55 protein-coding genes and 3 tRNA genes (2 of these 58 only partly in view) are annotated in these 56355 nt (G+C 60.3%); 40 read left to right on the forward strand and 18 right to left on the reverse strand.

From position 1 onward, the window contains the following. Positions 1-626, reverse strand: the 5' portion of a protein-coding gene (locus tag ACR0M3_RS06685; RefSeq protein WP_480773174.1) for a DNA-3-methyladenine glycosylase I. The gene continues 37 nt to the left of window position 1, outside the view; the window shows 626 of its 663 coding nt (coding positions 1-626); it begins with the start codon at positions 624-626; its stop codon lies off the left edge, out of view. Positions 627-1044: 418 nt separating this feature from the next. Between ACR0M3_RS06685 and ACR0M3_RS06690 the strand changes: the two genes are divergently transcribed. The 5 genes from ACR0M3_RS06690 (at position 1045) to ACR0M3_RS06710 (ending at position 6482) form a co-directional block, all read left to right on the forward strand. Further along, positions 1045-1995: an ABC transporter substrate-binding protein gene (locus tag ACR0M3_RS06690; protein ID WP_209504562.1), complete on the forward strand. Its 951-nt coding sequence runs from the start codon at positions 1045-1047 to the stop codon at positions 1993-1995. 10 nt (positions 1996-2005) lie between these two features. After that, the gene (locus ACR0M3_RS06695) at positions 2006-3055 is read left to right on the forward strand and encodes a quaternary amine ABC transporter ATP-binding protein (protein ID WP_480475875.1); all 1050 of its coding nucleotides are present in this window, start codon (positions 2006-2008) and stop codon (positions 3053-3055) included. After that, positions 3052-5118, forward strand: coding sequence for an ABC transporter permease (locus ACR0M3_RS06700; protein ID WP_480910022.1), 2067 nt, complete (start codon positions 3052-3054; stop codon positions 5116-5118). Before ACR0M3_RS06695 ends, ACR0M3_RS06700 begins: the two co-directional genes overlap by 4 nt. A gap of 106 nt (positions 5119-5224) precedes the next feature. Continuing rightward, on the forward strand, positions 5225-5890 hold the full coding sequence (locus tag ACR0M3_RS06705) for an NnrU family protein (RefSeq protein ID WP_480910023.1): 666 nt from the start codon (positions 5225-5227) through the stop codon (positions 5888-5890). Between the two features lie 70 nt (positions 5891-5960). Then, on the forward strand, positions 5961-6482 hold the full coding sequence (locus ACR0M3_RS06710) for a DUF2478 domain-containing protein (protein ID WP_480582967.1): 522 nt from the start codon (positions 5961-5963) through the stop codon (positions 6480-6482). A gap of 231 nt (positions 6483-6713) precedes the next feature. Here the strand turns inward: ACR0M3_RS06710 and ACR0M3_RS06715 are convergent. After that, positions 6714-6797: transfer RNA gene (locus tag ACR0M3_RS06715), tRNA-Tyr, on the reverse strand. A 116-nt stretch (positions 6798-6913) separates the two neighbouring features. On the opposite strand from ACR0M3_RS06715, the gene rlmB reads away from it, so the two are divergent. The 4 genes from rlmB to ACR0M3_RS06735 all read left to right on the forward strand — a co-directional run bounded on the left by rlmB (position 6914) and on the right by ACR0M3_RS06735 (position 9205). Beyond that, the gene (gene rlmB / locus ACR0M3_RS06720; RefSeq protein WP_480582970.1) at positions 6914-7684 is read left to right on the forward strand and encodes a 23S rRNA (guanosine(2251)-2'-O)-methyltransferase RlmB; all 771 of its coding nucleotides are present in this window, start codon (positions 6914-6916) and stop codon (positions 7682-7684) included. 15 nt (positions 7685-7699) lie between these two features. Then, positions 7700-7981 (forward strand): hypothetical protein, encoded by a 282-nt coding sequence (locus ACR0M3_RS06725; protein ID WP_267363344.1) that lies wholly within the window; start codon positions 7700-7702, stop codon positions 7979-7981. Between the two features lie 98 nt (positions 7982-8079). Next, entirely contained in the window at positions 8080-8538 is a 459-nt protein-coding gene (locus ACR0M3_RS06730) for a YHS domain-containing (seleno)protein (protein WP_480899084.1), read from the forward strand. A gap of 196 nt (positions 8539-8734) precedes the next feature. Further along, entirely contained in the window at positions 8735-9205 is a 471-nt protein-coding gene (locus tag ACR0M3_RS06735) for a CoA-binding protein (RefSeq protein ID WP_480582975.1), read from the forward strand. Here the strand turns inward: ACR0M3_RS06735 and ACR0M3_RS06740 are convergent. The 3 genes from ACR0M3_RS06740 to hisF all read right to left on the reverse strand — a co-directional run bounded on the left by ACR0M3_RS06740 (position 9202) and on the right by hisF (position 10919). Further along, the gene (locus ACR0M3_RS06740) at positions 9202-9774 is read right to left on the reverse strand and encodes a hypothetical protein (protein ID WP_480481908.1); all 573 of its coding nucleotides are present in this window, start codon (positions 9772-9774) and stop codon (positions 9202-9204) included. The genes ACR0M3_RS06735 and ACR0M3_RS06740 overlap by 4 nt on opposite strands. Before the next feature lie 69 nt (positions 9775-9843). Further along, the gene (locus ACR0M3_RS06745) at positions 9844-10161 is read right to left on the reverse strand and encodes a phosphoribosyl-ATP diphosphatase (RefSeq protein WP_267363287.1); all 318 of its coding nucleotides are present in this window, start codon (positions 10159-10161) and stop codon (positions 9844-9846) included. After that, a complete protein-coding gene (gene hisF / locus ACR0M3_RS06750) occupies positions 10158-10919 on the reverse strand; it encodes an imidazole glycerol phosphate synthase subunit HisF (RefSeq protein WP_209504552.1) in 762 nt (253 codons plus the stop codon). Before hisF ends, ACR0M3_RS06745 begins: the two co-directional genes overlap by 4 nt. Positions 10920-11036: 117 nt before the next feature. Here hisF and ACR0M3_RS06755 point away from each other — a divergent pair, with 117 nt between their 5' ends. Beyond that, positions 11037-11483 carry a DUF302 domain-containing protein gene (locus tag ACR0M3_RS06755; protein WP_267363290.1) on the forward strand — a complete coding sequence of 149 codons (447 nt, stop codon included), beginning with the start codon at positions 11037-11039 and terminating at the stop codon, positions 11481-11483. 4 nt (positions 11484-11487) lie between these two features. Here ACR0M3_RS06755 and hisA read toward each other — a convergent pair whose 3' ends face one another. Further along, positions 11488-12207, reverse strand: a complete 720-nt coding sequence (gene hisA / locus ACR0M3_RS06760) for a 1-(5-phosphoribosyl)-5-[(5-phosphoribosylamino)methylideneamino]imidazole-4-carboxamide isomerase (protein ID WP_209504551.1) — start codon at positions 12205-12207, stop codon at positions 11488-11490. A 134-nt stretch (positions 12208-12341) separates the two neighbouring features. Here hisA and ACR0M3_RS06765 point away from each other — a divergent pair, with 134 nt between their 5' ends. Continuing rightward, positions 12342-12743, forward strand: a complete 402-nt coding sequence (locus tag ACR0M3_RS06765; protein ID WP_480773178.1) for a DUF2147 domain-containing protein — start codon at positions 12342-12344, stop codon at positions 12741-12743. Positions 12744-12746: 3 nt separating this feature from the next. On the opposite strand, the gene hisH is transcribed toward ACR0M3_RS06765, so the two are convergent. After that, positions 12747-13385 (reverse strand): imidazole glycerol phosphate synthase subunit HisH, encoded by a 639-nt coding sequence (gene hisH, locus ACR0M3_RS06770; protein WP_480537406.1) that lies wholly within the window; start codon positions 13383-13385, stop codon positions 12747-12749. Continuing rightward, positions 13386-13973: an imidazoleglycerol-phosphate dehydratase HisB gene (gene hisB / locus ACR0M3_RS06775; protein ID WP_480910024.1), complete on the reverse strand. Its 588-nt coding sequence runs from the start codon at positions 13971-13973 to the stop codon at positions 13386-13388. A 154-nt stretch (positions 13974-14127) separates the two neighbouring features. On the opposite strand from hisB, the gene ACR0M3_RS06780 reads away from it, so the two are divergent. Next, the gene (locus tag ACR0M3_RS06780) at positions 14128-14367 is read left to right on the forward strand and encodes an Lrp/AsnC family transcriptional regulator (protein WP_480482339.1); all 240 of its coding nucleotides are present in this window, start codon (positions 14128-14130) and stop codon (positions 14365-14367) included. On the opposite strand, the gene ACR0M3_RS06785 is transcribed toward ACR0M3_RS06780, so the two are convergent. The 3 genes from ACR0M3_RS06785 to ACR0M3_RS06795 form a co-directional block, all read right to left on the reverse strand. Then, positions 14364-15224: a GNAT family N-acetyltransferase gene (locus ACR0M3_RS06785; protein WP_480910025.1), complete on the reverse strand. Its 861-nt coding sequence runs from the start codon at positions 15222-15224 to the stop codon at positions 14364-14366. The genes ACR0M3_RS06780 and ACR0M3_RS06785 overlap by 4 nt on opposite strands. A gap of 81 nt (positions 15225-15305) precedes the next feature. Beyond that, positions 15306-15380: transfer RNA gene (locus tag ACR0M3_RS06790), tRNA-Gly, on the reverse strand. 33 nt (positions 15381-15413) lie between these two features. Beyond that, positions 15414-15488: transfer RNA gene (locus tag ACR0M3_RS06795), tRNA-Gly, on the reverse strand. Positions 15489-15638: 150 nt separating this feature from the next. Between ACR0M3_RS06795 and ACR0M3_RS06800 the strand changes: the two genes are divergently transcribed. Next, positions 15639-15791, forward strand: coding sequence for a hypothetical protein (locus ACR0M3_RS06800; protein WP_209597812.1), 153 nt, complete (start codon positions 15639-15641; stop codon positions 15789-15791). Between the two features lie 15 nt (positions 15792-15806). On the opposite strand, the gene ACR0M3_RS06805 is transcribed toward ACR0M3_RS06800, so the two are convergent. From ACR0M3_RS06805 to ACR0M3_RS06820, 4 genes are all read right to left on the reverse strand, one after another. After that, positions 15807-16190, reverse strand: coding sequence for an MAPEG family protein (locus ACR0M3_RS06805; protein WP_480910026.1), 384 nt, complete (start codon positions 16188-16190; stop codon positions 15807-15809). Between the two features lie 78 nt (positions 16191-16268). Beyond that, the gene (locus tag ACR0M3_RS06810) at positions 16269-19706 is read right to left on the reverse strand and encodes a pyruvate carboxylase (RefSeq protein ID WP_480910027.1); all 3438 of its coding nucleotides are present in this window, start codon (positions 19704-19706) and stop codon (positions 16269-16271) included. Between the two features lie 154 nt (positions 19707-19860). Continuing rightward, positions 19861-20988 carry an alpha-hydroxy acid oxidase gene (locus ACR0M3_RS06815; RefSeq protein WP_480910028.1) on the reverse strand — a complete coding sequence of 376 codons (1128 nt, stop codon included), beginning with the start codon at positions 20986-20988 and terminating at the stop codon, positions 19861-19863. A 39-nt stretch (positions 20989-21027) separates the two neighbouring features. Next, positions 21028-22803, reverse strand: coding sequence for a sensor domain-containing diguanylate cyclase (locus tag ACR0M3_RS06820; RefSeq protein WP_480910029.1), 1776 nt, complete (start codon positions 22801-22803; stop codon positions 21028-21030). A 180-nt stretch (positions 22804-22983) separates the two neighbouring features. Here ACR0M3_RS06820 and ACR0M3_RS06825 point away from each other — a divergent pair, with 180 nt between their 5' ends. Continuing rightward, positions 22984-25377 (forward strand): ATP-dependent helicase, encoded by a 2394-nt coding sequence (locus tag ACR0M3_RS06825; protein ID WP_480910030.1) that lies wholly within the window; start codon positions 22984-22986, stop codon positions 25375-25377. 4 nt (positions 25378-25381) lie between these two features. On the opposite strand, the gene ACR0M3_RS06830 is transcribed toward ACR0M3_RS06825, so the two are convergent. Beyond that, positions 25382-25600, reverse strand: a complete 219-nt coding sequence (locus tag ACR0M3_RS06830) for a DUF1330 domain-containing protein (RefSeq protein ID WP_480537411.1) — start codon at positions 25598-25600, stop codon at positions 25382-25384. Positions 25601-26041: 441 nt separating this feature from the next. After that, positions 26042-26266 (reverse strand): DUF1127 domain-containing protein, encoded by a 225-nt coding sequence (locus tag ACR0M3_RS06835; RefSeq protein ID WP_480481881.1) that lies wholly within the window; start codon positions 26264-26266, stop codon positions 26042-26044. An 889-nt stretch (positions 26267-27155) separates the two neighbouring features. On the opposite strand from ACR0M3_RS06835, the gene mraZ reads away from it, so the two are divergent. The 9 genes from mraZ (at position 27156) to ACR0M3_RS06880 (ending at position 36869) form a co-directional block, all read left to right on the forward strand. Beyond that, positions 27156-27659, forward strand: coding sequence for a division/cell wall cluster transcriptional repressor MraZ (mraZ, locus tag ACR0M3_RS06840; protein WP_267363323.1), 504 nt, complete (start codon positions 27156-27158; stop codon positions 27657-27659). Positions 27660-27663: 4 nt separating this feature from the next. Next, a complete protein-coding gene (rsmH, locus tag ACR0M3_RS06845) occupies positions 27664-28656 on the forward strand; it encodes a 16S rRNA (cytosine(1402)-N(4))-methyltransferase RsmH (RefSeq protein WP_480910031.1) in 993 nt (330 codons plus the stop codon). Beyond that, positions 28653-29021, forward strand: a complete 369-nt coding sequence (gene ftsL, locus ACR0M3_RS06850; RefSeq protein WP_209504535.1) for a cell division protein FtsL — start codon at positions 28653-28655, stop codon at positions 29019-29021. Before rsmH ends, ftsL begins: the two co-directional genes overlap by 4 nt. Then, positions 29018-30805: a peptidoglycan D,D-transpeptidase FtsI family protein gene (locus ACR0M3_RS06855; protein WP_209504534.1), complete on the forward strand. Its 1788-nt coding sequence runs from the start codon at positions 29018-29020 to the stop codon at positions 30803-30805. The genes ftsL and ACR0M3_RS06855 overlap by 4 nt, the downstream gene beginning before the upstream one ends. Positions 30806-30827: 22 nt before the next feature. After that, a complete protein-coding gene (locus ACR0M3_RS06860) occupies positions 30828-32327 on the forward strand; it encodes a UDP-N-acetylmuramoyl-L-alanyl-D-glutamate--2,6-diaminopimelate ligase (RefSeq protein ID WP_480910032.1) in 1500 nt (499 codons plus the stop codon). Further along, positions 32324-33718 (forward strand): UDP-N-acetylmuramoyl-tripeptide--D-alanyl-D-alanine ligase, encoded by a 1395-nt coding sequence (locus tag ACR0M3_RS06865; RefSeq protein ID WP_480910033.1) that lies wholly within the window; start codon positions 32324-32326, stop codon positions 33716-33718. The genes ACR0M3_RS06860 and ACR0M3_RS06865 overlap by 4 nt, the downstream gene beginning before the upstream one ends. Positions 33719-33754: 36 nt before the next feature. After that, entirely contained in the window at positions 33755-34837 is a 1083-nt protein-coding gene (gene mraY, locus ACR0M3_RS06870; protein WP_480506250.1) for a phospho-N-acetylmuramoyl-pentapeptide-transferase, read from the forward strand. Positions 34838-34986: 149 nt separating this feature from the next. After that, a complete protein-coding gene (murD, locus tag ACR0M3_RS06875) occupies positions 34987-36384 on the forward strand; it encodes a UDP-N-acetylmuramoyl-L-alanine--D-glutamate ligase (RefSeq protein ID WP_480910034.1) in 1398 nt (465 codons plus the stop codon). 110 nt (positions 36385-36494) lie between these two features. Further along, on the forward strand, positions 36495-36869 hold the full coding sequence (locus ACR0M3_RS06880; RefSeq protein ID WP_209504529.1) for a glycine zipper family protein: 375 nt from the start codon (positions 36495-36497) through the stop codon (positions 36867-36869). On the opposite strand, the gene ACR0M3_RS06885 is transcribed toward ACR0M3_RS06880, so the two are convergent. Next, a complete protein-coding gene (locus tag ACR0M3_RS06885; protein ID WP_480910035.1) occupies positions 36866-38047 on the reverse strand; it encodes a BaiN/RdsA family NAD(P)/FAD-dependent oxidoreductase in 1182 nt (393 codons plus the stop codon). The genes ACR0M3_RS06880 and ACR0M3_RS06885 overlap by 4 nt on opposite strands. Positions 38048-38886: 839 nt before the next feature. Between ACR0M3_RS06885 and ACR0M3_RS06890 the strand changes: the two genes are divergently transcribed. From ACR0M3_RS06890 to ACR0M3_RS06970, 17 genes are all read left to right on the forward strand, one after another. After that, entirely contained in the window at positions 38887-40710 is a 1824-nt protein-coding gene (locus ACR0M3_RS06890) for an adenylate/guanylate cyclase domain-containing protein (RefSeq protein ID WP_480910036.1), read from the forward strand. A 28-nt stretch (positions 40711-40738) separates the two neighbouring features. Continuing rightward, positions 40739-41896 (forward strand): phosphatase PAP2 family protein, encoded by a 1158-nt coding sequence (locus ACR0M3_RS06895; RefSeq protein ID WP_480910037.1) that lies wholly within the window; start codon positions 40739-40741, stop codon positions 41894-41896. Between the two features lie 21 nt (positions 41897-41917). After that, on the forward strand, positions 41918-43519 hold the full coding sequence (locus ACR0M3_RS06900; RefSeq protein ID WP_480910038.1) for a S8 family serine peptidase: 1602 nt from the start codon (positions 41918-41920) through the stop codon (positions 43517-43519). A 188-nt stretch (positions 43520-43707) separates the two neighbouring features. After that, on the forward strand, positions 43708-44871 hold the full coding sequence (gene ftsW, locus ACR0M3_RS06905; RefSeq protein WP_480506256.1) for a putative lipid II flippase FtsW: 1164 nt from the start codon (positions 43708-43710) through the stop codon (positions 44869-44871). Further along, positions 44871-45968, forward strand: a complete 1098-nt coding sequence (locus tag ACR0M3_RS06910; protein ID WP_480910039.1) for a UDP-N-acetylglucosamine--N-acetylmuramyl-(pentapeptide) pyrophosphoryl-undecaprenol N-acetylglucosamine transferase — start codon at positions 44871-44873, stop codon at positions 45966-45968. Before ftsW ends, ACR0M3_RS06910 begins: the two co-directional genes overlap by 1 nt. Further along, on the forward strand, positions 45965-47374 hold the full coding sequence (gene murC / locus ACR0M3_RS06915; protein ID WP_480481858.1) for a UDP-N-acetylmuramate--L-alanine ligase: 1410 nt from the start codon (positions 45965-45967) through the stop codon (positions 47372-47374). Before ACR0M3_RS06910 ends, murC begins: the two co-directional genes overlap by 4 nt. A gap of 75 nt (positions 47375-47449) precedes the next feature. Next, the gene (locus ACR0M3_RS06920) at positions 47450-47698 is read left to right on the forward strand and encodes a DUF2484 family protein (protein WP_480481857.1); all 249 of its coding nucleotides are present in this window, start codon (positions 47450-47452) and stop codon (positions 47696-47698) included. Beyond that, positions 47695-47961 carry a DUF2484 family protein gene (locus ACR0M3_RS06925; protein WP_480481855.1) on the forward strand — a complete coding sequence of 89 codons (267 nt, stop codon included), beginning with the start codon at positions 47695-47697 and terminating at the stop codon, positions 47959-47961. The genes ACR0M3_RS06920 and ACR0M3_RS06925 overlap by 4 nt, the downstream gene beginning before the upstream one ends. Positions 47962-47985: 24 nt before the next feature. Beyond that, the gene (locus ACR0M3_RS06930) at positions 47986-48279 is read left to right on the forward strand and encodes a hypothetical protein (RefSeq protein ID WP_209504519.1); all 294 of its coding nucleotides are present in this window, start codon (positions 47986-47988) and stop codon (positions 48277-48279) included. Then, the gene (gene murB / locus ACR0M3_RS06935; RefSeq protein WP_480910040.1) at positions 48276-49214 is read left to right on the forward strand and encodes a UDP-N-acetylmuramate dehydrogenase; all 939 of its coding nucleotides are present in this window, start codon (positions 48276-48278) and stop codon (positions 49212-49214) included. The genes ACR0M3_RS06930 and murB overlap by 4 nt, the downstream gene beginning before the upstream one ends. 102 nt (positions 49215-49316) lie before the next feature. Next, positions 49317-50240: a D-alanine--D-alanine ligase gene (locus ACR0M3_RS06940; protein ID WP_209504923.1), complete on the forward strand. Its 924-nt coding sequence runs from the start codon at positions 49317-49319 to the stop codon at positions 50238-50240. Continuing rightward, positions 50228-51235, forward strand: a complete 1008-nt coding sequence (locus ACR0M3_RS06945) for a cell division protein FtsQ/DivIB (protein ID WP_480910041.1) — start codon at positions 50228-50230, stop codon at positions 51233-51235. The genes ACR0M3_RS06940 and ACR0M3_RS06945 overlap by 13 nt, the downstream gene beginning before the upstream one ends. A gap of 8 nt (positions 51236-51243) precedes the next feature. Beyond that, positions 51244-52578, forward strand: a complete 1335-nt coding sequence (ftsA, locus tag ACR0M3_RS06950; RefSeq protein WP_209504922.1) for a cell division protein FtsA — start codon at positions 51244-51246, stop codon at positions 52576-52578. Further along, positions 52565-52984, forward strand: a complete 420-nt coding sequence (locus tag ACR0M3_RS06955; RefSeq protein ID WP_480506264.1) for a hypothetical protein — start codon at positions 52565-52567, stop codon at positions 52982-52984. The genes ftsA and ACR0M3_RS06955 overlap by 14 nt, the downstream gene beginning before the upstream one ends. Before the next feature lie 348 nt (positions 52985-53332). Then, entirely contained in the window at positions 53333-54937 is a 1605-nt protein-coding gene (ftsZ, locus tag ACR0M3_RS06960; protein WP_480910042.1) for a cell division protein FtsZ, read from the forward strand. Between the two features lie 213 nt (positions 54938-55150). Then, positions 55151-56071: a UDP-3-O-acyl-N-acetylglucosamine deacetylase gene (lpxC, locus tag ACR0M3_RS06965; protein WP_480506265.1), complete on the forward strand. Its 921-nt coding sequence runs from the start codon at positions 55151-55153 to the stop codon at positions 56069-56071. Between the two features lie 126 nt (positions 56072-56197). Continuing rightward, on the forward strand, positions 56198-56355 hold the beginning of the coding sequence (locus ACR0M3_RS06970; RefSeq protein ID WP_267363885.1) for an outer membrane protein assembly factor BamD. The gene runs 706 nt beyond the window's last position; the window shows 158 of its 864 coding nt (coding positions 1-158); the start codon lies at positions 56198-56200; the stop codon falls past the right edge of the window.

The raw sequence follows: 56355 nt of genomic DNA on the forward strand, positions 1-56355 counted from the left end.
AGTGATCGCCCGGACTGACCCATCCATGTATTAAAGGCGTTCTGAACCGCCTCCATCGCTTTCTTCGAGGTGGCAGGCTTGTCGATCACACCTTCAGCAATCAGCCGGGCGGTGACATCCTGAGACAGAATGAAACTGTCCCGCCCGGCAAACCGCATTGCGTACTGCGCCGAAGCGCCGCCCAGTCGGGCCCCGCGTTTTGCCAGCATTGCCAGAAGGTTGACGTAGTCATCAGATGGCCAGCCGCCTAACACTTTACCCGCGCCGCCTTCCTCACGCAGTTCAAGCAAGAATGCAGCGTTATCCCGTACAGCCGCGATCTTGGTTCCATTCCTTACGATGCGCGTATCCTGCAAAAGGGTGTCAAACTTCTCATCATCCATGAACGCGCATCGCCCCACGTCGAACCCGTTAAAGGCTGTTTCGAACCCGTCCCATTTGTTTTCGATGACTTTCCAGTTGAAACCGGCCTGAAAGATGCATTTCGTGATGACCGACAGCCAGCGATCCTCGGGCATCGCTGCCAGTTCCGCGGGGGTTTTCGGTTTGCTCAGTTTTGCGTCCAGTGCTTCTGGACCGCCGTGGCGCGCGGCTGCGATTTCAAAGATTTCGTCAAACGTTCGCATCTGTCTAACCTTGATGTTGCCCGACATTGAATGTTTATCTTTTGTTCTTGTTTGGCAACGAAAAATCTGACCTCTCCCAGATTTGATGCAGTCCCCCGAATAATAGGATTCGCAGAAAAATGCGGATTTTCGAAAGAAGTTCTCGACAAAAGGTGGCAAAATGTTTTCTGATTGACTCGTCAGTCAACGTCCCGTCTTAGCGAAATGGAACAAGGGTAAGCCGGGTTGGATGCGTAAAGGGAGCCGGGAGGGGGGAACAATCTGGCAGAAAGATCTTTTCCACAATTTGGAAACGGATCACTGTTCTTTTCCAGCCAAATTTGTGCATGCTGCGGCATGGCATTGTCATCAGACAGAAAGACCGGCGGGAGAATCCTTGCCGGGATGGGCAAAACAAATATGACAGGGAGTTAAGTCCATGAAAAAACTAAGTGTAAGCCTAATGGCTCTGAGCGTTGCAGGCGCAGCGCAGGCGGCGGATATGGGTGCCGTGGATGAACCGATCAAATTGGCGATCAACGAATGGACCGGCCAGCATGTCACCACGCATGTGGCGGGAGAGATGCTCAAGGCTGCCGGGTACAACGTCGAATATGTGACCGCGGGCATGATGAACCAGTTCCAGGCGCTGGCCGATGGCGACATCGACGCGACACTGGAAATCTGGTCTTCCAACGTTTCCGATGAATACGCCAAGAAAATCGGTGAAGGCACTGTGGTTGAAATCGGTGATCTGGGTCTGGATGCCAAGGAAGGCATCGCATACCCGGCGCATGTGGCCGATCTGTGCCCGGGCCTGCCCGCATGGGAAGCGCTGAAAGATTGCGCTCAGGTCTTTGCGACGGCGGAAACTCTGCCCGGTGGTCGTCTGGTCGACTACCCGGCCGATTGGGGTACTCCGGGCGCCGATCGCATGACCGGTTTGGAATTGCCGTTCAAAGCCGTACCAGCAGGGTCCGAAGGGGCGCTGATCGCGGAATTGCGCGCCTCGACCGAACGCAAATCGCCGCTGCTGATCACTTTCTGGCAGCCGCATTGGGCGATGTCGGCCTATGACGTTCAGTTCGTCGAACTGCCCGCCGGTGAAGAGGCGTGCTTTAGTGATCCGGCCTGGGGCCCGAACCCGAACGCTGTCAATGACTGCGACTTCTCGCCCTCGCGCATCTTCAAGGCCGGCTGGAGCGGTATGGAGGAGAAATGGCCAGCAGCCTTTGAAATCCTGACCAATTATCAGCTGGCGGTTGAAGATCAGCAGCCGATGATGGGCGCGATCGACGTTGACGGCGGAAAGGTCGAAGAAGTTGTCGCCGCTTGGATGGCCGAAAACGAAGGCAAGTGGCGTCCGGTTGTTGACGCGGCAACCCAGTGAGCCCGCGTAAGTGACGGACACGACTATGCCAGCCATCGCCTGCCGGAATCTCTGGCAGGTGTTTGGCCCCGGCGCTGACAAAGCCCTGACCGACGCGCTGTCTCGGTCAGGGAATGACGCCGACAAGGCTGCCGCCGCCCTTCGGGAACAGGGGCTGATCCCCGCCGTTCAGGATGCCAATTTCGAGGTTCAGGAAGGTGAACTTTTCGTCATCATGGGCCTGTCGGGCTCGGGCAAATCCACGCTGATCCGCTGCATCTCGCAGCTGTTGCCGGGCACAGGTGGTGAGATTCGGGTGGACGGCGAAAATGTCATCGGAGCCTCGAAGAAGGCGCTGACAGAGTTGCGCCGCAAAAAACTGGGCATGGTGTTCCAGCATTTCGGCCTGTTCCCGCATATGACCGTTTCCGAAAACGTGGCCTATCCGCTGCGCGTGCAGGGTGTGGGCAAGAAGGAACGGCTGGCGCGCGCACAGGAGGTGATCTCACTGGTCGGTTTGGAAGGGCGCGAAGACAGCTTTCCGCGCCAGCTTTCAGGTGGCCAGCGCCAGCGTGTGGGCATTGCCCGCAGTCTTGCCGTAAACCCTGACATCTGGTTTCTGGATGAACCGTTCTCGGCCCTCGACCCATTGATCCGCCGCCAGTTGCAGGATGAATTCCTGCGCATTCAGGCGACACTGAAGAAATCCATCGTCTTTATCACTCATGACATTCAAGAGGCGCTGAAGCTGGCCGACCGCATCGCCATCATGCGCGACGGCAAGATTGTTCAGATCGGAACGCCCACAGATATCGTGTTGCGTCCGGTGGATGATTACGTGCGCGAATTCTCGAAAGATGTCGCCAAAGGTCAGCACGCCAAGGTCGCCTCGGTGATGCGGAGCGAGGCAGAATGTGGCCCGGATGATCCCGGCCTCACCACCTCGATGACGCTGGACGCAGCCCTTGCGCATTGCATGGAGCTGTATGAACCCGTGCCCGTACGGGATGAGGCAGGTAATGTCGTCGGCACGGTGCATCCGTCCGATCTGGCCGCAGCTCTTCAGGTAGACGAGACATGACCGCCATAACCGACCTTCCGGCACGGCGTGGTGCGCAGTTGACGGCAGGTGCGAAGGCCGCCCTAATAACGGTTGTCGTCGGTGCAGTTTGCCTTGCGCTCGAGGGTGTCGCCCCGTGGCTGGTCAAGTGGCCCGTCGCGTGGGAATTGCCTGCAACCCAATGGGTTGGCGCGTTTCTGGACTGGTTTCTGAACCTGATCAAACCGGCAATGCGGCTGTTTTCGGACCTGATGACCCACCCAATGAACTGGGCGAATTTCGTGCTGGGCAATACGCCATGGCCCATCCTGATCGGGATCGTGACCGCGCTGGGCTGGTATCTGGGCGGCTTATCCATGGCCGCACTTGGCTTTCTGGGCCTCAGCTTTGTTTTGGCCTCGGGCTATTGGGCCGAAAGCATGAATACGCTGGCGCTTGTCGCCGTGTCTGTCCCTGTGGCGCTGGTCATTGGGGGCGGTATCGGCATCCTCGCCAACGAAGTGCCAAAGGTGAAATCTTTTGTGCAGGCCGTGCTGGACATCATGCAGACGGTGCCAACCTTCGCTTATCTGACACCGCTGCTGCTGCTGTTTGGGTTTGGTCCTGTTGTTGGTCTGATTGCTTCGGCCATCTATGCCGCACCGCCCATGGCGCGCAATGTGATGCTGGGGCTGGAACGGGTAGAGCCTGAGATCAAAGAGGCGGCCATCATGTCTGGCGGCACTCGGTTCCAGCAACTGTTCCAGGTCGAAATCCCTGCCGCCACCACTCAGATTATGGTCGGTGTGAACCAATGCCTGATGGCTGCTCTGTCGATGGTTATCATCGCCGCCGTCATCGGCGGGTTCAACGATATCGGCTGGGAGGTTCTGCTGACCATGCGCAAGGCGCAGTTCGGCGAATCGCTGATGGCGGGTCTGGTTATCGTGGTCTTTGCGGTGGTGATCGACCGGATGAGCGGTACTTTGGCGACCGAGCGTAAACGCTATGACAGCCGCGTTGTCTGGGCGATGCTGGGCTTTGCTGTTGTCTTCACTGCGGCCTTCCGGGCGTGGTTGCCAAACCCTGCGGAATTGACCCTGCTGGACCCGATGGCCGAGATCGTGGACAGCGGCCTGACCGCGTTCACGCAGGCCAACGGCCAGTGGCTGGACGCCCTCAAGAACAACTCATTGTTCTATGTACTGCTACCGCTTCGGATCGGGCTGGATCAGGCGGTGCTGCCCTTCACATGGGGTTTCCAGTGGACGTCGAGCATGAGCTATGGCCTGTTCGCGGCCGGTGCCGGGATTGCGCTGTTGATGGCGTGGCGCGGGCGGCTGACTGGCGGGCTGGTCGTTCTGATCCTGATCGGAATGCTGGAAACCGGCATCGCGAACCTGCCCTGGCCCTTTGTCCTGACCGGCGCTGCCGCGCTGGGCTGGGTCGCCGGGGGCTGGCGTCTGGCCGCGCTCTGCGTGGGGCTGCTCTGCACCATCCTCGTCTCGGGCCTGTGGGAAAGGGCGCTGCTGTCGCTTTATCTTAGCGGTGCAGCAGTGTTTACCTGCGCTTTGGCAGGGGGGCTGATCGGTCTTGCCAGCGCGGTATGGCAGCCTGTGTGGAACGTGGTTCGCCCGATCTGCGATATGTTGCAGACGATCCCCCTGTTCGTGTTCCTGATCCCGGTGCTGATGGTGTTCCAGATTGGTGAGTTCTCGGCCTTTCTGGCGATCTGTGCGTATGCGATTGTCCCGATGATCCGCTACACACGGCACGGGCTGGTCAATACACCGGATGAGATGATGGAGGCCGCAATTTCAAGCGGTGCGACCGAGTGGCAGATCATGCGCGATGTGCGGGCGCCTTATGCGGCCCCGACCATCCTTCTGGGGCTGAACCAGACCATCCTTTACGCCTTCGCCATGCTGGTCATCGCGGCACTGATCGGGACCACCGGTCTGGGCCAGTCGATCTATCTGGCGCTGGGTCAGGCGGATGTGGGGCTTGGTATTTCGGCCGGAGCTGCGATGGCGATTCTGGCACTGATCGCAGACCGCATCGTGCAGGGCTTTGCCGAAGAACGCCGCGCGGCGCTTGGGCTGTAATACAGGGCAGGGGCGGTGCGTCCGCCCCTGCGGCCCAACTTGATTTCGGGCAAGGACGTCGCTGTCCTCCCAGTCTAGACCGACCCCAACACGTTTGGAGAATATCATGACCGGTTGGGGCCTGTTCCTTGCAGCACTCATCGTTTTCCTGCTCAGCCATGCAATTCCTGTACGGCCCACCGTGCGGGGTTGGCTGATCGGCACGCTCGGCCGCCGGGGGTATTTCGCGGCCTATTCACTTCTGTCTTTGGCCGTGCTGGCATGGCTGATTGTTGCCGCTGCAAACGCCCCCTATGTCGAGGTCATTCCGCCGTTCGCAGTCTTGCGCTGGGTGCCGATACTGATCATGCCCGTGGTGTGCTGGCTGGCTGTGACCGGGCTTGCGATCCAGAACCCGTTTTCTTTCGGAGGGATGGGCAACAGGTCCTTTGACCCCGAACACCCCGGTATTCTGCGCACCACCCGCCACCCGATCCTTGCCGCGCTGCTGTTGTGGTCCTTGGCGCATCTTCTGGCCAATGGAAGCCTGTCACATGTGATTCTGTTCGGCCTGTTTGCCGGATTTTCTGTTATGGGCATGGACCTGATCGACAGGCGTAAATCGCGTGAGATGGGCTTTGAATGGGTCCGGTTGTCGCGAAATACGGCGCGGTTCTCACTGCGCTTACCGCGTCCATGGCCACGCCCTTGGATCTGGCTAACCGCACTGGCCGCTTACGCGGTTCTTCTTCACCTGCACGCACCTGTGATCGGTCTGTCGCCGCTGCCTTGACTGGGGGAGTGGTCGGGCAGCACCTTGCGTGCTATTTGAAACGTCACAATCGATTTACAAGAGGTCCAAGATGCATCTGGCCTATGTCACCACCACCGACCGCGGCGCGACGGATCGCCTGCTCAGCGCTGTTGCTGAACGTCTGCTGGCGTCTGGCGCGAAACTGGCCGGTGTCGTGCAAACGAACACGGAATGTACCGACAGCAGCAAGTGCGACATGGATGTCCGCGTGTTGCCGGATGGTGAAACCATCCGAATCTCACAATCACTGGGCACCCAGTCGCGCGGCTGCCGTCTGGACCCGGCAGCGCTGGAACAGGCGGTGGGATATGTGACCGCCTCTCTTGCGAACGCACCGGACCTGCTGATTATCAACAAATTCGGCAAACATGAATCCGATGGGCGCGGTTTTCGCCCCGTAATCGGCGAAGCACTGGCGCTGGATATTCCGGTGCTGGTCGGCGTGAACGGGCTGAACGCCGAAAAGTTCAACACCTTCGCCGAAGGTGCGGCCGAAGAGCTGCCTGCGGATTTGGACGACATCGTAGGCTGGTTCAACCGCATAGCGCAGATGCGCCCGGCTGCGGAATAGGCGCGCACTCGACCGACGCGTTGATCTGAACGTCATGACATGCGGTGGCGAAGGCCACGCGGCACCTTTCGTTCACAATCCGGTCGCGTTAGCGCCGGGTTAAGATGTGTAAAACGGATCAGATCTGTCGCATCTGAGAATGGCGGCAGACCAACAGCAATAACATAGCTGCCAGACAATAACGCAGTGCAGGACACGCGTCCTGACCATCTTCGAAATATGTTGGAAAGATGGTGGGCGACCCTGGAATCGAACCAGGCGTGCGTCTCCGCGAGGGAGTTACAGTCCCCTGCCACACCTTGCGGCCTGTCGCCCACTGTCAGGCGTTGCACCTGACGTGGAGGCGTGATTACTAGCGCACCAAAGGAGCGTCAACAGGAAAATTTCCCTTTGGCGCAGGAAACCGAATTCCCGGCCCGGAGGCCCTTGAAATGAAGAAACCCAAATGGGTCGTCGAAAAGGAACAGGCGCGCAAAGCTGCTGCTGCGGAAACAGTCTGGCTGTTTGGCCTGCACGCGGTTCGCGATGCGCTGATGAACCCAAAACGGCAAAAACTACGCCTGATGGTGACGCGGAATGCGTGTGACAAACTGGCGGAAGCTATTGAATTTGCGGGGATCGAGGCCGAGATGGTCGACCCGCGCAAGTTTTCTGCGCCCATCGATTCTGGATCCGTGCACCAGGGCGCGGCGCTGGAGGTCAAGCCGTTGGAATGGGGCAGTCTGGCAGATAACTGCATCGGTCGCGAAAACCCTCGCGTCATTCTGCTGGACCGGGTCACCGACCCGCACAATGTCGGGGCGATTCTGCGCTCGGCCGAAGTTCTGGGGGCCAGTGCTGTGATCGGCACACGCCACCATTCCGCGCCCGAGACCGGGGCACTGGCAAAAACCGCCAGCGGTGCGCTTGAGCGGCAGCCTTATCTGCGGGTGCGCAACCTTGCGGACGCGATTGTCGAGCTTCAGGGCATGGGCTTTCTGGTCCTTGGGCTGGACGGAGAAGCCGACATGACAATCGAAGGTGCGCTAAGCGATGGCCGTGACCGCCCTGTCGCGCTTGTGCTGGGCGCGGAAGGTCCGGGCTTGCGGCAGAAGACAAAGGAAACCGTGGATCAGTTGGTTAAAATTGACGCAGCCGGGGGATTTGGTTCGCTGAACGTCTCAAATGCTGCGGCAATCGCCTTATATGCGTCGCGACCCTGAGCAAAGGAGAGCGTCATTCCCGGTCCTGCCAAAATCGCGACCTGCTGCTATTGCGGCACCCGGGCTGCCTTGATCCTGAAAGGCAAGGAACGGCACGAGCTTAGCTGCTCCAGCTGTGGAGCGCCGCTGCACAACCTGAAGATGCTGCCCGCGCGGAAAGTACACAAACCCGAACCGCTGCGCGTAGCTGTGTCTCATGCTGCCCCTCGGAAAGCAAAGCGCAAAAAGAGGAAGAAGACCATGCTTGCTCGCGTGTTCGACGAAGCATGGGACGTGATCGAAGACATCTTTGACTAAGTTTCAACTGGCGAACACTCGTTCACATCCGCGTCAACAGGGGTTCCGAAAAACGCGAAAAGTTGCATGTTGATAGTCTTGAATATGCAGATTCCCAAATGACGATGCTGAACCGACGTACTCTTCTTTGCTCGCTGAGCACTGTATTGCTGGCTCCTGCCGTGTTTGCGCAGGACAACCCCGTGTACTACGCCACTGACGGTGTGGCGTTGGCGGGGTATGATCCCGTGTCCTATTTTGACAGCGACGCGCCTTCAAAAGGGGCACCCGAAAACGCGGTCATGTGGAAGGGCGCCCGGTGGCATTTCAAATCGCAGGCAAATCGCGAGCTCTTTGAAGGCAACCCGCGCGCCTTTGCGCCGCAGTTCGGTGGTTATTGCTCGTACGGGATGGCGATGGGTGTGTTGAAAAGCACGGATCCGAATGCGTGGCAGGTGGTCGATGGGCGTCTTTACCTGACGCATTCACCCGCGGTCGAGGAAATCTGGCAGCAGAATCAAACAGGATACATTGCGATGGCAGAAGAAAACTGGCCCGCAATTCTCTATGGGGAGTAGGCAGGGTTCAGCTAATTGTGAAAAGTCATCACAAAAATGCGCCACCCCTCTTTTTTTTAACGGATCCATGCTTAAATGTCACAGTGACCGCGGAACGGAACTGCCGCGGGTCATTTCACTGTCCCTCGTTCCAACAACTGGCGCCCAAGCATTCTTGGGCGCTTTTTTCTTTTTGGAACCCTGTTAAGGATAGGGCATGCCAGACTATTCCGATCAGTACCTCAAGGCCATTTTGCAACGCACCAAGACGGTGGCCGTTGTCGGCGTTTCCATGAACCCGGTGCGACCCAGCTATTACGTGGCGCGCTATTTGTCGCTGAAAGGGTTCAAGGTGATTCCCGTCAATCCGGGCCACGCGGGTAAGGACCTGTTTGGTCAGACGGTTCGCGGCAGCCTGTCAGAGATCTCCGAGCCTGTGGACATGGTGGACATTTTCCGGCGGTCCGAGGCTGTGCCACCCATTGTGGATGAGGCGCTGGACGCTTTCCCGTCGCTTGGTACGATCTGGATGCAGATTGGCGTGGAACACCCTGAAGCGGCGGCAAAGGCCCAGGCCCGTGGCGTGGATGTGGTGATGAACCGCTGCCCCAAGATCGAATATCAACGCCTGTTTGGCGAATTGCGCATGGGCGGATTTTCGACCGGGATCATTTCGTCCAAGCTTTAGGGTTTGGCGGGGACGTAAGGTTTCAACCGCGCCACCTGTTCCTTCCGCCGCTTTTCCAGCACCACGTCGCGCGGAACCCAGTCATACCGGGTATCCTCGACCAGCGGAGACCAGAACAACACGCCGCCATAACGCCACGGGTCCAATACGACACCGTCATACAGCGTCGCACCTTTACCGCTGATGATTGCGGTGCTGTGGTCGATCCGCGTCGGGTTGTCCGCGTTTGCAATGGCACGGTGCAGCTCCAGTGTCCGGAAGTTTTCCTGTTTCAGCCGCCGCTCGATATCCTCGGCCCAATGCCAGCACAGCCCACGCGGGCGCAGCCCCTTGTTGACCTTCATGTTATGGATCAGGGGCGGGTCTGTGATCTGGTATTCCTCGACCAGCTGAGCGGTATAGGCGTAAGCAATTCCCGCTGCGCGTCGGGCCTCCTCAGGGTCGATATCCGGGCCAAGGCCCTGAATCTCCGTGGCGAGCCGCTGCACCTCATCCCCGGTCGAGCGCGGCGGCGCGGCGCAGCCAGCGACGATGGCAAGGGTTGCCACAAGCATCAAAATTCGGATCATAACGCGCCTTCGCCCTGACAGTCTGGCATCCGAGTATAACGGCCCAGGAGCCAGTGCGGAACCCGGACGTTACCCTTTGGGGCGGGCAGCTTTTTCAGCGATACCGCTGGTGCCCTGACGGCGGCCCAGCTCGGCCAGAACATCATCCAGCGCCACGTCCCGCGCGGCCAGCATGACCAGAAGGTGATACAACACGTCCGCCGCTTCCGAGGTCAGCTTAACCTGATCCCCTTTTACGGCTTCGATGATGGCCTCTATGGCCTCTTCACCGAATTTCTCGGCGCATTTCTCAGGGCCTTTCGCAAGCAGCTTGGCCGTCCAGCTGCTTTCGGGATCAGCCCCCTTGCGTGCCTCGATCGTGGTGGCCAGATCGTGCAAGATGCTCATGTCAGCCTCATGGGGATGCCAGCGGCGGCCATATGTTCCTTGGCCTCGCGGATGGTGTATTCGCCGAAATGGAAAATCGATGCCGCCAACACGGCGCTTGCACCGCCCTTGGTGACGCCCTCGACCAGATGGTCCAAAGTACCAACACCGCCCGAGGCGATCACGGGCACATCCACCGCGTCGGAAATGGCGCGGGTCAGCGGCAGGTTGAACCCGGATTTGGTGCCGTCGCGGTCCATCGAGGTCAGCAGGATTTCACCGGCCCCCTTGGAGACCACGGTTCTGGCAAAGGCAACCGCATCAATGCCGGTGGGTTTGCGCCCACCATGGGTAAAGATTTCCCACTTGCCGGGGCTGACGGTCTTGGCGTCGATGGCGCAGACAATGCACTGACTGCCGAACTGATCTGCCGCTTCGGCAATCACATCCGGATTGGCAACCGCGGCCGAGTTGAAGCTGACCTTGTCCGCCCCCGCCAGCAGCAAGGCGCGCACATCGTCTTTTGTTCGCACCCCACCGCCCACGGTCAGCGGCACGAAACACTGTTCCGCCGTACGCTGCACCACATCGAACATGGTGCCGCGATTCTCGTGGGTCGCGTGAATGTCGAGAAAGCAGATCTCGTCCGCTCCGGCAGCATCATAGGCCTTGGCCGATTCCACCGGGTCGCCTGCATCGCGCAGTCCCACGAAATTCACGCCTTTGACCACTCGGCCATCGGCAACATCAAGGCAGGGAATGATCCGGGTTTTCAGCATAGGATATCCTTTATGGGCGCACCTCTAGCGGCAAAGCCCTGCCGATGCCAGACTTGTGATTGTGAGAGGTCTCAATTCTGTGAAAACTGGGGTGAATTTCACAGAAGGAATATCGATATGCGTAGACTGATACTGGCTTGTGTTTTTTCAATCGGAGGCGCGCTGACCGCAATGGCAGATGATCTGATCAAGGTTCAAACCGACAAATCCGTGGCCGAGGCGCTGGACGCGCTGGAAGCCGCCGTCGGAAATGCAGGTGCAACCGTGTTTGCCCGCATCGACCACGCGGCCGGGGCGGAAAAGATCGGTACGTCCATTCCTGCCAATCAGGTGCTGATCTTCGGCAACCCGGCGCTGGGTACGCCAGCCATGCAGATCGATCCGCGCGCCGGGCTGTTTCTGCCTCTCAAGGTGCAGGCGTACGAAGACTCCAATGGCCAGGTCTGGCTGATCTATGAAGACCCGAAAGAGACATTGGACGACCTGAACGATGTCGACAAATCACCGGTCATCGAAAAGATGCGCGGTGCACTGGCCAAGCTGACCGCCGCAGCCGCGCAATAACCGATCACGACAGGGCGCGGATGGCCTCGGCCAGGTCAATTGCGCCATCATAAAGCGCCCGGCCTGAAATCGCGCCGTTCAGCGCAACGCCGCAATCGCGCAGGGCGATCAGGTCGTCCAGCGAACTGACACCGCCCGAGGCGATCACCGGGATGGAAACGGCTTGTGCCAGGGCAGCGGTCGCTTCGATGTTCGGGCCCTGCATGGCACCGTCGCGATTGATATCGGTGTAGATGATTGCCGCAACGCCCGCGTCTTCGAAACTACGGGCCAGATCGGTGACCTGAACGTCGGTCTCTTCGGCCCAGCCCTTGGTGGCCACCATGCCGTTGCGTGCGTCGATGCCGACGGCGACCTTGCCGGGAAAGGCTTTGGCTGCTTCGCGGACAAGGTCGGGGTTTTCGACAGCGACAGTGCCCAAAATGACCCGTGCCAGCCCTTTCTCGATCCAGGTTTCGATCGTGGCCATGTCGCGGATGCCACCACCCAGTTGCGCAGGCACCTTGCACGCTTTCAGAATTGCCTCAACCGGTGCTGCGTTGACCGGCTCGCCTGCGAATGCACCGTTCAGGTCGACCAGATGCAGCCATTCGCACCCCGCCTCGACAAAGGCACGGGCCTGAGCGGCCGGGTCTTCGTTGAACACGGTGGCCTTGTCCATTTCACCACGCAGCAGGCGTACGGCCTGGCCGTCTTTGAGGTCGATGGCGGGGTAGAGGATCATGTCGGGCGGCCCTATATCACTGTTACACGCGCGGGATATCGCACAAGCAGGGCAGGGGATGCAACGCGACGCTGGGTCATTCTTGCCCGCCGCCCATTAGCGGGTCAGACTGCCCACAAAACAGGGAGAAAATCATGAAGACTTCTACTCTTTCAGCGGGCTTGATGCTGCTTGCTACAGCTGCTTTTGCAGACGATCCGGTTGACGGCCTGTGGAAAACCGCGCCGGGCGACACGGGTGGCTATCTGCATGTGACGATTTCCGAATGCGGTAGTGCGATCTGCGGCACCATCGACAGCGCGTTCGACGCGGATGGCAACCAGCAGCTGGAATATGAGAACCTTGGCAAAAAGATCATCTGGGACATGGTCCCCGAAGGGGGCGGCAGCTATGACAGCGGTAAGATCTGGGCCCCCGACCGGGACAAAACCTACAACTCGAAAATGTCTCTGGACGGCCAGAACAAGCTGACCGTCAAGGGCTGCGTGGCGGGCGGTCTGATCTGTCGCGGGCAAACCTGGACGCGGGTTCAGTAAGCCTTAGGGCTTCCAGGTCAGGAAGTTGCCCAGCATACGCAGGCCAACATCCTGGCTTTTTTCGGGGTGAAACTGCATCCCAACCATCGTGTCGCGGCCAATCACGGCCGTGACGTCCTGCCCGTATTCCACATAAGCCAATCGCTGCGCCGGGTCGGACACGCGAAAATGGTAGGAATGGACGAAATAGGTGTGATCGCCTGATTTCACCCCGGCAAAGATCGGGTGATCGCTTTCCAGAACCAGATCGTTCCAGCCCATATGCGGCACTTTCAAAGCGGCATCTGACGGTTCGATTCGAACAACATCGCCTGCCACCCAGCCCAGACCATCGGTCTCGGTGTATTCATGGCCTTTGGTTGCCATCAGTTGCATGCCAACGCAGATGCCCAGAAACGGGCGGCCCTTCTGTTCGACCGCTTCGACCATCGCGTCATAAATACCCTTGTGGCCGCGCAGCTCGGCAGCACAGGCCGGGAAGGCACCATCTCCGGGCAGAACCAGTCGGTCCGCACGCGCAACCACATCCGCGTCCGAGGTGACAACAACGTCACCTGCGCCGACCTCTTGCGCCATGCGTTGAAACGCCTTTTCCGCTGAATGCAGATTGCCGCTTTCGTAATCAATTATGGCGGTGAGCATTTACAGCGCACCCTTGGTCGACGGAATCGCATCCGCCTTGCGCGGATCGGTTTCAACTGCATCCCGCAGGGCACGCGCAACAGCCTTGAACGCGGCCTCGGCGATGTGGTGACTGTTGAAGCCGTGCAACTGGTCGATATGCAGGGTGATGCCGCCATGGGTGCTGAGCGCCTGAAAAAACTCGCGCACCAGTTCTGTGTCGAACGTACCGATCTTTTGCGTCGGCAAATCGACATTCCAGATCAGGAACGGGCGGCCCGACAGGTCCAGCGCACAGCGTACCTGCGCGTCATCCATCGGCAGATGGCATCCGCCATAGCGCCGGATACCCTTCTTGTCGCCCAATGCCTGTGTCAAAGCCTGACCCAGCGCGATGCCGGTATCCTCGACCGTGTGGTGATCGTCGATGTGATAGTCACCCTTGGCGCGGATTGTCATATCGATCAACGAGTGGCGCGCCAGCTGGTCCAGCATATGGTCAAAGAACCCGACGCCGGTCTGATTGTCATATGTACCGGTGCCATCCAGATTGACCGAGACCGAAATTTCGGTTTCGGCGGTCTTGCGGCTGATCGAAGCGGTGCGCATGGGCGAATTCCTTTTGCTACAGGCGCGCTTATAGACGGGGTGGGGTGGGTTGATCCAGACCATGCGTTGCAATCGCTGCAAACTGTTGCAAGGGATTGCACCCGGCCCAGCACCATGTCAGCTTGCAGACAACACGAACCAACAGGGCCAAGCCATGTCCACCTGCGTATTCATCCAGATCCGCTGCAAACCCGGCACCACCTACAAGGTGGCCGAGGAAATCGCCCTGCGCGAAATTCACTCAGAGCTTTATTCCACCAGCGGTGAGTTTGATCTGATGCTCAAGCTCTACATCCCCGAAACCGAGGATGTGGGCCATTTCATCAACGAACACCTGCTGGTGATTCCCAATATCGAACGCTCGCTGACGACGATGACGTTCAAGGCGTTTTAACCCAACTCAAACGTTGTCACGCCATAGATGCGGGTCAGGTCGATATCCGGTTGATCGCCGGAATACATCCGGGCGGTTTCGAACACTTTCGTAAGACCCAACTTGTCGGCCAGTGCAAAGGCGGCATTGTTGGGTTGTGGCATGTCGATGAACACCTCTTGCCCATTTTGATCTTCGGGCAGAGCCTTTAACACGCTTGCAAGCAGCGCTTCAGCAATGTCGGTGCGGTCCGCAAACAGCGGCCCGACCTTGTATCCGGTCTGACAGGGGCGCAGCGTGGCATAGCCTTTGATCTGCCCGTCTTCGGAAAACACGCGGGACACATGGCCGCTTGCGCTCAGCCAACCATGCAGGAACGCATCGCGCCGGGCTGGGAAAAGCTGACGGTCATAGTCCCTTAACGCATCAGAAACCGTGCTCAGCACGTCTACACCAGCGGTCGGTGCCAGCGCGCGCAGGATATCTGCAACCCGCCCTGAAAAGCGGTAGTTGTTGTAGGCAAAGGTGAACCCGGATTTCCGGTAGTTGTCCTGCTGCTCGACCACGCCATCCAGACCCATGTTGCGCCCGGTGCAATGGGCCAGCGCATGCTGCGCAATCTCAAGCCCGTGGCCATGGTGTCTGTATTCTGGCTTGACGATGTAGAAGCCCAAAAAGGCAAAATCATCGTCATAATTCACCGCCGAGACAGACGCGATCATTTCGCCATCCAGAAAGCCGCCCAGGAACCCATTGGGATCGGTTGCACGAAAGCACGCGGCATCGTGGTGACCCGGATTCCACCCCTCACGCCCGGCCCAATCCACAGCCTCCTGCAACTCATCAGCGGTCAAGGGTCGGATAACATAATCAGACATGCGAACATCCCGTGTTGCAAATTGCATTCAGAATGCCGCAACGGGGGCAGAAGAACCAGCATGTTCGGAAAGTTTGGTATCTGGAGCGGGCGAGGCGATTCGAACGCCCGACCCTAACCTTGGCAAGGTTATGCTCTACCCCTGAGCTACGCCCGCATCAGATACATATGTGGTCCGAAGACCTCTCAATGGAGCGGGCGAGGCGATTCGAACGCCCGACCCTAACCTTGGCAAGGTTATGCTCTACCCCTGAGCTACGCCCGCGCCGTTGAGTGAGGAGGGATGTATAAATTCCCACGCGGGGCTGCAAGCGGAAAAACACAAAAAGCGGGAAAAATCTTTTCGACGGAATCCGGCCCGTGACCCGTTCAACCCGTAACTCAAATCAACAAAACACAGGCAGGAGGTGCCGTCATGATATCCGTTGCAGACCTGAAGATCGTGATGCTTGCCGCGATGATTCTGATCGGCGCTGCCATCCTGAAACCGGACCGGCATGAACATGACCGGTTCACACCGGTTCTGCTGGGCGCACCGCAGATCGAAACAACCGTTCTGGCAGGGTAACACCCGCCAGATTGCCTAAAGCGCCAGAATCAAGTTTGCAAAAGCCGCACCCAGAATGGCGAGGAAGGTCAGGCTCATGCCGGCCTGCCGCAGGATGACGATCTGTGGCGTCCGTCCAAATCCGTACGCGTGCAAAAGACGCCCCGCCAGCAACATCAGCCCCAGCAGATGGACCAAAACCCCGGCCGCGCCCTGCAACTCGACCATAGCAATCAGCAGCAGGGAAATCGGGGCGTATTCGGCGCAGTTCGAGTGTGTCCGTATCGCCTTGATCATCAGCTTGCTGCCACCATCCCCGACCGAGATTCTGTCGCTGCGCCGTTGCAGGATCACTTTGACGCTGAGTGCGACGTAGAGAATTGCGACCAGGGCCGCATAGATCGGGGTGATTGCAAGCATAATGGGTCTCCGCTCAATCATAGAAAAAGGCCGTGTGGTCTCCCACACGGCCTGATGAACATTAGATTGTTTTATGGCTTATTCCAGTTCGATCAGAAGGTCCTTTGCGTCAATCTGGCCGCCGGGCTGGATATGCACGGCTTTGACGGTCGCGTCGCGTTCGGCGTGGATGCCGGTTTCCATCTTCATCGCCTCGATGGTCAGCAGCATGTCGCCTTCCTTGACCTGCTGGCCCGCGGTCACAGTGACTGTGGCCACAACACCGGGCATCGGCGCACCGACATGATCGGGGTTGCCGACCTCGGCCTTGGGGCGCGCCTGAGTGGTTGATGTGACCATCCGGTTCGGCACCCGGATCACACGCGGCTGGCCGTTGAGTTCGAAGAACACTTTGACCTCGCCTTTTTCGTCCGTCTCGCCGATGGCCTGACACCGGATTTCCAGCGTCTTGCCGGGGTCGATTTCGGCCGTGATCTCTTCGCCGGGCTCCATACCGTAAAAGAAGGTGCGCGTGGGCAGGGTGCGGACCGGGCCGTAAATCCGGTGACGGCCCATGTAATCCAGAAACACCTTGGGATACATCAGGTACCCGTTCAGATCCTCGTCATCGACCTCTTTGCCTTCCAACTGCTTGGACAACTCGGCGCGGGTGGCCTCAAGATCGACGGCAGGCACGTCCTTGCCGGGGCGCTGGGTATTGGGGGCCTCGTCTTTCAGCACCTTCTTGATGATGGTGTTCGGGAATCCGCCCGGAGGCTGACCCAGATTGCCGCGCATCATGTCGACGACCGAGTCGGGGAAGGCCACATCTGTCGCCGGATCCTCGACCTGCTCGCGGGTCAGCCCCTGACTGACCATCATCAGGGCCATGTCGCCAACAACCTTCGACGAGGGCGTCACCTTTACGATATCGCCGAACATCTGGTTCACATCGGCGTACATCTGCGCGACCTCGTGCCAGCGCTCTTCCAGACCCAGGCTGCGCGCCTGCGCCTTGAGGTTGGTGAACTGACCACCCGGCATTTCGTGCAGATACACCTCGGACGCCGGGGCCTGCAGGCTTGATTCGAAGGCCGCATATTGACCGCGCACAGCCTCGAAGTAATCGCTGATCTCGCGGATCGCCTTGATGTCCAGCCCGGTGTCACGGTCGGTATGGCGCAGTGCCTCGACCACAGTGCCCAGCGTTGCCTGGGACGTGTTGCCGCTGAAGCTGTCCATCGCGCAATCCACCGCGTCCACGCCCGCCTCAGAGGCGGCAAGGATGGTCGCGCTGGCGATACCGGCCGTGTCATGGGTGTGGAAGTGGATTGGCAACCCAACTTCTTCCTTCAGCGCCCGGATCAGAATCTTGGCCGAGGCAGGTTTCAGCAGGCCCGCCATATCCTTCAGACCCAGAACATGCGCGCCTGCGTCGCGCAACTCCTTGGCCATTCCGACATAGTATTTCAGGTTATACTTGGCGCGGTCAGGGTCCAGAATATCGCCGGTATAACAAACGGTGCCCTCGCAGATCTTGCCGCTGTCGATAACAGCATCCATCGCAACGCGCATGTTCTCGACCCAGTTCAGCGAGTCGAAGACGCGGAAGACGTCGATGTTTTTCGACGCCTGGCGCACGAATTCCTGCACCACGTTGTCGGGATAATTGGTGTAACCAACCCCGTTTGCGCCCCGCAGCAGCATCTGTGTCATCAGGTTCGGCATCGCCTCGCGCAGATCGCGCAGACGCTGCCAGGGGCATTCCTGCAGGAACCGGTAGGCCACGTCGAACGTCGCACCGCCCCAGCACTCGACCGAGAACAGCTGCGGCAGGTTCGCGGCATAGGTTGGCGCCACCTTGATCATGTCGATCGACCGCATCCGGGTCGCCAACAGCGACTGGTGCCCGTCGCGCATGGTGGTGTCGGTGATCAGCAGCTGCCGCTGCGCTTTCATCCAGTCCGCCACGGCCTGCGGGCCTTTCTGCTCCAGCAGATTGCGCGTGCCCATCCGCGGCTCGGCCTTCTGCGCGGGGGGCTTGGCGACTTTCAGGTCGGCGCGCGGCTCGGGGCGGTCCTTGGTTTCGGGATGACCATTCACCGTGATATCGGCGATATAGGTCAGAACCTTGGTGCCCCGGTCGCGGCGGCGCTTGAAGGCAAACAGATCCGGCGTCGTGTCGATGAATTTGGTGGTGTATTCATTCGACAGGAAGGTTGGGTGCTTCAGCAGGTTGATAACGAAATCGATATTGGTGCTGACGCCGCGAATACGGAACTCGCGCAGGGCGCGGTCCATCCGGCTGATCGCCTTCTCGGGCGTCGGCGCCCAGGCGGTGACCTTTGTCAGCAGCGAGTCGTAGTACCGCGTAATGACACCGCCCGCATAGGCCGTGCCGCCATCCAGACGAATGCCCATGCCCGTGGCCGAGCGATAAGCGGTGATCCGGCCATAATCGGGGATGAAGTTGTTCTGCGGGTCTTCTGTGGTGATCCGTGTTTGCAGCGCGTGACCGTTCAGATGCACCTCGGCCTGGCTGGCGGCGCCGGTGGCTTCGGCCAACGTTTTGCCCTCGGCGATCAGGATCTGCGCCTGAACGATGTCGATGCCGGTGACCTCTTCGGTGACCGTGTGTTCGACCTGTACGCGGGGGTTTACCTCGATGAAGTAGAACTTGCCCGTCTCCATATCCATCAGGAACTCGACAGTGCCCGCGCATTCGTAATTCACATGGGCGCAGATCTTGCGGCCCAGTTCGCAAATCTCGGCGCGCTGTTCTTCGCTCAGGTAAGGGGCAGGGGCGCGTTCGACGACCTTCTGGTTCCGGCGCTGGACCGAACAGTCGCGTTCATAAAGGTGATAAATCTCACCATGCTTGTCGCCCAGAATCTGCACCTCGACATGGCGGGCACGGGTGATCATCTTTTCCAGATAGCCTTCGCCATTGCCAAAAGCGGCCTCAGCCTCGCGGCGGCCTTCCAGAACCTTTTCTTCCAGTTCATCCTCCGATTGGATCGGGCGCATCCCGCGCCCGCCGCCACCCCAGGACGCCTTGAGCATCAGCGGGTATCCGATCTCGGCGGCCTCCCTGCGGATCGCGTCCATGTCATCACCCAGGACCTCGGTGGCTGGAATGACAGGCACACCGGCCGCGATGGCCACGCGCCGCGCGCTGGCCTTGTCACCCAATGCGCGCATGGTCTCGGCCCGGGGGCCGATGAAGGTGATGCCGTTCTTGACACAGGCATCCACGAAATCGGGGTTTTCAGACAGCAGGCCATAGCCCGGATGGATCGCGTCCGCGCCGCAATGCTTGGCCACGCGGATGATCTCGTCAATCGACAGATACGCCGCGACCGGACCCATGCCCTCGCCAATCTGATAGGCCTCATCCGCCTTGAACCGGTGCAGGCCCAGTTTGTCTTCTTCAGCGTAAACAGCGACGGTGCGTTTGCCCATCTCGTTTGCTGCGCGCATGACGCGGATGGCAATCTCGCCGCGATTGGCGATCAGGATCTTGTTGAAGTCTGTCATATCAGGTCCCGGTCTTTGGTGTTTGGGCGTCTTAATGGGCGGAGAATACGCACAGGTACATCCGTTCTTCTGGGTAGAACCGGCATGTTATCGCTCGCAAACGCCCTTTGGCCTCGGCACACTTATAGGGATGCCGCGTTGCAGCATCAATAATTTAGCGTTTCGTCTCAAACTGACACAGATCGGCCAGTCCCATCTGGCCCATATTCGCGTGCAGATCCTGCCTCAGGATTTCGATCACATGCGCCGGGCCTTTGGCGCCAAGTGCCGCAAGACCGTACAAAAAAGCACGCCCCAGCATGACAAAGTCCGCGCCCAGCGACAGCGCACGCAGGATATCCAACCCGCCTTCGACACCGCTGTCGAAAATCAGCGGCAGGCGGGTCGCGCTCCGGATTGCGGGAAGAACCTCGATGCTGGCCGGGGCCGCGTCGAACTGTCGGCCCCCGTGATTCGACACCCACAGGGCGTCCACACCCACCTGTTCCAGCCTGTCCGTGTCCTCGGGGCGCAGGATGCCTTTCACGACGAACGTCCCATCCCAATGATCGCGCAGCCATTTGACGTAATCCAGATCCGGCGAGGTCCGCAGCAGGTATCCGACATGGGCCGTCGGCGGCAGATCACCAGGGTCATCGATATATTTGTCCAGTGTGCGCATGTGCGGAACGCCGCTGCGCAGCATACCCAGGGCCCATGCAGGTTTTTTGGCGATCTGTGCCAGCAGGCGCGGTGTCAGTTTCGGTGGCTGCCGCAGGCCCGAGCGCGTCTGCCGCTCCCTGCGCGATGCCACCGGGACGTCAGCGGTCAGAACCAGAGTTCGAAATCCCGCCCCGCGCGCCCGGTTCAGCATGTCCATGCGAATTTCTGGGTCCCTTGGCGGATACAGCTGGAACCACGCGGTCTCGCCCAGATAGGGGGCCAGGTCTTCGGGGCTCTGACTGGCCACCGTCGATAGCGAATAAGGAATGCCTGCCTTGGCGGCGGCCTGCGCCAGCAGTCGCTCTGCATCAGGCCAGACAAGCCCGGACATCCCGATCGGCGCAATACCGAAGGGCAAAGGACAGGTGCCGCCCAGGATTTTCACCGACGTATCGAATTCAAGGTCCCCATGCAGGATCGAGGGGCTCAGACGGACATCATCCAGTGCCTTGCGATTGCGATGCCGCGTCGTTTCAATCCCGGTGCCACTGTCGATATATTCCCACACGAAGTGCGGCAGCCGACGGCGTGCGCGGCGTTTCAGATCGGGAATACCGGGATAGGTACTGTGCAGGTCCATAAGGATTGATCCGGCCTGCGGGGCGATTCGGCAAGGTTTTCAAGCGGCTTCCGGCGATGGGCGTTTACCCGTTGCGGGAACGCGCCTGGCCTGCTCCAGCGCTCCGGCGGCGACGTGAACCTGATTGCGCCCCTTGTCCTTGGCGACATACAGCGCATCATCCGCGGCACGCATCAGATCCTGCGGCATGGTGCCGTGGGCGGGGTAATGCGCGACCCCGACCGAGATTGTGATACGGGGCAGGGCCTTTTCGCCATAGCGGACAATGACCGCCTCGACCGACTGGCGCAACTGCTCGGCCCGGGTCATGGCATCTTCGGGGCTGTTGTCGGGCAGGATCAGCATGAATTCCTCACCGCCGATGCGGCAGGCGATCTCGTCCCGGTCGCAGCCCTGTTCCAGCGCCGCGCCGACCGCGCGCAACACCATGTCTCCGGCGTCATGACCATGCGTGTCGTTGAATTTCTTGAAGTGATCGACGTCCACGGCAATCAGGCTCAGCGCGGCGCCGGTCTGCTGGCTGCGGCTGATGGCCTTGCGCAATGTCTCAGTCATGTGGCGGCGGTTGAACAGCCCGGTCAGCGGGTCGCGCACCGATTGGTCATGCAGCTGATCGCGCATACGGACATTGGCGATTGCCATGCTGATCTGTTCGGCGCACAGCTGCGCCAGCTTGCGGCTTTTATGGAAACAGGCCTCTCGCCCCTCAGCCGCGCGGAGATGCAACAGACCAACGGTTTCTCCGTGGGCCAGAATGGGAAAACAGAAATAGGGCCGCCCGTCATGCGGTTCGGCATGTTCGCAGACAAAATCGATCTCAGAGGCACCGAACTCATAAGTCCGGCCGCGCCTCAAACCCCAGCATCCTTCCGGATGGATATGAGATTTATGCGTTCCCCCGTTCCAGCTGGCACACCCGTCCAGCACATCGCGCGAGTTGGAATAGACGTACACGCTCCCCTCGGCCTCGGGCAGGATATGGGTCATAAAGCGCGCGACCATGTCGAAAAGCTCATCCAGTGAGCGGCTTGATTGCAGCCACTCGTTCAACTCGCCCAGCAGGCGTACCTCACGCGCCAGGCGAAGCTGCTCTCCCATCAGTTCGCGTTCTTTCACGGCGCGCTTGTGTAGATCACGCATCTGACGGCGGTTGGTGCGGTGGACAATCAGGATGACCGTGGCCAGCGCCAGCAACGCGACGCTGCTCAGCAACGCCAGCGACAGACGCACGCGCGTGATGAACAGGGTTCTGAGATTGGTGATGTCCGAATAAAACTCGATAGCGCCAAGGAAAACGCCGTCTTTGATGATCGGTGTATAAACTTCGGCCACATGTCGGGTGATTGGGCCCGCATGTCCGGCGGGGTCATTGTCAATCGACTCAACCTCTGCCGCGGGTTTTTCCTCGTGGTTGTAAAAAACCCTTCCGGCGGCGACGACTGAATGGAAGTAATGTTTTGTGTTCACGGCCCCGACATCACTGGCCCGGGTCGACCAGAACACCCGACCGGACGCATCAAACAGCTTGAACCGGTAGATGTCCGAGGTTTCGGGCAGCAGCATCAGGAATTCCGCGTCATGCTCGTGCAGTTCATGGTGCCGAAACGTTGCATCCAGATCGTTCAGATGGCTTTCGACCTGACGGCTTAGCTGCATGGCGTTTTTTCGCAAATCCGATTCCAACATGCGGTCCACAACCGGGGCAGGGGCCGCGTAGATGCCCCATCCCGCTGCCGCTGTCAGCGCGATCAGAATTAGGGTAACGCCCACAAGTTTCAGCCGTGACGACCCGCCCGTCAGTTCCTTCGCTTCCATCTGTTCCACTCCCACAGCAATGGAACCAGCATCCGGGGCAGGACTTGACAGAGGGTTAACAGCCCTACAGGGCAGCGGCATCTTTGTTTAGAATTGAATGCAAAAAGACCTGAAAAATCCCCGCGAACAAGCCGTGAACAAACTCTTTCCCTTGGCGATCATCCGGCGTAGTTTGGGGGCATGAGCAGTTTTGACGAAATGGACGCCTTCGAAGGCGCATCGCTGTCGGCGCGGGCTATGGCCGTGCGCCCTTCGCCCTATCTGGATGATCTGAACCCGGCGCAACGTGACGCGGTCGAACGTCTGGACGGCCCGGTTCTGATGCTGGCCGGGGCGGGGACGGGCAAGACCAAGGCGCTGACGGCCCGGATTGCGCATCTGCTCAACACGGCGCGCGCGCGCCCGAACGAGATTCTGTCGGTGACCTTCACCAACAAGGCCGCGCGCGAGATGAAAGAACGAGTAGGCCGCTTGCTGGGCCAGCCAGCTGAAGGAATGCCATGGCTGGGCACCTTCCATTCTATTTGCGTCAAACTGCTCCGCCGCCACGCGGAACTGGTCGATCTGAAATCGAACTTCACAATTCTGGACAGCGACGACCAGCTGCGCCTGCTCAAGCAATTGGTTCGGGCCGCCAATATCGATGACAAACGCTGGCCGGCGCGGATGCTGGCGGGGATCATCGACGACTGGAAAAACCGTGCGCTGACGCCCGACAAGGTGCCTGTGGCGGATGCCGGGACCTATAACAACAAGGGCATTGAACTTTACGCCCAATACCAGACTCGCCTGCGCGAGCTGAATGCGGTGGATTTCGGCGACCTGCTGTTGCACATGGTCACGATTTTTCAGACCCATCCGGATGTTCTGGAACAATACCAGCGCTGGTTCCGCTACATCCTTGTGGATGAGTATCAGGATACCAACGTTGCCCAGTACCTGTGGTTGCGCCTGCTGGCCGGGGGGCACAAGAACATCTGCTGCGTGGGCGATGACGACCAGTCGATCTATGGCTGGCGCGGGGCCGAGGTCGGCAACATCCTGCGGTTCGAAAAGGACTTTCCCGGTGCCTACGTGGTGCGGCTGGAACAAAACTACCGCTCGACCCCACATATTCTGGCAGCAGCTTCCAACGTCATTCGGGGCAACGAAAGCCGTTTGGGTAAAGAGCTGTGGACCGATGCCAAAGACGGCCACAAGGTCAACCTGATCGGCCATTGGGATGGCGAGGAAGAGGCCCGCTGGATCGGTGAGGAAATCGACGCGATGCAGGGCGGGACGCGCGGTATCCGTCCGATGAATCTTGATGAGATGGCGATTCTCGTGCGCGCCTCGCACCAGATGCGCGCGTTCGAGGACCGGTTCCTGACCATCGGTCTGCCCTACAAGGTGATCGGCGGCCCGCGTTTCTACGAGCGGATGGAGATCCGCGATGCCATGGCCTATTTCCGGCTGGTGGTCAGCCCCGAAGATGATCTGGCCTTCGAGCGGATCGTGAACACGCCGAAACGCGGATTGGGCGACAAGGCGCAGCAGACCATTCAGATTGTGGCGCGTGAGAATGGCGTGTCTCTGGTCGAAGGTGCGCGGATCGCAGTCGACAACGGGCTGATCAAGGGAAAAGGCGGCAAAGCGCTACGCGAGTTGATCGACGGGTTGGTCCGGTGGAATGCGATGACGCGTGGGCCGCGGATCGAGGTGGACGACGATTCGGTGATCGATGACGGTTCGCCCATGCGGTTCGGCGCACCCGAGCATACGCATATCGAACTTGCGCAGATCATCCTCGACGAATCCGGCTACACGGCCCATTGGCAGAACGACAAGACCCCCGAAGCGCCGGGGCGTCTGGAAAACCTCAAGGAACTGGTCAACCAACTGGACAATTTCGAAAACCTGCAAGGGTTTCTGGAACATGTCAGCCTGGTCATGGATAATGAACAGGACGGTGACGGGGCCAAGGTCTCGATCATGACCCTGCACGCGGCCAAGGGGCTGGAGTTTCCCGTCGTCTTCCTGCCGGGGTGGGAAGACGGGCTGTTCCCCTCGCAACGGTCGATGGACGAAACCGGCCTCAAGGGGCTCGAGGAAGAACGCCGTCTGGCCTATGTCGGTATCACCCGCGCCGAAGAGGTTTGTACGATTTCCTTCGCCGCCAACCGGCGGGTATTCGGGCAATGGCAGAACTCGATGCCCTCGCGCTTCATTGACGAGTTGCCTGAAGACCATGTCGAGGTGCTGACGCCTCCGGGCCTTTATGGCGGCGGCCATCAGACGGCGGGCATAGAAACCCGCGCGGCCGAAGCCAATGTCTATAACTCGCCGGGCTGGAGACGGTTGCAGGCGCGGCAGGGCCAATATGGCATGTCGCAACCCCGCGAAAGCCGCAACACGGTGATCGACGCCACCGCACTGGCCAGTTTCACGCTGGGCGAACGGGTGTTTCACCAGAAATTCGGCTACGGCGCTGTGATCGGGATCGAAGGCGACAAGGTCGAGGTCGATTTCGACAAGGCGGGCATCAAGAAAGTGGTCTCGCGTTTTCTGACCAACAAGGATGACGTCCCGTTCTGAGGCGTCATATCCCGTCGACCAGAACCAGATTGGTGGTTGCGGTGGCCTTTCGGATCTTCGCCAGTTCGATGTAATCCGGGTCGTCCTTCCAGGATTTCGCTGCTGCAAGATCCGGAAACTCCATCAACACAATCCCGCCTTCGGGCCAATCGCCTTCAATCCGTTCGACCGGTTTGGATGAGACCGTCAGCAGGCGACCGCCGTGGCGGTCGAAGATCGGCATGAAACCTGCCAGATGCCCTGATATCCGTCCGGGTCGTGAATGTTGATCTGCGCAATGAAATAGGCGGCCATGGCGTCCTCCGCATCAGATGTCAGGACGCCATCCTACACCAGTGTCCGAAAAACAAAAAACGGCGGTTCCCAGGGAGGAGGAGAGGGAACCGCCGTCTTGTCAACATCAGAGCAGGGAGGAGGAGAGCCCTGATGTATGCGAGCCCGGGTTTGAACCCGGTATGAGGAAGACGCGGCGATGTCAGGGAGGAGGAAGACATCGCCGCGCGCTTTCAACATCAAGGCAGGGAGGAGGACGCCCCGATGTATCCGTGTCCGGCGGGTTGAGGCCGGTATAAGGTGCGGCAACGTCAGGGAGGAGGAAGACGTTGCCGCTGATTACAGACCCTAAGGGAGGAGGAAGGGCCTGATCTCAGTATGCGTGTTGCGCTTATCGCGCGGTTTGTTCGTTTGCCGCCTGCATGGCAACGCGGCGGATCATCGAGCGGTGCAGGCCAAGATCGGCCAGCTCGCGGTTCGACAGAGCGGACAATTCATTGACGGTCTGGCGGTACAGACGATAGCGTACGAACCGGGTCTTTGCGTTTTCCAGAACTGCGCCAAAACCGAACGCCGGTGCGTTCTTTACTGCTGTATGCGTGCTTGCGACTGCCATGCTCATCATCCGTATCTTTTTGTCTTGCCGGTATCGTCCGGCCCTTGCTTGAGATTGAAGATAGGCAAATGCTGCAATTGCACAATAGGTCACGACATCAATGCTGCTATGCAGCAAATGCATAGATTGGCTCAGTTTTTTCATTTCGCAGCGATGCGCCTTGAAAATATGGGGTCGACCCTAGGTCAGCTTTGGCAGGGGCATCTGGCCCTTCCCGGTGGCCTGCCTTTGAATTGAGCGCACTCGGCGGGAAAATGGGCAAAACATATCCGTTCTGATGTTGACAAGGCTTGGGTAAATCGCTCGTGGGAAATCATGGGGCGATGTGGTCGCGTGGGGGAGATTGCTGGAAAACGACCCGAAATTCTGAACGATTCGAAGGGCGGATTGTGCATTTGAGGCCAATATTTCCAGTCCAAAAGAAAAGTGGGCAAAATTCTTGGGAAATCGCGGGAAAAATTTCGACCGATGAATTTTCCAATATATAGGGGTGTGTTATTCGCCACCCGCTAAAACTGGTGTCACGAAGCTCGAATCCTTCAGTGACAATCCAGTCTGGCCGTGTTCCTCATGACACGTTGCGCAAAATTCCTATTGATTTCCATGAATTCCCATGTCATCCCTTATACATCCGATGAGGACGAGGCAGCAGGGGCACCAAACGACCCCGACCAAAAATATTCAGGTTTCATACAGGCATCTCGCTTTCATCAACCAAGAGATCCGGCGCGCGGGCGAGCAGACATCCCCCCAGGTGGCGCGCGCAGCTGGACATCCCGCAAAGCGGGTCAATGCGGCGGGTTGATCAGTGGCAGCAGATCAACCCGCCGTTTTTCATCCGGGGGGAACGTAAATTCAAGGTGGGGCGCAAGCGAAAGGGACAGTCGTCTTGGCGCGCAGGTTTAGAGGTGAAAGCCACCATAAGGTGGATACGAAGGGCAGGGTGTCGATCCCGGCCTCGTTTCGCCGTGTACTTGAATCGTCCGATCCCAACTGGCAGCCCGGTGACAACCCCGAACTGGTGATTGTCTATGGTGACCACCGCCGCAAATACCTTGAATGTTATACCATGCAGGCGATTGACGAGGTTGATGCCAAGATCGATGCCCTGCCGCGCGGCTCGATGCAGCGGCGGATGTTGCAGCGCATGTTCCACGGTCAGTCCTTCCCGACCAACGTGGACGAAACCGGGCGTCTTGTGCTACCCGCCAAGCTGCGCAGCAAGATCGGCCTCGAAGGCGAGGCGTTCTTTATCGCCGCAGGCGACACCTTTCAGATCTGGAAGCCCGAGACCTACGAGGTCGAGGAACTGGCCAAGACCGAAGAATGGATGGATGATCTGCCGGACGATTTTGACCCGATGCAGTTCCTAGACGGCACCGGGGATGCGTAACGGCATGGCCGGCGCTGCGTCCTCATCTGAAAAACCACATATCCCCGTTCTGCTGCGCCCCTTGCTGGCTGCGGTTGCGCCGGTCACGGGCATCTGGCTGGACGGCACGTTTGGCGCGGGCGGCTATACGCGCGGGCTGTTGGAGGCCGGGGCAGACAAGGTAATCGGTGTAGACCGTGACCCGCTGGCCTTTGAAATGGCGGCAGATTGGGCGCAGGATTACGGCGACCGGCTGGTGATGCAGCCCGGCGTATTCTCGCGCATGGACGAATACGCGCAGGATCTGGATGGCGTTGTACTGGATCTTGGCGTGTCCTCAATGCAGCTGGATCAGGCCGAGCGCGGGTTTTCCTTCATGAAGGACGGCCCTCTGGATATGCGCATGAGCCAGCAAGGCGAAAGCGCCGCCGATTTGGTGAACACGGCGACCGAGGCGCAACTGGCCGACATCCTGTTCCACTATGGCGAAGAACGCGCCAGCCGCCGGGTTGCCAAGGCGATTGTCAGGGCGCGAACCGAAGCGCCGATCACAACGACCCTGCGTCTGGCCGAGATTGTCGAATCCTGTCTGCCGCGCCCGAAACCGGGGCAATCGCATCCCGCAACGCGCAGTTTTCAGGGTCTGCGGATCGCGGTGAATGCCGAGTATGAAGAGCTGTTTCAGGGCCTTATGGCCGCCGAACGTGCGCTGAAACCCGGTGGGCAGCTGGCTGTTGTCACCTTCCATTCCATCGAGGACCGGATGGTCAAACGGTTCTTTCAGTCGCGCGCGGGCAAAACAGGGCGTGCGAACCGCTATGCGCCCGAGATGGAACAGGACCAGCCGCAATTCACGCTGAAGACCCGCAAGGCTGTTGGGCCCGACGAACAGGAATTGCAGGAAAACCCGCGCGCGCGCTCGGCCAAGCTGCGTGTCGCGATCCGCACCGATGCTCCGGCGGGGGAAATTGAGGCCCGCGCCATTGGAATGCCTCAACTTGGGGGAAGGGCAAGATGAAGAGTGTTTTGTATGTGTTGACTGCTCTGTCCGTGTTCGGATTGGCGCTTTGGGCCTATCAGGAGAATTATCGCACCCAACAGGTGGTGAAGGAAACGCAATCCCTGCAACGCGAGATCGGCATGGCGCAGGTGCGGCTGGCGGTCCTGAACGCAGAATGGGCTTATTTGAACCGCCCCGACCGGCTGCGAGAACTGGCGGACCTGAATTTTGAACGCCTTGGTCTGCTGCCTCTGCGGGCCGAACAGTTCGGGCGCGCCGATCAGATTGCCTTTGCCGAAGACCCGGACCTGCCCATCGTTGACCCGATTGAATTGCAGGCCATCACCGACATTCAGGCATTGGGCGAGGTGCAGATCCCATGACACGTACGCCCCTTCGTCCACTGGCCCGTATCCTTGACGCCCGCGCCCGTGGCGAAAACCCAAAGGCGATCGAGCGTGAAAACATCCGCAAGCGCCACGAAGACATGAAAGACCGCGCCCGCGCCCGCGCCGAAGGGCGTCTGCTGGTGCTGGGGCTGTTCTTCTTCTGCGCATTCTCGGTGGTTGGCGTCCGCATGGGCATGTTGGCAACGTCCGAGGTGCAGGAGCCACTGGCCAATGCGCCGGGGGCCGCGATTGCTATGCAGCGCGCCAATATCGTCGACCGCGAAGGGCGCATTCTGGCCACCAATCTGGATACCTATTCCGTCTACGCGCAGCCGCCACTGATGATCGATCCGATTGCGGCAGCGGATCAGCTGGTGGCGATCTTCCCCGATCTGGATAAAGAGCGTCTGGTCAAGGATTTCACTGGCAAGCGCAAGTTCCTGTGGATCAAGAAACGCATTTCGCCCGAACAGAAACAGGCCGTGCACGACATCGGTGATCCCGGCATCCTGTTTGGCCCGCGCGAGATGCGCCTCTATCCCAATGGCAAGTTGGCCGCGCATATCCTGGGTGGCTCCGGTTTTGGCCGCGAGGGCGTCAGCGCCGCCGAGGTGATCGGTGTGGCCGGGGTGGAAAAGCAGTTTGACGACTATCTGCGCGACCCGGCCAACGGCAACAAGCCACTGCAACTGTCGCTGGACCTGACCATTCAGGCCGCGGTCGAACAGGTGCTCTACGGCGGTATGAAGATCATGAACGCCAAGGGCGCATCGGCGGTTCTGATGAATGCGCATACGGGCGAGGTTGTATCCGCCGCCTCGCTGCCCTCATTCGATCCCAATGATCGTCCGCGCCCGCCGACCTCGGGGTTTGATCCCTCGGACAGCCCGCTGTTCAACCGCTATGTGCAAGGCGTGTACGAACTGGGGTCGGTCTTCAAGATTTTCACCGCCGCACAGGCGGTTGACCTTGGGCTGGTAAACTCGAACACCATCATCGATACATCCGGCCCGATGAAGATCGGGCGCTTCCCGATCGGAGAGTTCAACGGCAAGAATTACGGCAAGATCAGCGTTGCGGATGTGATCGTCCACAGCTCGAACCGTGGCACCGGGCGTCTGGCATTGCAGATCGGCGCGCAGCGGCAGCAGGACTTTCTGAATGCGCTCGGCATGTTCGACCCGACCCCGTTTGAGATTGTCGAGGCCACGGGAGGCGTGCCGCTGAAGCCAAAGAAATGGGGCGAGCTGAGCACCGTAACCATTTCCTACGGCCATGGTCTGTCAACCAGCCCGATGCATCTGGCGGCGGGATATGCCGCGATTGCCAACGGTGGGCACTATGTCAGCCCGACCATCCTGCGCCAGAACGGCCCGCAATATGGCCCTCGCGTGATGTCGCAGGGAACCGCGCGTCAGGCGCAGAAGATGCTGCGCAAGGTGGTGACGGATGGCACCGCCAGCTTTGGCGAGGTGAAGGGGTATGACGTGGCTGGAAAGACCGGCACGGCAGACAAGCCCAAACCGCGCGGCGGGTATTACGAAGACAAGGTCATCGCCACTTTCGCAACGATCTTCCCGGCCTACGATCCGAAATATGTGCTGATCGTCACGCTGGATGAACCCTCAATCGTGGCATACGGCGAAAAACGCCGCACCGCAGGCTGGACCGCGGTGCCAGTAGCTGCCGAACTTATTGGTCGCGTGGCACCTCTGCTGGGCTTGCGTCCCCGGCTTGAGCCTGAGGCGGGCGCTGCTATAACGCTGACCTCAAACTAGGCTGTCCGGCAAGAGGTGGGTCATGGGCACAAGGACAAAGAAACTCAGCCAACTGGCCCTGACCGCGCGAGGCGGGGTTAACCCCGAGATCACCGGTCTGGCCGTTGACAGCCGCGAGGTGAAAGACGGTTTCCTGTTTGCAGCCCTTCCCGGCACGCGGGTTCATGGCGGCACGTTCATTCAATACGCCCTGCGCATGGGGGCCGCCGCCATCCTGACCGATGCCGAAGGGGCGAAAACCGCAGCTGCTGAACTTGCGGCGTCGGATGCGGCGCTGGTGGTTGTCGAAGACCCGCGTCAGGCGCTGGCCGGGGCCGCCGCTTTATGGTTCGGTGCGATGCCGCAGACGATTGTCGCGGTCACCGGAACCAATGGAAAAACCTCGGTTGCCACCTTTGTGCGCCAGATCTGGACCGAACTGGGCCACGCCGCCGTCAACCTTGGGACAACCGGGGTCGAAGGGGCATGGACCGCACCGCTGGCCCATACCACGCCCGAGCCGATCACCCTGCATCGCTGTCTGGCGGAAGCCGCCGAAAACGGCGTGACCCACGCCGCGATGGAGGCCTCGTCCCACGGCCTCGAACAGCGCCGCCTGGATGGCGTGCACCTGACCGCTGCCGGGTTTTCGAACTTCACGCAGGATCATCTGGATTACCACGAGACTTTTGAAGCGTATTTCGCAGCCAAGGCCGGGTTGTTCGACCGGGTTCTGCCGCAGGATGGCACGGCTGTTATCAACCTGAGCGATCCCAAGGGGTCTCGGGTCCGCCGGATCGCCGAGGCACGCAGTCAATCGGTGCTGACCGTCGGGTTGGGCGACGCCGATCTGTGCCTGATCAACCAGCGGTTCGATGCTACCGGGCAGGATCTGCGATTTGCGTGGCAGGGCCGGACCTTCCAGACCCGCCTGAACCTGATCGGAGGGTTCCAGGCCGAAAACATCCTGCTGGCCTGCGGGCTGGTGATTGCTGCGGGCGACAGCCCCGAACGGGTCTTTGAAACGCTGCCGCACCTGACCACCGTGCGCGGGCGTATGCAACTGGCCGCTACCCGCGACAACGGCGCGACGGTTTTTGTGGATTACGCGCACACCCCCGACGCCGTGGCCACCGCCCTCAAGGCGCTGCGTCCGCATGTGATGGGTCGTTTGATCGCCATTGTCGGCGCGGGCGGCGACCGCGATGCCACGAAACGCCCGCTGATGGGAAAGGCAGCCGCCAACCACGCAGATATGGTTTTCGTCACCGACGACAACCCACGCAGCGAAGACCCCGCCGCCATCCGCGCCGCCGTCATGGCAGGTGCGCTCGAGGCAGCGGGCGACGTCAGCGTGACTGAGGTCGGCGACCGCGCCGAAGCCATTCTGCGCGGCATCGATGCCCTGCAACCCGGCGACGCGTTGCTGATTGCGGGCAAGGGCCACGAAACCGGTCAGGTCGTCGGCGATCAGGTGCTGCCCTTCGATGATGTCGAACAGGCCAGCATTTCCGTCGCCGCGCTGGACGGGAGGGTCGCATGACGCTCTGGACAGCATCCGAGGCCGCTCAGGCAACGGGTGGGCGGGTCACGGCCGATTGGACCGCTGATGGCATCTCCATCGACACGCGCACCCTTCAACCCGGTGATCTGTTTGTGGCGCTGAAAGCGGCGCGGGACGGGCATGAATTCGTGGCTCAGGCGCTTGAGAAAGGCGCAGGCGCGGCTTTGGTCTCGCATATTCCCGACAACGTATCGCCAGACGCACCACTGCTGATCGTTGATGATGTGCAGGCGGCGCTCGAGGCTTTGGGGCAGGCGGCTCGCGCCAGAACGAATGCGCGTGTGGTGGGGGTGACTGGCAGTGTCGGCAAGACGTCGACCAAGGAGATGCTGGCCGTGATCCTTGAAACACAAGGCAAAACCCATGCCAGCGTGGCCAGCTATAACAACCACTGGGGCGTTCCGCTGACCCTTGCACGGATGCCGCGCGACACTGAATTCGCGGTAATCGAGATTGGCATGAACCATCCGGGCGAGATTGCCCCGCTGGCCCGGCAGGCCCGCCCGCATGTGGCGCTGGTCACGACCGTGGCGGCGGTGCATCTGGAAGCCTTCGAGAATGTGGCTGGCATCGCCCATGAAAAAGCTGCGATCTTTGAAGGGCTCGAACCCGGTGGCGCGGCAATCGTCAACGCAGATGTCGAGCACGCGGACATCCTGCGCCAAACGGCGCTTGAGCAGGGGGCCTGGATTGTTGATTTCGGCCAAGGCGCAACGGATTACCGGCTGACCGACGTTCAGCAGGGGGCGAACACTGTGACTGCCGAAGCTGCCGTTGGTGATCAGGTATTCCGTTTTGAGGTGAACTCTGCCGGTACGCATTTCGCCATGAACGCGCTGGGGGCTTTGGCTGCCTGCGTTGAACTGGGTGTCGATCTGGATGACGCTATCGCGGGTCTGCGCGCATGGTCCCCGGTCAAGGGGCGTGGCGTTCGGGAAAGCATTCCTCTGCCCGGCGGCGGGCAGATCGAACTGCTGGATGACAGCTATAACGCCAACCCGACCTCGATGGAGGCCGCGCTGGATGTGCTCGCCGCCTCACAAGGTAAACGCCGCATCGCCTTTCTGGGCGATATGAAAGAGCTGGGCGCGCAGGAAGAGGCGATGCACGCTGCCATGGCCGATGCCAAAGCGATGGCACATGTTGATCAGGTGCATTGTATAGGCCCGTTGATGCGGGCACTGCACCACGCGCTGCCCTCGGCGAAACGCGGTCTCTGGTCCGAAACCAGCGCCGAGATGGCCGAACAGTTGCCTTCGCTGGTCAGGGATGGCGATACTGTGCTGGCCAAGGGCTCTCTCAGCATGGGATTGGCCTCGATTGTTGACGGTCTGCGCAAAATGGGGCAAGGGGGCGCGCTTGATGGGTGATCACGCCCGTGCGCCTCGTGTGAGAAAGGTATTGTCATGCTGTACTGGTTGACCGCCCTGTCGGATGGTGGGGATTTCTGGAACCTCTTCCGGTATATCACCTTCCGCGCAGGCGGTGCCTTCATGACGGCACTGATCTTTGGGTTCATCTTCGGAAAACCCCTGATCAACGTGCTGCGCAGAAAGCAGGGCAAGGGCCAGCCGATCCGTAATGATGGCCCCGAGGGGCATTTTTCCAAGGCAGGCACGCCAACAATGGGCGGTTTGCTGATTGTCGGGGCTCTTGTGACCTCGACCCTTGTCTGGGCGCGTCTGGATAACCCTTATGTCTGGATGGTGCTTTTCGTGACCCTGTCTTATGCGGCCATCGGATTCGCGGATGACTACGCGAAGGTCTCAAAACAGAACACGCAGGGGGTTTCAGGCAGGATGCGCCTCGCATTGGGCGTGATTATTGCCGTGCTGGCTTCGCTTTGGGCGACTTTGCACCACCCCGAAGCGTTGCAGAACCAGCTGGCTGTACCCGTATTCAAGGACACGCTGGTCAATCTGGGCATCTTCTATATTCCGTTTGCGATTGTCGTAATCGTGGGGGCCGCCAACGCGGTGAACCTGACCGACGGTCTGGACGGGCTGGCCATCATGCCAGCGATGATCGCCGCCTCGACGCTGGGCGTGATCGCCTATGCGGTGGGCCGCGTCGACTTTACCGAATATCTCGACGTGCATTACGTGCCCGGCACGGGTGAAATCTTTATCTTCACCTCAGCGCTCTTTGGCGCGGGTCTCGGATTCCTGTGGTATAACGCCCCCCCGGCGGCGGTCTTCATGGGCGATACCGGGTCGCTGGCGCTGGGCGGCGCGCTGGGTGCCATTGCCGTTGCCACCAAGCACGAGCTGGTTCTGGCCGTCGTCGGCGGGCTGTTCGTGGTCGAGGCGCTGAGCGTGATCATTCAGGTCCTCTACTTCAAACGCACTGGCAAGCGGGTCTTCCTGATGGCCCCGATTCATCATCATTATGAGAAAAAGGGCTGGGCCGAGCCGACCATCGTCATCCGCTTCTGGATCATCTCGCTGATTCTGGCGATGATCGGTCTGGCAACGCTGAAGGTGCGGTAAGGCTCCCGCCAGGTTCGGTGGGCCTGCGGTCCTCCTGCCACCTGTTGGACCCGGCTCGCGCCGCAGCGCGAGCCTGACACGCCCCTTGTCATTGTGATTTTCTTCAGTGCAGTGTGGCCTCCAAATCCAAATCAAAGAAGGTGTGTAGAATGGTCCCGGTCAAAGGCTTTTCAGGGCAGAAAGTTGCGGTTCTGGGATTGGGCCGGTCCGGTCTGGCAACCGCACGCGCCTTGCGCGCAGGCGGGGCGGAGCCGGTCTGCTGGGATGACAACCCGACAACCCGCGCCATAGCCGAGGGCGAAGGATTCTCCTGTGCCGACCTGCGCAAACAGGGGGCGTTTGACACCATTGCCACGCTCATCGTTTCGCCGGGCATTCCGCATCTTTATCCCGAACCCAACCCCGTGGTTGCCGCAGCCTTGGATGCAGGCGTGCCGGTTGACAACGATATCGGCCTGTTCTTCCGCTCCTTCGCCGGACCGGAATGGAACAACTATGACACTCCGCCACGGGTCATCGCGGTCACTGGCTCGAACGGGAAATCCACCACCGCGGCGCTGATTCATCACATCCTGACCGCGGCCGGGCGCGAGGCGCAGTTGGCCGGAAATATCGGGCGCGGTGTTTTGGATATCGATCCGGGTGGCGATGGCTCGGTCGTGGTGCTGGAACTTTCCAGCTACCAGACGGAACTGGCCCGCGCGCTGACCCCGGATGTGGCGGTGTTTACCAATCTGTCGCCCGATCATCTGGATCGCCACGGCGGCATGGGCGGATATTTCGCGGCCAAACGAAGGCTATTTGCCGAAGGCGGCCCGGACCGCGCGATTGTCGGCATCGATGAAACCGAAGGCGCCTTTCTTGCTGGCCAGCTGGCCGAAGGGCCAGCGGATGACCGCGTAATTCGTATCTCGGTAACGCGAAAGCTGACCGGGCCGGGATGGCAGGTCTTCGCGCGCAAGGGGTTTTTGTCGGAATACCGCAAGGGGCGGCAGGCCGGGTCTATCGACCTGCGCGCGATCAAAGGCCTTCCCGGTGCCCATAACCACCAGAACGCCTGTGCGGCTTATGCGGCCTGCCGGTCGCTGGGCCTTGCCCCGCGCGTGATCGAGGATGCGCTGCACGCGTTCCCGGGCCTGCCGCACCGCAGCCAGATCATCGCCGAGGCGGACGGGGTAACTTATGTCAACGACTCCAAGGCGACCAATGTCGATAGCGCCCTGAAGGCGCTGACTGCGTTCAAACAGATTCGCTGGATCTGTGGCGGGCTTGAGAAAGAAGGCGGCGTCGCAGCCCTGAACGCAGCAGCGGATCAAGTGATAAAAGCCTATGTCATCGGTCGTGAGGCAGCTGGCTTTGCGATGCAGCTGACGTCCGACGCGCAGGTCTGTACCACGATGGAGGCAGCAGTGGCGCAGGCCATGGCGGATGCCCAGGCGGGCGAGACCGTTCTGCTCGCGCCGGCAGCGGCAAGTTTCGATCAATATGACAATTTCGAACAGCGTGGCGACGATTTCACAGCGCAGGTGCAAAAACGGCTGGGCTAACACCGCACCTGCAACAGCCCGCCGGTACGTGTGGACATTTTTCAGTCAGATTGACACTTTGTTGGAATTGAGGTTGCGTCACCTTAAGTTCAATAAAGAGGAAGCGGAAAATGTCTGCACGCAAAATTCTCTCCATCCTTCCCGTCGTTGCGCTGGCCGGGGCCTGTGCCAATAGCGGGGCGAATTATGTTCCTATCGTCGACGGGCCTGTGGGCCCGAACTACCAGTCCGATCTGGCCAATTGTCAGGCGCTGGCCCGGTCCCGTCCGACGCTGGACAGCAACACCGCGGGCGCTGCCGCCATCGGCGCGGCCGGTGCTGCGGCAACCACGGCAATTATCGACAACAGCGCCAGCGATCTGGGTCGCGCGGCGGCCGCTGGTGCTCTGGTCGGTGTGGGTGCCAGTGCGATCAGCAACACCCAGAATCAGGAAGTGATCGTGCGCAACTGCATGCGCGGTCGCGGCTACAACGTCGTAGGTTAATTCATAGCGGCAATGGCGACACCTGCGGCATGGCCCGATGACCATGCCCATTGAAAGTTGTAGCCGCCAAGCCACCCGGTGACATCCACCGCTTCACCAATCGCATAGAGGCCAGGGACATCCTTGGCCTCCATCGTTTTCGATGACAGATCATCGGTATCTATCCCGCCCAGCGTGACCTCGGCGGTGCGATACCCTTCGGTTCCCGATGGTCCCAGCCGCCAGTCAGACAGGGCCGCGACCAGATCAGACAGTTTCGCGTCCGACTGATCGGCCAGATTGCCGGATATCGGGATGATTTGGCTTAAATACTCGACCAGCCGGGACGGCAGATGCCGCGCCAGTTCCGTTGTCAGCGCCTTGCGCCCTGCTTTTTGCCGTTGTGCGCGCAGCAGATCGAACAGGGGCAGTTCGGGGATCAGGTTCACGCCGATCTCCTCGCCTTCGCGCCAAAAAGAGGACAGCTGCAAAACGGACGGCCCGCTGAGGCCGCGATGGGTGAACAACAGCGCTTCGTCAAAACTTGTGCGTTTGTTGGAAAGCCGCACGGGCAGGGAAACACCGGACAGGTCCTTGAACCGGCCATCCGAAAAGGTGAATGGCACCAGCGCCGCGCGGGTGTCGGTCACCAGCAGGCCAAACTGCCGGGCAATGTCATAGGCCAGCCCGGTCGCGCCCATCTTGGGGATGGATTTGCCCCCCGTGGCCAGCACCAGATTGGCACAGGTCAGATGCAGGCGCTGCCCCTCACGCTCGACCTCCAGCGCGAATCCGGTGCCATCCTTGCGCAGATCACGCAGCGCGGTCTGCACCCACAGCTCGGCACCGGCGCGGCTCATCTCGTCCAGCAACATCTGGATGATCTGCTTTGAAGAGCCATCACAGAACAACTGCCCCAGCGTTTTCTCATGCCATTTGATGCCGTGCCGGTTCACCAGATCGACAAAATCCCACTGCGTAAACCGCGCCAGCGCGGATTTGCAAAAATGCGGGTTTTGCGACAGGAAATTGTCCGGCCCCGCATACATATTGGTGAAATTGCACCGCCCTCCGCCCGAGATGCGGATTTTCTCGCCCGGCGCCTTGGCGTGGTCGATCACCAGCACCCGCCCACCGCAACGGGCCGCGCACATCATTCCTGCCGCTCCGGCACCCAATATGATCGTATCGAACCTCATGCACCGCCCTTGGCGTGGATTTTCGGCGATGACAAGGGTGAAACCCGGCGCACCGGGCCTGAGGCAAAGGATTTAGTTGTCAGGTGAATGATTCCCGGAAAATCGGGGCCTGCGGGCGGTGACACCCTTGCACGGGGGCCGGTTTGGGCTGGTTGTCGGGATTTTGCGCGCGCGTCGCGGGGCGGGATTGGAAGGGTGCAGATCACAGAAAACTACGCTCGGGTCCGGTCAAATTGCGGCACCGTTCAGGTTGTGCAGGGCACCTGGTCCCGCCACATGTTGGGCCACCGAACAGTGTGGTGACTGGCTTGACCGGCTGAAACGGCGAGGGCCGGGCAACGTTCAGATACTTTTTGGAGAATCGATTTCCGGTACCAGTCAGCCGCTGTCGTGTCATGCCGTCCGCCCGGTTTAGCGGCAACAGGAAGCTCCAATGCCAAGGGCTTGACCGGGGTCAGCCCTCGCGCACTCCTAACGGGAAGTCTTGCCGCGTCAGCCCGTCTTTCCCGCCAAGCACAAAGCGCCACAGATGCCGGGTAAATTCGCCAAATTGCACCGAAAAATATGTGCAAAAATAAAAATATGTCGACGGAAGTTCACTAAAACAATACAATAACCCTTATTATTTTGAACTTAACGCATTTTAGAAACCAAATCTCATCAGCGGGCCGATTAATGCCTCGTGATTTCCATTCAGGCCCGTGGCCCGTCCCGCGCAATGCAGCGCCATTCACACCCGTCGGCTGCATTTGCAATCACAACACGCCTCTGATGCGTGCCAGCCCGCCTGTTTTCGGGGTGGCACATTTCAACAAGTTAAAGAGTTCCGAGACACGATCATGGGTATTACTCTGAATTTGAACAATCCAAGCGACCTTCCCAAGGCGCGGCTCAGGGCGATCCTGTTCCTTGATGCATGTGATTACTCTGCCGCCGTCCGCGAGGCCGAGCTTGAAACACTGGCCAGAATCCGCCGCGATCTGAATTGCGTCAGCGATCTGGTTAACAGCTTTCGAGGCCGGGTGACCGGCCTGACCGGTGACGGGCTGTGCGCCGTTTTTCCAAGCGCGCGTGCCGCTGTCGAAACTGCGCTGGGGGTGCAGGATGTCCTGACCCATGCCCCCGACCGCTACGCCAAAGGGTATCGAATTGGGATACATCTGGGCGACACGTTCGAGGTTGACCAGCAGATCATCGGTGACGCTGTGAATACGGCGGCCCGGATCGAAAGCGTCGGCTCATCCGGCGAGGTTCTGGTCTCAAGCGTTGTGCGCAATGCGCTGCGCGGGCGGCAGGATTTCCTGTTCAACTCGATCGGGCGGCCCAATCTCAAGAATATCGGTGCCTCGCTTGAGCTGTTCAAAGTGGCCCGCGCAACAATCGACGTTCCATATGAGAAGGACGGAAAAGAACAGCCGGTTCCTGTTCCCGCCAACCCAACGGCCTTCCGGTCCGAACGGCTGTCGTTTACCTTACCGCGCCCGAATTTCGTGATCGGTCTGTTGTCTCCGGATGTAGGGGGTGGTTCCGAAACCGCGGCATTCGTGTCCAACATCGTTGCGGAACAGCTGTCCAAATCCCTTACCGAAACCGAAGCGCTCGAGGTTCAGGATTACCGGGTGCCGCAGGTTGCGCTTCCAAAGGAACCACTGTCGGCTGGGCCTGATCTTTTCCTTCAGTGTCGCGCTTCGACCTGTGGCAGCATGTTGCAAGTGTCCGCCACCGCAATGCGGTCGGAAGACAGAAAAGTGATCTGGAGCCAGAATGTGGTGGCCGATCAGGGTGACTTTCTGGGGCAAACCTGCTCGGGCCTGACATCGTTCATCAGCTTTGCCACTGACGCCTTGCTGACGGCCTTGCTGAACGGGCGTCACATGCGCGATCCGGCCTCCCATCACGCGGCGAAAACCGCCGTTGCCGCCGTGCATCACCTGCTGACGATGACCGGGCCGGGGCTGGACCAGCTCGAGGCGGACATTCTGGCGGCTTACGAGCTTGATCCCAAGCCGGTCTACCTTGCGTGGCTGGCTTATGTCACGACCTTCAAGGTCGGTGAACGGTACGGAACCTGGGATGCCACACTGGAAGCGCAGGCGCGCGATCTGGCCCGGCGCGCTGTCGAGGCTGACCCGGATAACGGTACTGTTCTGGGCCTTGTCGCCCACGTGCATTCCTACGTGTTCCGAGAGTTTTCGGTGGCGCAGGATCTGGTCGACCGCGCGCTCGAGCTCAGCCCTTATCGGGCGATGAGCTGGGATTCTGCCGCCATGCTCTATTGCTACACGGATCGTCCGGGGCTGGCAGTGGAAGCCGCGCAGAAGGCACGGCTTATCGGACGGCACAGCCCGTACCGGCATCTGTTTGACGGGGCAGGATGTGTCGCCGCGCTGGTCAATGGCGAGTTCGAGAAATCCATCAGGTTCGGCGAATCCGTGATGGAGGTTCAACCGCAGTTCAAAACCGTCATGCGCTATCTGGCTGCGGCTTACGGGCACGCAGGTGACCGGCAGCGAGGCGAGTTCGCCTTGCAGCGGCTGACCAATCTGGAACCGGACATGTCGCTGGCCTGCATCCAGCAGGACCGGTTCCCGGTGCCAACGCGGTTCAGCGCGCAACTGATGGAAAGCGGCCTGTCCCGGATCGGGTTGCCGCAACACGCTTGAAGTAGGGGTAAAAGTAGGGGGTTTACTTATGTCTTACGTGTCCACGCTCAATGATTTTGGCATGATGGCCCGACGTGGAGAGCTGATTTCCTGCAAAGTGGTGAAATTGATGAACCTTGCCGGAACCGGTGGTCTCGGTGCCTCACCGGGGGACAATCGAAAGGCGTTGGACAATTTCATTTACGACGCGCAGAGGGAAAGCTTCATCAAATATCTCAATGCCATTCATGATCTGGACCCCGAGTTGCTGGATGATGGAAAACTGCGCGAGCTTACCGCGTTCATGCAGAACGAAGAATTCATCGACCCCTTCAGGTCTGACAGCCGTGTAAAAGGTGCGAAAGACGAAGAGATCGGGAAACGCTCTGCCCTCGGCGCGGCGTCCGTCGCGATGAGCGCATCTTCGGCATTCGCACTGAACCGGAACCGCAACAGAAACCGCAATCGGAACAGAAACCGGAACCGAAACAGAAATCGCAATCGTAACCGGAACCGCAGCGATTTTGACGTCGGCGGCAGCGATGCTTCCTTCGGCTGGCGCGAGATGCGCGATCTGTGCCGGATCGGTATGCTGCCCGCATCCGGACTGCTGGGCAAAATCTGGGAAAACATCGATCTTCTGCCGCCGCCGGGCCCTGACGAAAGCATGAAGGAAACCGAATACCTGCTGATCCTGCAAGGGCGGCTCAAGTGGTCAAATCAGGCGACGCGGCGCGAGGAAATCGTGACGCAGGCAGGCTTTGGCATTGATGAATATCTCAGTCCGCTGGGCATTGACGAGAAGGGCGGCTTTGATGCGACCCGCGCGCTGATGACGATCCTGCTGGAATTGACGAATGAGATTGGCCTGACCTACAAGAACCGCTTCAGCCGGCCCAGACCCAATATCATCCAGCCGCTGATCCGGCCCTTCCTTCCGGTGCCTTTTCATGCGGCTTACCCCTCGAACCACTCCTACCAATCTTTCGCGATTGCCGAACTGTTCTCGCGGCTGATCCCCGAACATCCGGGCACTGTCGCTTTGTTCCACCGCGCCCAGCGGATTGCTGAAAACCGCGAATGGGCCGGTCTGCATTACCCAAGCGACACAGCCGCCGGGCGAAGTCTGGCCAGAAAAACCGTGGCTTACCTGACCGAGGTTCTGGACGAACTGATGGACGAAGCACAAGACGAATGGCTGGGCTAAGGATCAACGCGAGGTGACGAAATGACCGCAGGAAACGAAGACTACGCACGCTATTACTATCTCTGGCATCTGGTCGCGATCAAAGCCTTGACCGTCAAGGCGCCCCCACCCGCCGACGGAGAGACCTGCCCGGAAATCGATATCGCGATCTGGGATTTCACAGGTCCTGCTCTGGACGAGGCGAAAATCGCCCTGATCGACATGGGCGTGGCCCCGCATCACCCGAACCTGAAAGCGCCGGATATCGGACCGGTTCCGGCGGACAGGGTCATTCGGGACGACGCCCTTGATCTGGCCAGCCACCCATTCGGCGTCAAATACATCGACCGGTCTGCCGTTGGGGCAGGGGCCGAGCATATCGAAGAGCAGGTACAACATCTGTCGGGCATTCAGGACCCCTTGGGCATTCCGGGCCTGACCTCTCAGGAACGGCGGGTGATTGCCGGGCTGAGGTCGGGTTTTGGCGTCAAGCGTTACATCGATGCCTATGACGATCGCTATGCCGGGCACGGCACCAGCTGTGCCGGGCTGGCCTGCGGAACCAGCTTTGCAACCGACCAATTCGGCAATACCGGCAATATCGCGGCGTATTATGGGGTTGATCCCAAAAGCAGGATTATTCCGATCACGACGTCTATCTCGCCCAGCCCGGAAGAATTGATTGCGGCGTTTCTTTATGCCCTCCACAAAGGCGCGCATGTCATCCTGTTTCCGCGCGATGCCGCGAACCCGGACCACTGGCCGGGATATCGATTTCGCCCTGCCACTGGCACCGAGCCGTTCTATCCGGGTCTGGACTCGCACGAAAAGACGCGCCTGCACGAGACGAGGCGCGACGAACCCGACGGCGACGCGCGCGACATCTCGGTGGCATGGTCGGCGCTGGACAAGATCATCAAATGGGTCAGCACGAGAATTCCGGTGGTCTGTGCCGCTGGCAATGACGGTCGAAGTGAACTGATTTACCCTGCCAGCCTGTCCGGTGATCCAACCAACGGGATCATCTCGGTGGGGGCCGTCAACTACAATGGCACCCGGTCCGGGTATTCGAACCACTCTGCTGATCTGACCGTGTCCGCCCCCTCGGATGACGGTGAGATCTACAACCGCTATCAAATTCGTCTGGACCGTGATGCAGCCTCGGCCACTGACTTCCATATGGAAAACCCGAAACATCACCTGAAACGCGACGGCAGTGGTGACGCGATCCCGATTGTCGAATTCGCGCCTCAACGGTTGGTGACGTTGGATGTGCCGGGCCCGCGGGGCTATGTCGAAGGCAGCCTTGCCGCGGCGGTCAAAACCCGAAAAAAGGCGGTGGACGATCCCGCCGGGCTGTATACTGAATTCGGCGGCACTTCGGGGGCTTCGGCCCTTGTTGCCGGGGCAATAGCGATGATGCAGCGAAAGTCGCCCAATGTTCTCAATGGGGTGCAGATCAAAGCCATCTTCAAGAACCTCGAAACATCTGCAACGCGTTTCGACAACACCCACTGGTATTGGTCCTCTGCCGCAGGAACCCTGCAAGCTGACGCGATCAACGGTTACACGCCGCCCCCCAGGGCCGATCTGTTCGGTGTGGCGGGGTTGCTGGATGTGCCGCTGCTGCTAAGCAAGGTCTGATGCCCACCTCCTCCCGTCCGGTGGCCGTCGTAAAACGGCTGACCGGCGATCCGGGCGTGCGGCGCGGGTCTTGGGCGGGAAATCCCGATTTGCCCCTGAACAGGCTGGCCTGATCGCCAAATTGCATGTAGACTCTCAGCCAGATCCCGAAAACGGGGCGTTAACGAGGCAGAGAGTGGCGGTATCTCATGACTGAGATGGTGTATGGCGCGGTCCAGGACCAGCGCGGAGAACCGATTCTACCGAAATGGTGGCGTACTATCGATCGCTGGACGATGTCCTGCGTTCTGATCCTGTTTACCATCGGGTTGTTGCTGGGGCTGGCCTCTTCACCGCCACTGGCCGGTCGCAACGGGTTCGACCCTTTCCATTATGTCGAGCGTCAGGCCTTGTTCGGCGGATTGGCGCTGATCGCGATGCTGCTGACTTCGATGATGTCTCCAACCTTGGTGCGGCGTCTGGCCGTTCTGGGTTTTCTGGGGGCCTTCGTCGCTCTGGTCTTCCTGCCGGTGTTTGGAACGGATTTCGGCAAGGGTGCGGTGCGTTGGTATTCGCTGGGCTTTGCCTCGCTGCAACCGTCCGAGTTTCTGAAACCCGGCTTTGTCGTCGTGGCCGCATGGCTGCTGGCGGCCTCACAGGAAATCAATGGCCCTCCGGGGCGGTTGTGGTCCTTTGCGCTCTGCATGGCCATCGTGGCCATGCTGGTGATGCAACCCGATTTCGGTCAGGCCTGCCTGATCCTGTTCGGCTGGGGCGTCATGTATTTCGTAGCCGGGGCCCCGATGCTGCTGTTGCTGGGCATGGCCGGTGTTGTCGTTCTGGGCGGGATGCTGGCCTATTCGAATTCTGAACACTTTGCCCGCCGCATCGACGGCTTTCTGAACCAAGAGGTCGATCCCACAACCCAGCTGGGCTATGCCACCAACGCCATCCGCGAGGGCGGCTTGTTCGGCGTCGGCGTGGGGGAGGGACAGGTGAAATGGTCGCTGCCCGATGCCCATACCGATTTCATCATCGCCGTCGCGGCCGAGGAATACGGCCTGATCCTCGTCATGATCATCATTGCGCTTTATGCGCTGATCGTCGTGCGCTCGCTGCTGCGGCTGATGCGCGAACGCGACATGTTCATTCGTCTGGCCGGTACCGGTCTGGCCTGCATGTTTGGCGTTCAGGCGATGATCAACATGGGTGTTGCGGTGCGTCTGCTGCCCGCCAAGGGCATGACTTTGCCGTTCGTCAGCTATGGCGGCTCGTCTCTGATTGCTGGCGGTATTGCCGTTGGCATGCTGCTGGCCTTCACCCGAACCCGCCCACAGGGCGAACTAGGCGATATTCTGCGCGGACGAGGATAATGGGGAACCCTTACCTGTTGATTGCGGCTGGCGGCACCGGGGGCCATATGTTCCCCGCTCAGGCGCTGGCCGAGGCGATGCTGCACAAGGGCTGGCGTGTGCGCCTGTCCACCGACCCGCGCGGTGCGCGCTATACCGGTGGCTTTCCCCGTTCGACCGAAATTGTCGAGGCGTCCTCGGCCACCTTCGCCCGTGGCGGTCTGGCGGCAAAGGCGATGGTTGGCCCGATTATCGCTGGTGGTGTCACCAGCATGATCTTCCAGATGATGCGCGACAAACCCGATGTTGTCGTGGGCTTTGGCGGTTATCCGTCGATCCCGGCGCTGGGCGCCGCGACCCTGCTGAAAATACCGCGAATGATCCATGAACAGAACGGGGTTCTGGGCCGCGTGAACCAGTTGTTCGCAACCCGCGTTGCACAGGTGGCCTGCGGCGTCTGGCCGACGGATTTGCCCGAAGGCGCGCATGGCATCCACACCGGCAACCCGGTGCGTGCCGCGGTCCTGGACCGTGCCGCCGCCGGGTATATCCCGCCGGGTGACTATCCGATGTCGGTTCTGGTGATGGGCGGCTCGCAAGGCGCGCGCATCCTCAGCGATATAGTGCCCGGAGCGATTGCCGCGCTGCCCCAAGACCTTCGCGCGCATATCCGTGTCTCGCATCAGGCGCGGGATGAAGATGGAGAACGGGTCAGCGCATTCTATCAAGACCATGGTATCCGCGCCGACGTTCAGCCCTTCTTCGATGACATTCCCCGCCGCATGTCGGATGCGCAGCTTGTGATCTCGCGCTCGGGCGCGTCCAGCGTGGCCGATATCTCGGTCATCGGTCGCCCTTCGATCCTGATTCCGCTTGCTGCTGCCGCCGGGGATCATCAGACCGCCAACGCGCGCGGGCTGGTGCAGGCCGGCGGGGCCATCATGATCCCGGAAAATGCGCTTGACGTTCCCACGCTGACACTGCAAATCACCACGGTTCTTACGAACCCCGAAGCCGCACAGAAAATGGCCCATGGTGCCCTGTCGGTCGGGGCGCCCGATGCCACCCAGCGTCTGGTCGCTCTGGTCGAGCAGCTGGCGCAGAAGGAGACCACATGAACCCAGCAACCAAACTGCCGCAGGACGTAGGGCCGATCCACTTCGTGGGCATCGGCGGGATTGGTATGTCGGGCATCGCCGAGGTGCTGCTGAACCTGGGGTATCAGGTGCAGGGCTCCGATCTGAAAGCCTCGAAGATCACTGACCGTCTGGCCAGTTTGGGGGCCGAGATTTTCGTCGGCCAGCGCGCCGAAAACCTTGAAAACGCCGCCGTCGTGGTTGTCTCGACTGCGATCAAACCGGGCAACCCGGAGCTGGACCAAGCCCGCGCCCAAGGTCTGCCGGTTGTCCGCCGCGCCGACATGCTGGCCGAACTGATGCGCCTGCGCTCGAACATTGCCATTGCCGGAACGCACGGCAAGACCACCACGACGACCATGATGGCCGAACTGATGGTGGCAGGCGATTTCGATCCGACCGTGATCAATGGCGGCATCATCCACGCCTATGGATCGAACGCGCGGATGGGGCAGGGCGAATGGATGGTGGTCGAAGCCGACGAGAGCGATGGCTCGTTCAACCGCCTGCCCGCAACCATTGCCATTGTCACCAATATCGACCCCGAGCATATGGAACATTGGGGTGATTTCGACAGGCTGCGCGACGGCTTTTACGAATTCGTCTCGAACCTGCCATTCTACGGTCTGGCCGTCTGCTGCACCGATCATGCCGAGGTTCAGGCCCTTGTCGGCCGCATCACCGACCGCCGTGTGCGAACCTATGGGTTCAACGCGCAGGCGGATGTGCGGGCGGTGAACCTGACCTACAAAGGCGGCGTGGCGCATTTCGACATACATCTGCAATACGAAGACAAGATGATCGAAGGCTGCACCCTGCCGATGCCCGGCGATCACAACGTCTCAAACGCGCTGTCCGCCGCTGCCGTCGCCCGTCATCTGGGCATGAAAGCTGCGGAAATCCGCGACGCGCTGGCCAATTTCGGCGGCGTCAACCGTCGCTTTACAAAGGTCGGGGAAATCGACGGTGTCACCATCATCGACGATTACGGCCACCACCCGGTCGAAATAGCCGCCGTTCTCAAGGCCGCCCGTCAGGCGACCGAAGGCCGCGTGATTGCTGTGCATCAGCCGCACCGCTATTCGCGCCTGTCCAACCTATTTGACGATTTCTGCACCTGTTTCAATGACGCCGATGTCGTGGCCATTGCCGAGGTTTTTGCCGCTGGTGAAGACCCGATCGAAGGCGCCTCGCGCGACGATCTGGTGCAGGGCCTGATCCGTCACGGCCACCGCCACGCCCGCGCGCTGCTGGATGAAGACGACCTTGAACGCCTCGTGCGCGAACAGGCCCGACCGGGCGACATGGTCGTCTGCCTCGGGGCCGGTACGATCAGCGCCTGGGCCAACGGCCTGCCCGAGAGATTGCAAAGAAAACAAGCTGTTTGACGCGTCATTTGTTTGTTGCACAACTTAAAAGTGTGATACTCTGACCGCAACAGTCGCGTGTCCTCGGAGGGGCGAATGGACTATTCGATGATCTTGGCAGCGCTTTGGGTGATCTGCGCCACCATCGTGGCAATGTTGCCGATGCGGCTGCAATTCCCGCCGGGGTTTGTCCTGTTGGTCTGCGCACCGTTGCTGGTCGTATGGCTTGGATATGTCCACGGCTGGTTCTGGTCGGTCGCGGCATTTGCCGGGTTCGTGTCGATGTTCCGCAACCCCATCCGGTATTACTGGCGCAAATGGACAGGGCGCGAGGTCGCGGAATGACATGGTCTATCGCTCTGGCGGCCCTGTGGGGCTTTGCTGCCAACGTTCTTGCGCTGATCCCCAGCACCGACAACCACTGGACGCGCGCCTATATCCTGATCATCGTGGGCATTCCCATCGTCGGCTATGTCACCTATGAAAATGGCCCCTGGATCGGGATGCTGGTGCTGGCAATGGGCATGTCCGTGCTGCGCTGGCCGGTGATTTATCTGACCCGTTGGACAAAGTCGAAAATGCAGGGCATGAAGGCGGCCAAAGAATAACCGGCCAACTTCAGGAGATCTGTCATGGCGACAATCGCCACATTTGCCTATCTGCCGCTTGTTTCCTTCGTTCTGGGTGCCGCTGCCGGGTTTACAGCGGGCCGCTGGCTTGGCCTGCGCAGCCTTCTGTGGCTGATCGGGCTGACATCCGCGGTTGGTCTGGGGCTGATCGTCGTGCTGGCCGGTGTCGGAACGGGTGAAGAAGACAAGGCGTTCGGCCCGCTGGTCTGGTTGACTGCCGGTGTACTCCCCTTCCTTTTTGCCGCAATCATGGGCGGGGTCGGTGGGCGCAGCCTGGCGGTGCGCGCGACTACATGACTCCGCTTCCCCCTGTTCTTCCCGATGTCCGGGGCCGCCTGGCCAAAGCGCGCAACCTGTCTGACCTCACATGGCTCCGCGTCGGTGGGCCGGCGGATTACCTGTTTCAACCTGCCGATATCGAAGACTTGCAGGCCTTCCTGTGCGATCTGCCGGATGGTGTGCCGGTCTTCCCGATGGGGGTCGGCTCGAACCTCATCGTGCGCGATGGTGGCTTGCGGGCCGTGGTGATCCGGCTGGGGCGCGGGTTCAACGCCATCTCGGTTGAGGGCAATACGGTCATCGCGGGCGCTGCCGCACTGGACGCGCATGTTGCGCGCAAGGCCGCGGATGCGGGTGTGGACCTGACCTTTCTGCGCACCATCCCCGGCTCGATCGGGGGCGCGGTGCGGATGAATGCGGGCTGTTACGGCAGCTACACGGCGGACGTGCTGCGCAAGGCCACCATTGTCACCCGGCAGGGCGACCTGCGGGACCTGACGCCCGAGGATCTGAACTTTCGCTATCGCCAGTCCGACTTGCCCGAAGGCGCCGTTCTGATTTCGGCCACGTTCGAAGGCCCGTCCGGCGATCCCGATGATCTTCATGCCCGAATGGAAGCGCAACTGAAAAAGCGTGACGAAACACAGCCCACCAAGGACCGCAGCGCCGGATCGACGTTCCGCAACCCGGCCGGGTTTTCCTCGACCGGGCAGGCCGATGACGTGCATGACCTCAAGGCGTGGAAAGTGATCGACGATGCGGGAATGCGCGGTGCGGCACGCGGCGGGGCGCAGATGAGCCCGAAACACTCGAACTTCCTGATCAATACCGGCACCGCCACCGCTGACGACCTCGAAGGTCTGGGCGAAGAGGTGCGAAAAAAGGTTTACGAAACAAGCGGCATCACGCTAGAGTGGGAAATCATGCGGATCGGTGATCCGCTAAAAGAATAAAGCCCCGACCGTCAGACCAAAACAGGCAAATTCAGGCGACGGATCAAAGGCATAAACGCAGTACGGACCACCACATAAGGTCCGGGGACATTGAGGCGCACATTGGGTATGTCGAGCAGGACAAACCCCAAAGTGGCGGTATTGATGGGCGGCCCCTCGGCGGAACGCGAGGTGTCTCTCAGCTCTGGGCGCGAATGCGCGGCCGCCCTTGTGGGAGAAGGTATTGAAGTGGTCGAACTGGACGCTGGTCCCGACCTCTATGCGCGCCTGTTGGATATTCAGCCGGATGTGGTTTTCAACGCCTTGCATGGCCGCTGGGGCGAAGATGGCTGCGTGCAGGGAATGCTGGAATGGATGCGGATTCCCTATACCCATTCGGGCGTTCTGGCCTCGGCCCTGGCCATGGACAAGCAACGCAGCAAGGACGTCTATCAGGCCGAGGGTCTGCCCGTTGTCCCCAGCGTGATCGTTCCACGGGCCGCGGTGACCCGCGCCCATGTGATGGAACCGCCCTATGTGGCCAAACCCAATAACGAAGGGTCCAGCGTCGGCATCTACATCGTCCACGAAAACGCCAATGGCCCGCCGCAGCTGTCCGAAGACATGCCCGACCAGATCATGGTCGAGAAATACGTGGCCGGGCGCGAACTGACCGTGACCGTGATGGGCGACCGCGCCCTGACCGTAACCGAGATCATGACCGATGGCGGCTGGTACGACTACGACGCCAAGTACAAACCCGGCGGATCATGGCACGTGGTCCCCGCCGATATCCCGCAGGACATCTTTGATCGCTGCATGGATTATGCCCTGCGCGCGCATGATGCTTTGGGCTGCAAGGGTGTCAGCCGCACCGATTTTCGCTGGGATGACAGCGCGGGTGCTGATGGTTTGTTTCTGTTGGAGACCAACACCCAGCCGGGCATGACACCCACTTCGCTGGCCCCGGAACAAGCCGCGCATCTGGGCATGACATTTGGCCAGCTCTGCGCCTGGATGGTTAAGGACGCCTCATGCAACCGTTAATCGCCAGCCGCTCTCTGGAAATCCATCGCACCAAACCCCTTGCCGGTCCGGATGCCGATTTTGCCTCGGCCGATACGGAACCGCATGACACCCAGCCCATTCTGCGTCTGCGCGGGGCGCGGGTGTTTTCCCGCACCGCACGCCGCAGCGATCCGGCCCCGTCGCGCCTCAGCTATCGTCTTCAGCGCTGGATGCTGACACCGGGTATCCGTCTGGGCGTCAAGCTTGGCCTGCCGATCTGTGCCATTGCTGCGGCAGTTGGTGTCTATTTTGCCTCTCAGGACCGGCGCGAAGCGCTTGGCACGTATGTCGCCGATATTCGCACCTCGATTCAGGAACGCCCCGAGTTCATGGTTAACCTGATGGCCATCGACGGGGCAGGCACCAGCCTGTCCGATGATATCCGCGAGGTCGTGCCTCTGGATTTTCCGATCAGTTCCTGGGATCTGGATGTCGAACAGATGCGCGACACGATCACCGGGCTCGATCCGGTGAAGTCGGCCACCGTCCGCATCCGTCCGGGCGGCATCCTTCAGGTCAACGTGGTCGAGCGTCAGCCCGTGATTGTCTGGCGGACGCATGACGGGCTCGAACTGCTCGACGAGACCGGCGCGCATGTCAAGGAAACCACCTCTCGCAAGGACCATGCCGACCTGCCTTTGATCGCGGGCGCGGACGCGGATGCCCATGTGGCGCAGGCACTCGAGATTTTCCAGACCGCCCGCAGCCTGGGCAACCGTGTGCGCGGGCTGGTGCGCGTGGGTGAACGGCGCTGGGATCTGGTCCTGGACCGTGGCCAGCGCATCATGCTGCCGACCGAACGCCCGGTGCGCGCGCTGGAACGCGTGCTTGCGGTGAACGAGGTGCAGGACCTTCTGGAACGCGACGTGGCCGTGGTCGACATGCGCCTTGGCCAGCGTCCCACCATTCGAATGACCAAAGCCGCCAGCGAAGACTGGTGGAATACAAAAGTGACAATGAGTAACGGGCAGTAACGAGCATGATGACCGATCTTTATCAGTCCCAACGCGCCATGCGTCAGATGCGGCGCCAGGCATTGCAACGCGGTGTGATCGCGATTCTGGATGTGGGCAGTTCCAAGATTGCCTGTCTCGTTCTGCGTTTTGACGGATCGGGCCGGCTGAGTGAAGATAACACCATCGGCTCAATGGCGGGGCAGACGGGGTTTCGGGTTATCGGGGCCGCAACGACACGTTCGCGCGGCGTACAGTTTGGCGAAGTCACCGCCATGCAGGAAACCGAACGCGCCATCCGCACCGCCCTGCAAGCGGCGCAGAAGATGGCCGATATTCGCGTCGATCACGTCATCGCCTGTTTCTCGGGGGCCAACCCGCGCTCTTACGGGCTGGACGCGCAGGTCGATCTGGATGGTCAACTGGTGTCCGAGGCCGAAGTGGGCCGTGTTCTGAACGCCTGCGACGTGCCGGATTACGGCGACGGGCGTGAAGTGCTGCACGCACAGCCGGTCAATTTTGCGCTCGACAACCGCTCGGGCCTGATCGATCCGCGCGGGCAGATGGGTCAAAGCCTTGCGGTCGATATGCACATGCTGACCGTCGATGCGATGGCGATCCAGAACATCGTGCGCTGTATCAAGCGCTGCGATCTGGAACTCGCCGGGATTGCAAACTCGGCCTATGTCTCGGGAATTTCGGCGCTGGTCGAGGATGAGCAGGAACTGGGCGCGGCCTGTATCGACATGGGCGGCGGCACCACCAGCGTTTCGATCTTCATGAAGAAACACATGATCTATGCCGATTGCGTGCGTATGGGCGGCGATCACGTGACCGCCGATATCTCGATGGGGCTGGGCGTGCCCGCGGCAGTTGCAGAACGGATCAAGACATTCAATGGCGGCGTTCATGCGACCGGCGCTGATGACCGCGACATGATCGATATCGGCGGCGATACCGGTGACTGGGAACACGACCGCCGCACCGTCAGCCGGGCCGAACTGATCGGCATCATGCGCCCGCGCGTCGAGGAGATCCTTGAAGAGGTCCGCGTGCGTCTGGATGCGGCCGGGTTTGAACATATGCCAAGCCAGCAGATCGTTCTGACCGGTGGCGGCAGTCAGATCATGGGGCTGGACGGTCTGGCAACCCGCATCCTTGGTCAACGCGTGCGTCTGGGCCGCCCGCTGCGGGTGCATGGCCTGCCGCAATCGGCGACAGGTCCGGCGTTCTCGTCCTCCGTGGGGCTCAGCCTGTTTGCGGCGCACCCGCAGGACGAATGGTGGGATTTCGAAATCCCGGTCGACACCTACGCCGCGCGCCCGTTCAAGCGGGCCGTCCGGTGGTTCCGTGACAATTGGTAGCCCCCTGTACCGGGCCGCTTTGTGTGCGGCCCTGTTGCCGGGGTGGGTTTCGGCCCAGACCATCATCACACCCGAGGCATTTCTGGATGCCGCCGTCGGCAAAACGCTCACCTTCCATGAGATTCGCAGCGGCTATTTCGTCGGGACCGAGCAATTTCTGAACCGTCACATCTCGGTCTGGCGGCAAGAGGGGCAGGGCTGTGTCTATGGGCAGATCACCACGCCAAACGGTCAGATCTGCTTTCTCTATGACAACGACCCGGATGGTATTCCCGTCTGCTGGTGGCCCTTTCTGCACGAAGGCCGTCTGATGGTGCGTCTGGCCTCGTTTGCAGAAAGCGAAATCCAGGAGGTGCGCAGCATCACCGAAACCAGCCTGAACTGTCCAAGTGCACCGCTCAGTTGAAAAATCCGGTTGCAGCGCATCGATTTATCCCTCAAGATATCCACAAGGCCCGGCAGAGGCCTCGCGGCAGGACCTGAGCAGTTTTCCGCAGTGTAAATGATGGTCGACGAAAGCGTGACGAACGGCTGAGTCCTCGCGCCGGGGTCGTCTGGCTTGTGATGGTCGCCGCTGTTTCCGCTATATCTGGCAGTACTTGCGAAATGCCGCCGGTTTCTGCCTTATTTCCTCCATATTTTGTGGTGAATCGCGATTTTTGACGTGACCTTTTCGCATCAGCCCGCTAGAATCGAGCAAGGATAGGTAAGAAAAACACCGCTTTGGCGGAACATAAATACAGGCGGACAGAGCATGACATTGAATCTTTCGATGCCCGGGCAAGACGAACTGAAGCCTCGGATTACAGTATTTGGCGTTGGCGGTGCGGGCGGTAACGCTGTCAACAACATGATTGAAAAACAGCTGGACGGCGTCGATTTTGTCGTCGCCAACACCGACGCGCAGGCGCTGCAGCAAAGCCAGTCCTCGGCGCGGGTGCAACTGGGTGTGAAGGTCACCGAAGGTCTGGGGGCGGGGGCCCGTCCGGCCGTGGGTGCCGCAGCTGCCGAAGAAAGCATCGAACAGATCGTCGATCATCTGGCAGGCGCGCATATGTGCTTTATCACCGCGGGCATGGGCGGCGGCACCGGCACCGGCGCTGCTCCGATCATCGCGCAGGCCGCGCGTGAGCTGGGTGTGCTGACCGTGGGTGTCGTGACCAAGCCCTTCCAGTTTGAAGGTGCCAAGCGGATGCGTCAGGCCGAAGACGGCGTTGAGGCGCTGCAAAGGGTCGTCGACACGCTGATCATCATTCCGAACCAGAACCTGTTCCGCCTCGCCAATGAAAAGACCACCTTTACCGAGGCGTTCTCGATGGCCGACGATGTCCTGTATCAGGGTGTCAAAGGCGTAACCGACCTGATGGTGCGTCCGGGCCTGATCAACCTCGACTTTGCGGATGTGCGCGCCGTAATGGACGAGATGGGCAAAGCCATGATGGGCACCGGCGAGGCAACAGGCGAAGACCGTGCCATCCAGGCGGCGGAAAAAGCCATTGCAAACCCGCTGCTGGACGAAATCAGCCTCAAGGGCGCCAAAGGCGTTCTGATCAACATCACCGGTTCGCACGACCTGACCCTGTTCGAGCTGGACGAAGCCGCCAACCGCATCCGCGAGGAAGTGGACCCCGAGGCGAACATCATCGTCGGCTCGACGCTGGATACTGCCATGGAAGGCGGTATGCGCGTGTCGGTTGTTGCAACCGGCATCGACGCCACCGAAAAAACGGCTGATGTCCCGGTCGCGCGCCGCTCGATGTCCGAGCCGCTGACCCGCACCGTTTCGGCCGAAGAATACGGTCGCGAAGAAGCGCCCGCAGCCGCCGAAATGGCAGAGCCCGCGCCGCAGATGGAAGAAAACCGCGAACCTTCGCTGTTTGAAGCCGCGGAAGAGCCCGCCCAGCCGCAGTTCCAACCGTTCGACGAGCGGGATGAGGACGATCTGCCGCCCCCGGCCTATCAGCCGCGCGTCGCCGAATTCGAGCCGCAGCCCGAGCACGTCGAACCGACACCCGAGGCTTTTGTTGCCCCGCGCGCGCCTGTCGCAGGCACCCCGTCGCCCGAAGCGCTCCAGCGTTTGCAGGCAGCGGTTCAGAAGGTTCCCACGGCAGCTCAGCGCGCCGCTGCGACCCGCCCGCAAGCGGCGGTTTCGCATCACGAACCCGAAGAACGCTCGCGGTTTGGCTTCAATCGGCTGATCGACCGGATGACCGGGCACGCCTCTGACACACCGGCTCAACCGCCGCGTCAGCAGCCCGTTTTGCGCCAGTCCGAGGCCACGGCACCGATTCACGATGAGGCCGACCCGGATCAGGATCGTATCGAAATTCCGGCCTTCCTGCGCCGTCAGGCCAACTGATCGCGGTAACAAAATCCACTCATGGGGTCGCCACTTGGCGGCCCTAATTCGTTTTAAAACAGTGGCTTACGAATAGGTAAGCAGGGTTTTGCCGATCTGTTACATACATGTTTCATTCGGTTACAAAGAGTGAGTTGAGCCTTGACGCGGGCTTCCTTAACTGAGTGTCCAACACAGCCCCAGAAGGCTGGACACCACTCGCCGAGGCCCATTTTGCAACATACGCTCAAATCTCCGGTCACGTTTAAAGGCGTCGGGCTGCACAGCGGCAAGCCTGCGACCATGATCCTGAAACCGGCTGCAGCTGGTCATGGCATCTGGTTCAAACGGACGGATATCCATCTGGGCGATGCGATGATCCCGGCGATCTATCACGTGGTCGAACGGACCCCGCTTTGCACCCGTCTGGTCAATGACGCCGGGGTGTCGGTATCCACAATCGAACATATCATGGCTGCTTTGGCCGGGTGCGGCGTTCACAACGCGCTGATTGAAATCGACGGCCCCGAAGTTCCGATCATGGACGGGTCTTCGATCGATTTCGTACGCGGTATCATGGCCCGAGGCGTGCGTCGTCAGGCCAGCCCGGTGCTGGCCTATGAGGTGCTGAAGACCGTCACCGCATCGCGGGAAGGCGCCAGCGCAAGCATCGCACCCGCGGATGGGCTGATCATCGATTTCCACATTGATTTCGAAGACAGCGCAATCGGCAGCCAGACCAAGACACTGGATATGCGCAACGGGTCGTTCGCGCGCGAACTCAGCGATTGCCGCACCTTCTGCCGCCGCATTGATGTCGAAGCCATGCGCGAAAACGGGCTGGCCCTTGGCGGTACCCTGGATAACGCCGTGGTCGTGCAGGGCAACGAGGTGCTGACACCCGGCGGGTTCCGCCGCGCCGACGAAGCCGTGCGCCACAAGATGCTGGATGCTCTGGGTGATCTCTATCTGGCAGGCGGGCCGATTCTGGGCCATTTCACGGGCGACAAGTCGGGTCATTCGCTGACCAACACATTGCTGCGCAATCTGTTTGAAACACCCGGCGCGGTGCGTCCGGTTCTGTGCACGCCGGAACAGGCCGCACGCCTGCCGGGGCAGGGCCTGATCGTAAACGAAATTCCCGAAGTCGCCTGATCAGATCAACTCTGACGACATTTGCGCCAGATGTTGCATAAGGCGTTTTGCACCGGAATTTTCTGTGCTAGACCATGGCTCAATTCGGGGCGAACCCCCTTAAGTAAGACGACAAGGATGGGCGGTATGGTTGGCAGCAAGGCGGCAGTCAGATTCGCAGGCGCGGTTCTTCTGGCAGCAGTTTTGACGGCATGTGGAAACGCAGGCGGCCTTTTTGGCAACAAGGGCGCGGACCGGGATCAGAATCTGGAAGGGTTCACACCGGAACAGATCTACACCCGTGG

Source organism: Ruegeria sp. O5, from assembly GCF_056535105.1.

Bases quoted from the DNA above. Each gene is read 5' to 3' on its own strand.
- ACR0M3_RS06690 (WP_209504562.1), top strand. From the start codon at position 1,045: ATGAAAAAACTAAGTGTAAGCCTAATGGCTCTGAGCGTTGCAGGCGCA.
- ACR0M3_RS06700 (WP_480910022.1), top strand. From the start codon at position 3,052: ATGACCGCCATAACCGACCTTCCGGCACGGCGTGGTGCGCAGTTGACG.
- ACR0M3_RS06705 (WP_480910023.1), top strand. From the start codon at position 5,225: ATGACCGGTTGGGGCCTGTTCCTTGCAGCACTCATCGTTTTCCTGCTC.
- ACR0M3_RS06710 (WP_480582967.1), top strand. From the start codon at position 5,961: ATGCATCTGGCCTATGTCACCACCACCGACCGCGGCGCGACGGATCGC.
- rlmB (WP_480582970.1), top strand. From the start codon at position 6,914: ATGAAGAAACCCAAATGGGTCGTCGAAAAGGAACAGGCGCGCAAAGCT.
- ACR0M3_RS06730 (WP_480899084.1), top strand. From the start codon at position 8,080: ATGACGATGCTGAACCGACGTACTCTTCTTTGCTCGCTGAGCACTGTA.
- ACR0M3_RS06735 (WP_480582975.1), top strand. From the start codon at position 8,735: ATGCCAGACTATTCCGATCAGTACCTCAAGGCCATTTTGCAACGCACC.
- ACR0M3_RS06740 (WP_480481908.1), bottom strand. From the start codon at position 9,774: ATGATCCGAATTTTGATGCTTGTGGCAACCCTTGCCATCGTCGCTGGC.
- ACR0M3_RS06745 (WP_267363287.1), bottom strand. From the start codon at position 10,161: ATGAGCATCTTGCACGATCTGGCCACCACGATCGAGGCACGCAAGGGG.
- hisF (WP_209504552.1), bottom strand. From the start codon at position 10,919: ATGCTGAAAACCCGGATCATTCCCTGCCTTGATGTTGCCGATGGCCGA.
- ACR0M3_RS06755 (WP_267363290.1), top strand. From the start codon at position 11,037: ATGCGTAGACTGATACTGGCTTGTGTTTTTTCAATCGGAGGCGCGCTG.
- hisA (WP_209504551.1), bottom strand. From the start codon at position 12,207: ATGATCCTCTACCCCGCCATCGACCTCAAAGACGGCCAGGCCGTACGC.
- ACR0M3_RS06765 (WP_480773178.1), top strand. From the start codon at position 12,342: ATGAAGACTTCTACTCTTTCAGCGGGCTTGATGCTGCTTGCTACAGCT.
- hisH (WP_480537406.1), bottom strand. From the start codon at position 13,385: ATGCTCACCGCCATAATTGATTACGAAAGCGGCAATCTGCATTCAGCG.
- hisB (WP_480910024.1), bottom strand. From the start codon at position 13,973: ATGCGCACCGCTTCGATCAGCCGCAAGACCGCCGAAACCGAAATTTCG.
- ACR0M3_RS06780 (WP_480482339.1), top strand. From the start codon at position 14,128: ATGTCCACCTGCGTATTCATCCAGATCCGCTGCAAACCCGGCACCACC.
- ACR0M3_RS06785 (WP_480910025.1), bottom strand. From the start codon at position 15,224: ATGTCTGATTATGTTATCCGACCCTTGACCGCTGATGAGTTGCAGGAG.
- ACR0M3_RS06800 (WP_209597812.1), top strand. From the start codon at position 15,639: ATGATATCCGTTGCAGACCTGAAGATCGTGATGCTTGCCGCGATGATT.
- ACR0M3_RS06805 (WP_480910026.1), bottom strand. From the start codon at position 16,190: ATGCTTGCAATCACCCCGATCTATGCGGCCCTGGTCGCAATTCTCTAC.
- ACR0M3_RS06810 (WP_480910027.1), bottom strand. From the start codon at position 19,706: ATGACAGACTTCAACAAGATCCTGATCGCCAATCGCGGCGAGATTGCC.
- ACR0M3_RS06815 (WP_480910028.1), bottom strand. From the start codon at position 20,988: ATGGACCTGCACAGTACCTATCCCGGTATTCCCGATCTGAAACGCCGC.
- ACR0M3_RS06820 (WP_480910029.1), bottom strand. From the start codon at position 22,803: ATGGAAGCGAAGGAACTGACGGGCGGGTCGTCACGGCTGAAACTTGTG.
- ACR0M3_RS06825 (WP_480910030.1), top strand. From the start codon at position 22,984: ATGAGCAGTTTTGACGAAATGGACGCCTTCGAAGGCGCATCGCTGTCG.
- ACR0M3_RS06830 (WP_480537411.1), bottom strand. From the start codon at position 25,600: ATGCCGATCTTCGACCGCCACGGCGGTCGCCTGCTGACGGTCTCATCC.
- ACR0M3_RS06835 (WP_480481881.1), bottom strand. From the start codon at position 26,266: ATGGCAGTCGCAAGCACGCATACAGCAGTAAAGAACGCACCGGCGTTC.
- rsmH (WP_480910031.1), top strand. From the start codon at position 27,664: ATGGCCGGCGCTGCGTCCTCATCTGAAAAACCACATATCCCCGTTCTG.
- ftsL (WP_209504535.1), top strand. From the start codon at position 28,653: ATGAAGAGTGTTTTGTATGTGTTGACTGCTCTGTCCGTGTTCGGATTG.
- ACR0M3_RS06855 (WP_209504534.1), top strand. From the start codon at position 29,018: ATGACACGTACGCCCCTTCGTCCACTGGCCCGTATCCTTGACGCCCGC.
- ACR0M3_RS06860 (WP_480910032.1), top strand. From the start codon at position 30,828: ATGGGCACAAGGACAAAGAAACTCAGCCAACTGGCCCTGACCGCGCGA.
- ACR0M3_RS06865 (WP_480910033.1), top strand. From the start codon at position 32,324: ATGACGCTCTGGACAGCATCCGAGGCCGCTCAGGCAACGGGTGGGCGG.
- mraY (WP_480506250.1), top strand. From the start codon at position 33,755: ATGCTGTACTGGTTGACCGCCCTGTCGGATGGTGGGGATTTCTGGAAC.
- murD (WP_480910034.1), top strand. From the start codon at position 34,987: ATGGTCCCGGTCAAAGGCTTTTCAGGGCAGAAAGTTGCGGTTCTGGGA.
- ACR0M3_RS06880 (WP_209504529.1), top strand. From the start codon at position 36,495: ATGTCTGCACGCAAAATTCTCTCCATCCTTCCCGTCGTTGCGCTGGCC.
- ACR0M3_RS06885 (WP_480910035.1), bottom strand. From the start codon at position 38,047: ATGAGGTTCGATACGATCATATTGGGTGCCGGAGCGGCAGGAATGATG.
- ACR0M3_RS06890 (WP_480910036.1), top strand. From the start codon at position 38,887: ATGGGTATTACTCTGAATTTGAACAATCCAAGCGACCTTCCCAAGGCG.
- ACR0M3_RS06895 (WP_480910037.1), top strand. From the start codon at position 40,739: ATGTCTTACGTGTCCACGCTCAATGATTTTGGCATGATGGCCCGACGT.
- ACR0M3_RS06900 (WP_480910038.1), top strand. From the start codon at position 41,918: ATGACCGCAGGAAACGAAGACTACGCACGCTATTACTATCTCTGGCAT.
- ftsW (WP_480506256.1), top strand. From the start codon at position 43,708: ATGACTGAGATGGTGTATGGCGCGGTCCAGGACCAGCGCGGAGAACCG.
- ACR0M3_RS06910 (WP_480910039.1), top strand. From the start codon at position 44,871: ATGGGGAACCCTTACCTGTTGATTGCGGCTGGCGGCACCGGGGGCCAT.
- murC (WP_480481858.1), top strand. From the start codon at position 45,965: ATGAACCCAGCAACCAAACTGCCGCAGGACGTAGGGCCGATCCACTTC.
- ACR0M3_RS06920 (WP_480481857.1), top strand. From the start codon at position 47,450: ATGGACTATTCGATGATCTTGGCAGCGCTTTGGGTGATCTGCGCCACC.
- ACR0M3_RS06925 (WP_480481855.1), top strand. From the start codon at position 47,695: ATGACATGGTCTATCGCTCTGGCGGCCCTGTGGGGCTTTGCTGCCAAC.
- ACR0M3_RS06930 (WP_209504519.1), top strand. From the start codon at position 47,986: ATGGCGACAATCGCCACATTTGCCTATCTGCCGCTTGTTTCCTTCGTT.
- murB (WP_480910040.1), top strand. From the start codon at position 48,276: ATGACTCCGCTTCCCCCTGTTCTTCCCGATGTCCGGGGCCGCCTGGCC.
- ACR0M3_RS06945 (WP_480910041.1), top strand. From the start codon at position 50,228: ATGCAACCGTTAATCGCCAGCCGCTCTCTGGAAATCCATCGCACCAAA.
- ftsA (WP_209504922.1), top strand. From the start codon at position 51,244: ATGACCGATCTTTATCAGTCCCAACGCGCCATGCGTCAGATGCGGCGC.
- ftsZ (WP_480910042.1), top strand. From the start codon at position 53,333: ATGACATTGAATCTTTCGATGCCCGGGCAAGACGAACTGAAGCCTCGG.